This window comes from Streptomyces sp. NPDC028305, assembly GCF_055569495.1.
This window is the reverse complement of record NZ_JBVHTN010000009.1, coordinates 288357-345724: the sequence shown is the minus strand read 5'-3', so window position 1 is coordinate 345724 and position 57368 is coordinate 288357. Positions and strand designations below refer to the sequence as shown.

At 70.4% G+C, this 57368-nt stretch carries 50 protein-coding genes and 1 pseudogene (1 of these 51 only partly in view); 32 read left to right on the top strand and 19 right to left on the bottom strand.

All coding sequences use genetic code 11. From position 1 onward, the window contains the following. From ACZ4WQ_RS36665 to ACZ4WQ_RS36640, 6 genes are all read left to right on the top strand, one after another. Positions 1-1934, top strand: partial view of a PQQ-dependent sugar dehydrogenase gene (locus tag ACZ4WQ_RS36665; protein WP_398375055.1) — the 3' portion only. The gene continues 511 nt to the left of window position 1, outside the view; the window shows 1934 of its 2445 coding nt (coding positions 512-2445); its start codon lies off the left edge, out of view; its stop codon occupies positions 1932-1934. 62 nt (positions 1935-1996) lie between these two features. Beyond that, on the top strand, positions 1997-3442 hold the full coding sequence (locus ACZ4WQ_RS36660) for a ThuA domain-containing protein (RefSeq protein WP_385338278.1): 1446 nt from the start codon (positions 1997-1999) through the stop codon (positions 3440-3442). 516 nt (positions 3443-3958) lie between these two features. Continuing rightward, positions 3959-4354 carry a hypothetical protein gene (locus tag ACZ4WQ_RS36655; protein ID WP_468022735.1) on the top strand — a complete coding sequence of 132 codons (396 nt, stop codon included), beginning with the start codon at positions 3959-3961 and terminating at the stop codon, positions 4352-4354. A gap of 174 nt (positions 4355-4528) precedes the next feature. Beyond that, the gene (locus tag ACZ4WQ_RS36650) at positions 4529-5146 is read left to right on the top strand and encodes an ALF repeat-containing protein (protein WP_385338283.1); all 618 of its coding nucleotides are present in this window, start codon (positions 4529-4531) and stop codon (positions 5144-5146) included. Between the two features lie 3 nt (positions 5147-5149). Next, a complete protein-coding gene (locus ACZ4WQ_RS36645; protein ID WP_394816747.1) occupies positions 5150-5350 on the top strand; it encodes a winged helix-turn-helix transcriptional regulator in 201 nt (66 codons plus the stop codon). 184 nt (positions 5351-5534) lie between these two features. Next, positions 5535-6926: a cytochrome P450 gene (locus ACZ4WQ_RS36640; RefSeq protein ID WP_398375052.1), complete on the top strand. Its 1392-nt coding sequence runs from the start codon at positions 5535-5537 to the stop codon at positions 6924-6926. 90 nt (positions 6927-7016) lie between these two features. On the opposite strand, the gene ACZ4WQ_RS36635 is transcribed toward ACZ4WQ_RS36640, so the two are convergent. Further along, a complete protein-coding gene (locus tag ACZ4WQ_RS36635; RefSeq protein WP_398375051.1) occupies positions 7017-8444 on the bottom strand; it encodes an MFS transporter in 1428 nt (475 codons plus the stop codon). Positions 8445-8710: 266 nt separating this feature from the next. On the opposite strand from ACZ4WQ_RS36635, the gene ACZ4WQ_RS36630 reads away from it, so the two are divergent. Continuing rightward, complete coding sequence (locus tag ACZ4WQ_RS36630; RefSeq protein WP_398375050.1) at positions 8711-8860, top strand: hypothetical protein; 150 nt, start codon at positions 8711-8713, stop codon at positions 8858-8860. Positions 8861-8978: 118 nt separating this feature from the next. Here ACZ4WQ_RS36630 and ACZ4WQ_RS36625 read toward each other — a convergent pair whose 3' ends face one another. Continuing rightward, entirely contained in the window at positions 8979-9485 is a 507-nt protein-coding gene (locus tag ACZ4WQ_RS36625) for a GNAT family N-acetyltransferase (RefSeq protein ID WP_398375220.1), read from the bottom strand. An 84-nt stretch (positions 9486-9569) separates the two neighbouring features. Continuing rightward, on the bottom strand, positions 9570-10493 hold the full coding sequence (locus tag ACZ4WQ_RS36620; RefSeq protein WP_398375048.1) for a zinc-binding alcohol dehydrogenase family protein: 924 nt from the start codon (positions 10491-10493) through the stop codon (positions 9570-9572). 97 nt (positions 10494-10590) lie between these two features. Here ACZ4WQ_RS36620 and ACZ4WQ_RS36615 point away from each other — a divergent pair, with 97 nt between their 5' ends. Beyond that, complete coding sequence (locus ACZ4WQ_RS36615; protein ID WP_358842722.1) at positions 10591-11031, top strand: MarR family winged helix-turn-helix transcriptional regulator; 441 nt, start codon at positions 10591-10593, stop codon at positions 11029-11031. A gap of 46 nt (positions 11032-11077) precedes the next feature. On the opposite strand, the gene ACZ4WQ_RS36610 is transcribed toward ACZ4WQ_RS36615, so the two are convergent. The 4 genes from ACZ4WQ_RS36610 to ACZ4WQ_RS36595 all read right to left on the bottom strand — a co-directional run bounded on the left by ACZ4WQ_RS36610 (position 11078) and on the right by ACZ4WQ_RS36595 (position 13999). Further along, entirely contained in the window at positions 11078-12352 is a 1275-nt protein-coding gene (locus ACZ4WQ_RS36610) for an MFS transporter (RefSeq protein WP_385338298.1), read from the bottom strand. Between the two features lie 71 nt (positions 12353-12423). Beyond that, entirely contained in the window at positions 12424-12948 is a 525-nt protein-coding gene (locus ACZ4WQ_RS36605) for an aminotransferase class V-fold PLP-dependent enzyme (protein WP_398375218.1), read from the bottom strand. Then, positions 12831-13223: a hypothetical protein gene (locus tag ACZ4WQ_RS36600; RefSeq protein ID WP_398375216.1), complete on the bottom strand. Its 393-nt coding sequence runs from the start codon at positions 13221-13223 to the stop codon at positions 12831-12833. Before ACZ4WQ_RS36600 ends, ACZ4WQ_RS36605 begins: the two co-directional genes overlap by 118 nt. A gap of 98 nt (positions 13224-13321) precedes the next feature. Next, the gene (locus tag ACZ4WQ_RS36595) at positions 13322-13999 is read right to left on the bottom strand and encodes an ArsR/SmtB family transcription factor (RefSeq protein WP_311724039.1); all 678 of its coding nucleotides are present in this window, start codon (positions 13997-13999) and stop codon (positions 13322-13324) included. A 277-nt stretch (positions 14000-14276) separates the two neighbouring features. Between ACZ4WQ_RS36595 and ACZ4WQ_RS36590 the strand changes: the two genes are divergently transcribed. From ACZ4WQ_RS36590 to ACZ4WQ_RS36580, 3 genes and pseudogenes are all read left to right on the top strand, one after another. Further along, positions 14277-15908, top strand: a complete 1632-nt coding sequence (locus ACZ4WQ_RS36590; protein WP_398375045.1) for a glycoside hydrolase 43 family protein — start codon at positions 14277-14279, stop codon at positions 15906-15908. 99 nt (positions 15909-16007) lie between these two features. Next, positions 16008-16682: pseudogene (locus ACZ4WQ_RS36585) on the top strand (glycoside hydrolase family 10 protein); the annotation flags it as partial. Between the two features lie 249 nt (positions 16683-16931). Next, complete coding sequence (locus ACZ4WQ_RS36580) at positions 16932-18068, top strand: NHL repeat-containing protein (RefSeq protein WP_311724037.1); 1137 nt, start codon at positions 16932-16934, stop codon at positions 18066-18068. Between the two features lie 200 nt (positions 18069-18268). Here ACZ4WQ_RS36580 and ACZ4WQ_RS36575 read toward each other — a convergent pair whose 3' ends face one another. Beyond that, positions 18269-21067 carry a glycoside hydrolase family 78 protein gene (locus ACZ4WQ_RS36575; protein ID WP_398375043.1) on the bottom strand — a complete coding sequence of 933 codons (2799 nt, stop codon included), beginning with the start codon at positions 21065-21067 and terminating at the stop codon, positions 18269-18271. 551 nt (positions 21068-21618) lie between these two features. On the opposite strand from ACZ4WQ_RS36575, the gene ACZ4WQ_RS36570 reads away from it, so the two are divergent. From ACZ4WQ_RS36570 to ACZ4WQ_RS36555, 4 genes are all read left to right on the top strand, one after another. Beyond that, the gene (locus tag ACZ4WQ_RS36570; RefSeq protein ID WP_398375042.1) at positions 21619-23115 is read left to right on the top strand and encodes an MFS transporter; all 1497 of its coding nucleotides are present in this window, start codon (positions 21619-21621) and stop codon (positions 23113-23115) included. 91 nt (positions 23116-23206) lie between these two features. Then, on the top strand, positions 23207-25645 hold the full coding sequence (locus tag ACZ4WQ_RS36565) for a beta-glucosidase (protein ID WP_398375040.1): 2439 nt from the start codon (positions 23207-23209) through the stop codon (positions 25643-25645). A 55-nt stretch (positions 25646-25700) separates the two neighbouring features. Further along, positions 25701-26336 carry a TetR/AcrR family transcriptional regulator gene (locus ACZ4WQ_RS36560; RefSeq protein ID WP_311724033.1) on the top strand — a complete coding sequence of 212 codons (636 nt, stop codon included), beginning with the start codon at positions 25701-25703 and terminating at the stop codon, positions 26334-26336. Positions 26337-26560: 224 nt separating this feature from the next. Next, the gene (locus ACZ4WQ_RS36555; RefSeq protein WP_311724032.1) at positions 26561-27334 is read left to right on the top strand and encodes an SDR family NAD(P)-dependent oxidoreductase; all 774 of its coding nucleotides are present in this window, start codon (positions 26561-26563) and stop codon (positions 27332-27334) included. 27 nt (positions 27335-27361) lie between these two features. On the opposite strand, the gene ACZ4WQ_RS36550 is transcribed toward ACZ4WQ_RS36555, so the two are convergent. Continuing rightward, complete coding sequence (locus ACZ4WQ_RS36550; RefSeq protein ID WP_358847193.1) at positions 27362-27814, bottom strand: winged helix-turn-helix transcriptional regulator; 453 nt, start codon at positions 27812-27814, stop codon at positions 27362-27364. 96 nt (positions 27815-27910) lie between these two features. Here ACZ4WQ_RS36550 and ACZ4WQ_RS36545 point away from each other — a divergent pair, with 96 nt between their 5' ends. The 7 genes from ACZ4WQ_RS36545 (at position 27911) to ACZ4WQ_RS36515 (ending at position 34858) form a co-directional block, all read left to right on the top strand. Next, a complete protein-coding gene (locus ACZ4WQ_RS36545) occupies positions 27911-29134 on the top strand; it encodes an MFS transporter (RefSeq protein ID WP_398375037.1) in 1224 nt (407 codons plus the stop codon). Positions 29135-29456: 322 nt separating this feature from the next. Further along, on the top strand, positions 29457-30632 hold the full coding sequence (locus ACZ4WQ_RS36540; protein WP_398375035.1) for a hypothetical protein: 1176 nt from the start codon (positions 29457-29459) through the stop codon (positions 30630-30632). Continuing rightward, the gene (locus ACZ4WQ_RS36535; RefSeq protein ID WP_361187348.1) at positions 30629-31486 is read left to right on the top strand and encodes a carbohydrate kinase family protein; all 858 of its coding nucleotides are present in this window, start codon (positions 30629-30631) and stop codon (positions 31484-31486) included. The genes ACZ4WQ_RS36540 and ACZ4WQ_RS36535 overlap by 4 nt, the downstream gene beginning before the upstream one ends. Further along, on the top strand, positions 31483-32658 hold the full coding sequence (locus tag ACZ4WQ_RS36530) for an MFS transporter (RefSeq protein ID WP_398375033.1): 1176 nt from the start codon (positions 31483-31485) through the stop codon (positions 32656-32658). Before ACZ4WQ_RS36535 ends, ACZ4WQ_RS36530 begins: the two co-directional genes overlap by 4 nt. A 71-nt stretch (positions 32659-32729) precedes the next feature. After that, positions 32730-33242, top strand: coding sequence for a MarR family winged helix-turn-helix transcriptional regulator (locus ACZ4WQ_RS36525; protein WP_398375031.1), 513 nt, complete (start codon positions 32730-32732; stop codon positions 33240-33242). Between the two features lie 69 nt (positions 33243-33311). Further along, positions 33312-34073 carry a class I SAM-dependent methyltransferase gene (locus ACZ4WQ_RS36520; RefSeq protein WP_398375030.1) on the top strand — a complete coding sequence of 254 codons (762 nt, stop codon included), beginning with the start codon at positions 33312-33314 and terminating at the stop codon, positions 34071-34073. A 110-nt stretch (positions 34074-34183) separates the two neighbouring features. Then, positions 34184-34858 carry a class I SAM-dependent methyltransferase gene (locus ACZ4WQ_RS36515; RefSeq protein ID WP_358847188.1) on the top strand — a complete coding sequence of 225 codons (675 nt, stop codon included), beginning with the start codon at positions 34184-34186 and terminating at the stop codon, positions 34856-34858. Positions 34859-34904: 46 nt separating this feature from the next. Here ACZ4WQ_RS36515 and ACZ4WQ_RS36510 read toward each other — a convergent pair whose 3' ends face one another. From ACZ4WQ_RS36510 to ACZ4WQ_RS36495, 4 genes are all read right to left on the bottom strand, one after another. Then, positions 34905-36395 (bottom strand): MDR family MFS transporter, encoded by a 1491-nt coding sequence (locus tag ACZ4WQ_RS36510; protein ID WP_398375028.1) that lies wholly within the window; start codon positions 36393-36395, stop codon positions 34905-34907. Positions 36396-36483: 88 nt separating this feature from the next. Then, on the bottom strand, positions 36484-37683 hold the full coding sequence (locus tag ACZ4WQ_RS36505; RefSeq protein ID WP_385338335.1) for an NAD(P)/FAD-dependent oxidoreductase: 1200 nt from the start codon (positions 37681-37683) through the stop codon (positions 36484-36486). A gap of 8 nt (positions 37684-37691) precedes the next feature. Beyond that, positions 37692-38957 (bottom strand): cytochrome P450, encoded by a 1266-nt coding sequence (locus ACZ4WQ_RS36500; RefSeq protein ID WP_311724021.1) that lies wholly within the window; start codon positions 38955-38957, stop codon positions 37692-37694. A gap of 251 nt (positions 38958-39208) precedes the next feature. Further along, entirely contained in the window at positions 39209-39862 is a 654-nt protein-coding gene (locus ACZ4WQ_RS36495; RefSeq protein WP_358847184.1) for a TetR/AcrR family transcriptional regulator, read from the bottom strand. Positions 39863-40322: 460 nt separating this feature from the next. On the opposite strand from ACZ4WQ_RS36495, the gene ACZ4WQ_RS36490 reads away from it, so the two are divergent. Both ACZ4WQ_RS36490 and ACZ4WQ_RS36485 read left to right on the top strand, forming a co-directional pair. Continuing rightward, positions 40323-41543, top strand: coding sequence for a cytochrome P450 (locus tag ACZ4WQ_RS36490; RefSeq protein ID WP_398375026.1), 1221 nt, complete (start codon positions 40323-40325; stop codon positions 41541-41543). 71 nt (positions 41544-41614) lie between these two features. Further along, positions 41615-41812: a ferredoxin gene (locus tag ACZ4WQ_RS36485; RefSeq protein ID WP_311724019.1), complete on the top strand. Its 198-nt coding sequence runs from the start codon at positions 41615-41617 to the stop codon at positions 41810-41812. A gap of 166 nt (positions 41813-41978) precedes the next feature. Here the strand turns inward: ACZ4WQ_RS36485 and ACZ4WQ_RS36480 are convergent, their stop codons facing one another. After that, positions 41979-43043: a DUF4419 domain-containing protein gene (locus tag ACZ4WQ_RS36480; protein WP_398375023.1), complete on the bottom strand. Its 1065-nt coding sequence runs from the start codon at positions 43041-43043 to the stop codon at positions 41979-41981. A 137-nt stretch (positions 43044-43180) separates the two neighbouring features. Between ACZ4WQ_RS36480 and ACZ4WQ_RS36475 the strand changes: the two genes are divergently transcribed. Next, positions 43181-44107, top strand: a complete 927-nt coding sequence (locus ACZ4WQ_RS36475) for a phosphotransferase (protein WP_385338343.1) — start codon at positions 43181-43183, stop codon at positions 44105-44107. A 202-nt stretch (positions 44108-44309) separates the two neighbouring features. Here the strand turns inward: ACZ4WQ_RS36475 and ACZ4WQ_RS36470 are convergent, their stop codons facing one another. After that, entirely contained in the window at positions 44310-45101 is a 792-nt protein-coding gene (locus ACZ4WQ_RS36470) for an MBL fold metallo-hydrolase (protein ID WP_398375022.1), read from the bottom strand. An 85-nt stretch (positions 45102-45186) separates the two neighbouring features. On the opposite strand from ACZ4WQ_RS36470, the gene ACZ4WQ_RS36465 reads away from it, so the two are divergent. After that, the gene (locus ACZ4WQ_RS36465; protein WP_398375020.1) at positions 45187-45786 is read left to right on the top strand and encodes a CGNR zinc finger domain-containing protein; all 600 of its coding nucleotides are present in this window, start codon (positions 45187-45189) and stop codon (positions 45784-45786) included. A gap of 135 nt (positions 45787-45921) precedes the next feature. Here ACZ4WQ_RS36465 and ACZ4WQ_RS36460 read toward each other — a convergent pair whose 3' ends face one another. The 3 genes from ACZ4WQ_RS36460 to ACZ4WQ_RS36450 all read right to left on the bottom strand — a co-directional run bounded on the left by ACZ4WQ_RS36460 (position 45922) and on the right by ACZ4WQ_RS36450 (position 48122). Continuing rightward, positions 45922-46923 (bottom strand): MFS transporter, encoded by a 1002-nt coding sequence (locus tag ACZ4WQ_RS36460; protein WP_468022734.1) that lies wholly within the window; start codon positions 46921-46923, stop codon positions 45922-45924. After that, the gene (locus ACZ4WQ_RS36455; protein WP_468022733.1) at positions 46920-47177 is read right to left on the bottom strand and encodes an MFS transporter; all 258 of its coding nucleotides are present in this window, start codon (positions 47175-47177) and stop codon (positions 46920-46922) included. The genes ACZ4WQ_RS36460 and ACZ4WQ_RS36455 overlap by 4 nt, the downstream gene beginning before the upstream one ends. Before the next feature lie 165 nt (positions 47178-47342). After that, on the bottom strand, positions 47343-48122 hold the full coding sequence (locus ACZ4WQ_RS36450) for a methyltransferase domain-containing protein (protein ID WP_468022732.1): 780 nt from the start codon (positions 48120-48122) through the stop codon (positions 47343-47345). 195 nt (positions 48123-48317) lie between these two features. Here ACZ4WQ_RS36450 and ACZ4WQ_RS36445 point away from each other — a divergent pair, with 195 nt between their 5' ends. From ACZ4WQ_RS36445 to ACZ4WQ_RS36420, 6 genes are all read left to right on the top strand, one after another. Beyond that, the gene (locus ACZ4WQ_RS36445) at positions 48318-49607 is read left to right on the top strand and encodes an ABC transporter substrate-binding protein (RefSeq protein WP_385338353.1); all 1290 of its coding nucleotides are present in this window, start codon (positions 48318-48320) and stop codon (positions 49605-49607) included. A gap of 52 nt (positions 49608-49659) precedes the next feature. Further along, positions 49660-50598 carry a carbohydrate ABC transporter permease gene (locus tag ACZ4WQ_RS36440; protein WP_468022731.1) on the top strand — a complete coding sequence of 313 codons (939 nt, stop codon included), beginning with the start codon at positions 49660-49662 and terminating at the stop codon, positions 50596-50598. A gap of 14 nt (positions 50599-50612) precedes the next feature. Then, entirely contained in the window at positions 50613-51440 is an 828-nt protein-coding gene (locus tag ACZ4WQ_RS36435) for a carbohydrate ABC transporter permease (RefSeq protein ID WP_385338356.1), read from the top strand. Then, positions 51437-52489: a LacI family DNA-binding transcriptional regulator gene (locus ACZ4WQ_RS36430; RefSeq protein ID WP_311724009.1), complete on the top strand. Its 1053-nt coding sequence runs from the start codon at positions 51437-51439 to the stop codon at positions 52487-52489. Before ACZ4WQ_RS36435 ends, ACZ4WQ_RS36430 begins: the two co-directional genes overlap by 4 nt. A gap of 73 nt (positions 52490-52562) precedes the next feature. After that, positions 52563-54497, top strand: a complete 1935-nt coding sequence (locus ACZ4WQ_RS36425) for a cellulase family glycosylhydrolase (RefSeq protein WP_468022730.1) — start codon at positions 52563-52565, stop codon at positions 54495-54497. Further along, the gene (locus ACZ4WQ_RS36420; RefSeq protein WP_468022729.1) at positions 54494-56773 is read left to right on the top strand and encodes a glycoside hydrolase family 3 N-terminal domain-containing protein; all 2280 of its coding nucleotides are present in this window, start codon (positions 54494-54496) and stop codon (positions 56771-56773) included. Before ACZ4WQ_RS36425 ends, ACZ4WQ_RS36420 begins: the two co-directional genes overlap by 4 nt. Positions 56774-56812: 39 nt before the next feature. On the opposite strand, the gene ACZ4WQ_RS36415 is transcribed toward ACZ4WQ_RS36420, so the two are convergent. Continuing rightward, the gene (locus ACZ4WQ_RS36415; RefSeq protein WP_311724006.1) at positions 56813-57166 is read right to left on the bottom strand and encodes a hypothetical protein; all 354 of its coding nucleotides are present in this window, start codon (positions 57164-57166) and stop codon (positions 56813-56815) included. Between the last annotated feature and the right edge of the window lie 202 nt (positions 57167-57368).

Below are 57368 nucleotides of genomic sequence, written 5' to 3'. Positions count from 1 at the left end.
TCCTCGACGTGCCCGCCTCACGCGGTATCTGCTGCCATGTCGGCGGCGACATCGACTTCGACACCGACGGCAATCTATACCTCTCCACCGGAGACGACACCAATCCGTTCGCCTCCGACGGCTTCACCCCCATCGACGAGCGGGAGGGCCGCAACCCCGCCTATGACGCCCGGCGCTCCGCGGGCAACACCAACGACCTGCGCGGCAAGATCCTGCGGATCAAGGTGGCCGACGACGGTACGTACACCGTCCCGGACGGCAACCTCTTCGCGCCCGGCGCCGAGAAGACCCGGCCCGAGATCTACGCGATGGGCTTCCGCAACCCCTTCCGGATGAGTGTCGACAAACCGACCGGCACGGTCTACGTCGGCGACTACGGCCCGGACGCGGGCGCCGCCGACCCCAAGCGGGGACCGGGCGGCGCGGTCGAGTTCGCCCGGATCACCAAGCCCGGCAACTACGGCTGGCCGTACTGCATCGCCGACAACAAGCCGTACCTGGACTACGACTTCGCCACCGGCACCTCCGGTGCGACCTTCGACTGCGCCGCGCCCAGGAACACCTCGCGCTACAACACCGGGCTCACCGAACTGCCTCCCGCCCAGCCCGCCTGGATTCCGTACGACAACGACTCCGTACCCGAGTTCGGCTCCGGCTCCGAGTCGCCGATGGCCGGGCCGGTCTACCGCTACGACGCCTCGCTCGACTCCCCGGTCAAGTTCCCCGAGTCCTACGACGGGGACTTCTTCGCGGGCGAATTCGGCCGCCAGTGGATCAAGCGGATCGAGCAGGGTGACGACGGCACAGTGCAGAAGATCAACGACTTCCCGTGGCGCGGCACCCAGGTCATGGACTCGGCCTTCGGCCCGGACGGCGCGCTGTACGTCCTCGACTACGGCCTCGGCTACTTCAACGGGGACGAGCACTCCGCGCTCTACCGGATCGAGAACGCCACGGGCGGCCACTCACCGATCGCCGAGGCGAGCGCCGACCGCACCTCCGGCAGGGCGCCCATGAGGGTCGCCTTCTCCTCGGCGGGCACCTCCGACGCCGACGGCGACGCCCTCGCCTACAGCTGGGACTTCGGCGACGGCACCACATCGAGCGCCGCCAACCCCACGCACACCTACCGGAAGAACGGCACCTACACCGCTACCGTCACCGTCAAGGACCCCTCCGGGCGCACCGGCAGCGCCAGCGTCCACCTGACGGTCGGCAACACCGCGCCCAAGGTGACGCTGCGGCTGCCCGCCGACGGTCAGCTGTTCACCTTCGGCGACGAGGTCCCGTTCGAGGTCAAGGTGACCGACCCCGAGGACCGGACCATCGACTGCGCCAAGGTCAAGGTCACCTACATCCTCGGCCACGACAGCCACGGCCACCCCGTCACCACGGCGAACGGCTGCTCCGGCACCATCAGGACCAACGCCGACGGGGAGCACGACCCCAACGCCAACATCTTCGGGGTCTTCGACGCCGAGTACACCGACGGGGGCGGGGGCGGCCAGCCGCCGCTGACCACCCATGACCAGAGCAGGGTCCAGCCCAAGCACCGGCAGGCCGAGCACTACGGCGACAGCCAGGGCGTCTCGGTGATCTCCCACGCGCCGGCCAACGGCGGCAAGACGGTCGGCGACATCCACAACGGCGACTGGATCTCCTTCACCCCGTATGTGCTCGGCAACGCCAAGGACTTCACCGCCCGGGTCTCCTCGGCGGGCGCCGGCGGCACGCTGGAGATCCGCACCGGATCCCCGACCGGACCGCTGCTCGGCACCGTCACCGTGCCGGTGACCGGCGGCTGGGAGACCTTCCAGGACGTCAAGACCACACTGCGGAACCCCCCGACCGGTAGCACCACTCTCTGTCTCGTCTTCAAGGGCGGCGAGGGAGCGCTCTTCGACGTGGACGACTTCACGATCGGCACCGGCTGACGAACAGGGCCGGGGGCGGTCCGCGCGGCCGCCCCCGGCCCGGAGGAAGGAACACAACGGACATGCACCCGCACTCTTCTCCGCATCCCGGGCCTCGTTCCAGACGCCACACCGGATCCCCGCGCTCGGCGCGCCTCGCCGCCGTCGGGGCGGCCACCTTGCTGCTCGCCCTGACGGCGCTGCCCGCCGCCGCGTCCGGGCCCGCCCCGTCCAGGGCCGCCGCGTCATCGGCCGCGGCGGGTTCGTCGGACCCATCGGACCGCGTACTGGTCTTCTCCAAGACGGCCGGCTTCCGCCATGACTCGATCCCCGACGGCATCGCCGCCATCGAGGAACTCGGCGCGCAGGGCGGTTTCGCCGTCGACGCCACCGAGGACGCCGCCGCCTTCACCCCCGACAACCTCGCCCGCTACGCCGCCGTCGTCTTCCTCTCCACGACCGGCGACGTCCTCGACCCCGCCCAGCAGTCCGCCTTCGAGCGCTATGTGCGGGCGGGCGGCGGCTATGTCGGCGTCCACGCCGCAGCCGACACCGAATACGACTGGCCCTTCTACGAAGGCCTGGTCGGGGCGTACTTCCAGTCCCACCCGGCGATCCAGCAGGCCACGGTGGACGTCGAGGATCGGGCCCATCCCGCGACGGCGCATCTGGGACCGCAGTGGGAGCGGACGGACGAGTGGTACAACTATCGCGCCAATCCCCGGGACCGGGTGAAGGTCCTCGCCTCGCTCGACGAAGCCTCCTATGAGGGCGGGGCGATGGGGCAGGACCACCCCATCTCCTGGTGCCAGGACTACCGCGGCGGCCGTGCCTTCTACACCGGCTTCGGCCACACCAAGGAGTCCTACGCCGACCCCGCCTTCCGGCAGCACCTGCTCGGCGGCATCCGCTACGCCACCGACGCCGCCCAAGCCGACTGCCGCCCCGAACAGGGCTACCGCCCGCTGTTCGACGGCACCTCGACGGACGGCTGGAAACAGGCGGGCCCGGGGAGCTTCACTCTCGACACCGCGTCGGGAACCCTCACCTCGACGGGCGGCATGGGCCTGCTCTGGTACCAGGCGCGCGAACTGCGCTCGTACTCGCTCAAGCTCGACTGGAAGGTGTCGGGCGACGACAACTCCGGTGTCTTCATCGGCTTCCCGGCCTCCGACGACCCCTGGTCGGCGGTCGACAACGGCTACGAGGTGCAGATCGACGCCACGGACGCCCCCGATCGCACCACCGGGTCCGTCTACGGCTTCCAGTCCGCCGACCTCGCCAAGCGGGACGCGGCGCTGAACCCGCCGGGAGAGTGGAACACCTACGAGATCCGGGTGCAGGGCGAGCGGCTGCGGATCTGGCTCAACGGCGTGAAGATCAACGACTTCACCAACCAGGACCCGGCGCGCAGCCTGCGGCAGGGATACGTCGGCGTCCAGAACCACGGGGAGGGGGACGAGGTCTCCTTCCGCAACATCCGCGTCAAGGACCTGCCGGCGAAGAGCGGCGGCCACCACCACCGCTAGCCGCCCGGTCCGCCGTCCCTACGGCCCGAGGGGAGTCGTAGGGACGGCCGGCGGCGGGAAGGAGTACGCTGCCTCCTCCCCGCCGCCACCTCATCCACCCATTCGGAAGCGGGCCCTGGTCCCCGAGGTCGGGACGCAGCTGCTCGGCCCCCTCACCGCGCCCATCTGCGTGACCTCTTACTCTGGGCCGAATGCTGCGGCTACGGCTCCACCTGGACGACCTCGCCTCGGTCTGGTTCGCGTGTTCGCCCCTCCAGGAGACTGTTCTGAGCCTGTGGGCGTGGCAGAACCCGGTCCGGCACGCCGAACATCGGCACTCTCTGCGCCGATGCACCCCGCTGCTACGGCAACTCGACTGGCCGTTGCTGCAATCGCTGGTCGGCCCGCATCGGCGCATCCCCGACTTCCTGACCCCGCACCCGATCGGCCCGTCCCCCGATATCGACGACGAGTTCACCGCTGCGCGGGCAACGCCGGCCGAGCGCGTGAAGACGGAGCTGATCCAGGCCACCAGCGGTGCGGCAGTGCCCCCCCCCCCCCCCCGGCCTCCAGCAGGCGTACGAAGACCCCGTCGGCCTGCTCACCCGCGTCGCCGACGCCGTGCACACGTACTGGTCCCTCGTGATCGCACCGCACTGGCCGCGCATGCAGGCCGTACTTCGCGCCGACATCCTGCACCGGGCCCAGCGGCTGGCGGCCGGCGGGGCCGCGGCGCCGTTCCCCGGCATCGACCCGGGCCTGCGCTGGCGGGCCGGCACCTTCACCGTGGACGCCCTCATGTGGTGTGGGCCGAATTCCGCACCTCCGCCCCAGCGTGAACGGCCCGGCGGGCAGCAGCACGGCGGCGGACGGCCCCCGTTCCCTGGGAGCGTCGGGGTGTGCCCCCGCCTGAACGGCAACAACAAACCGTAAAGACTGCCTGATTCCGGCAATGATCTCCAGCGCGTTCAGAGCGACCATTTTCGCACCGGCGGATGGGGCACCAAGGCTCAGGGCGGGCCATGTGCCGCCGCTTCCTGAGGACGTGTGCCATCCCTCGGTTCTGCGTGAAGTCCCCTGCTCGACGTTCGCAAGGAAGGTTCACACGTGAGACTGACCCGCGCTGCCCTGACCCTCGCGGCCACCGCTCTGACACCGGCGCTGCTCCTCGCCGCCACTCCTGCCTTCGCCACTGACGCGACCGGCGCCTCGACCACCAGCGTGGCGGCGACGTCGGACGCGGAGGACTCGACCACGCCCGTGGACGAGATGTCCGACGACGACGTCCGGGTCGCGATCATGCGCATCATCGCCGCCCCCGGCACCGGCAAGGCCGTCTACGCCGCCGCGCAGGCGGCCATGGACGGCACCATCGAGGACCAGCGGTACTTCCTGAAGACGGGCCGCTGGGCAGCCCAGTTCGAGGACGACCGCGTCGCGGTCTTCCGCATCCTCGCCCTCGCTCAACAGAACAACGACAAGGCGGTTGTCAGAGAGGCCAACAAGGCCCTCGACGAGGGCACTCCAGAAACCCTGCGCGCCTTCCTGGAGACCGGCTACCGCCTCGCCCAGGCCGAGGACGACCGCGTCGCGATCTTCCGCATCCTCGCCAGTCCGACCACCAGTGATGCGCTCCGCGCGGCGGCGGAGCGGGCCCTTGACATCGGCACGCCGGAGGCATTGCGGTATTTCCTGGAGCACGGCCAGTACGAGGTGGATGCCTAGCAGATCTGCACCTCCGCCCTCCTGCCCGTCGCCCACCAGCTGATCGCCGCGCTGCTCGAGGACGGACGAGCCTCCTCCACCGACCTCGCCCACCGCGCCGACACCTCCCTCCTCACCGCCCGCCGCCGGCTGGAGGCGCTGGTGGGCGGCCAGGTCCTCAGACTCGCGGCCGAAGTCGACCTCGCCCGCCCGGGCAGCCGCTGAGCCGACCACACCCGGCGACGGGGCCTGCCGCCTGGCCCGGCCGGCACGGTGCGCCGCCGCAGGACCCTGCCGGAGGGCCTTTCGACGTACGTTCCTGGCCACGGTCGCACTCTCCCGCAGACCTGTAGCTTGCTGGAAAGCCGGGTGAGATGTCATCGACCGGCTCCGCCGCTCGTTATCCCCCATGTCCAGGTACGCAGTCATCGAGCAGGAGAGCACATTGGCCACCGCAGCCCCGCAAGGCGTCCCCTCTCCGTCCCCCCGGCCCGGCTCCGTTCCCCTGCCTCCGGAGCTCGACGCGGCGGCCGTCGAGCGGTGGCGGGCTTCCTCGGGGGCGGTGGTCGATTTGCTGGCCCAGGCGCGCGAGCTCGGCGGGGTCAGCGCGGTGCGCCTCGGCCCGCGCCCCACGGTGCTGGTCACCGATCCGCAGGCGGTGCAGCACGTCCTCGCCCTTCATCCCGACCGCTACGTCAAGCGCTCCCACCGGGCCCGCGTGCTGGTAGGGGACGGGGTGCTCTCTGCCGTCGGGGAGCCGTGGAAGCGTCAGCGCCGCCTGCTCCAAGCCCAGTTCACCGGAGCGGGGATCCGCCGCTACGAGCAGCGGATCGCCGGCGCCGCGCGCCGCGCCGCCGACCACTGGGCGCAGTGCGTCCGTACCGGCACGCCGACCGATGTCGGCGAGGACATGCGCTTCTTCGCTCTGGACACCGTCTGGCGCTCTCTCACCGGCCACCCCCTCGACGAGATCACGAACCGCGAACTCGCCGCAGTAGAGGCGGTGGGGGCCGCCCTGCCGACCACCCCCTCCGGGTCGGCCGGCGCAGCCGAGTTGCGCGCCGCCGTGGCCGCGGACCTCGCGAGGATCGACGCCGTCGCCGAACACGCGATCGCGGCCGCCCGCCGAGGAGAGGCGGGCCCGGAAGGCCCCGGCTTGCTGCGCGTCCTGGTGGACGCCGGGGCGACCCACCCCGAATACACCGACCAGTTGATCCGCGACGAGCTGGTCACCCTGCTCGCCGCCGGTTACGAGACCACTGCCAAGACCCTGTCGTGGCTCTATCTGCTGCTCGACCGCCACCCCGAGGCCCGCCGTTGGGCGCTGAGCACGGGACCCGCGGGCTCACCCGAACGCGAAAGTGCCATCCGGGCGCTCGCCTCGGAGACCCTGCGGCTCTATCCGGCGGTATGGCTGATGCCCCGCCACGCCACGGAGGACGACACCCTCGCCGGCTACCGCATCGCGGCCGGCACCGACATCTTCGTGTGCCCGTACCTCACCCACCGCGACCCGGCGCTGTGGCCCGAGCCCGAGCGATTCGACCCCGAGCGGTTCACCGCCGCGGACGAGAGCCGTCCCTCCTCCCGGCACGGCGCGTACTACCCCTTCGGCATCGGCGCACGAGCCTGTCTGGGCGCACAGTTCGCGATGCGCGAGATGACCGTGCTCCTGGAACACCTGCTGCCCGCCTTCACCCCCTCCTTCCACACCACCCCGACCTCGGCCGTCTTCGGGCTCACCGTCCGCCCCGACGGCCCGGCGCCCGCCACCATCACACCCACTCCGGACGGCTCATAGGACGCCAGGTCACCTGCGGGCTCTCAAGGGTGCGCCGGAGCCGGGGGCGCTGATGGCGGGGCGAAGACCGTCGCGGCCTGCCCGACTGCCTCAAGTCTCCCTACGTTTTTGGGACTGCGTCGGAACGCACGACCACGCGATGGCGGCGGCGGCCAGGTAGGCGAACGCGCCGATGACCATGCTGGTGCGCAGCCCGGTGGAGTAGTCGGTGGCCATGGCGAGCAGGCTGCCGCCGAGTGCTACGCCGGTGGCGCTGCCGATCTGGCGGGTGGTGTTGAACAGGGCGGAGGCCGCCCCTGAGTACGCCTGGGGTGCGGCGCCCATCACGGTGGCGGTCGAACCGGTGAGGGCGAAGGAGGTGCCGAACCCCGCGGCCATCATCGGGGCCACCAGCAGCGGGTAGTCGGGGTCGGCCCCCGCCGCGGCCCAGCCGGCGAGCCCCAGGGCAGCCAGGAGCATGCCGGAGATGACCAGCGGACGGTCGCCGGTGCGACGGGTCAGCCTCCCGGACAGGGCGGAGGCGAACATGGTCATCGCCACGGCCGGGAACAGCGCCAGCCCGGTGCCGAGGGCGCTGAAGCCGCGCTGATGCTGGAATTCGAGGCTGGCGGTGAACACCATGCCGTAGAAGCCGAAGTTGAACAGCAGCCCGATGACGGCTCCGCCGCTCATCGCGCGAGAGCGCAGCAGGTTCAGCGGCAGGGCAGGAGACCGGGCCAGCCGCTCGCGCACCGCGAACGCCGCGCCGGCCAGCACGGCCAGGCCCACCGCGGCGAGTACAGCCGGATCGGACCAGCCCCGCCGTCCGGCCTCGTTGAGCGCCGCGGTGAGCAGCGCCACCGCCGCCACGACCGCGCACTGCGCCGGCCAGTCCAGGGCCCGGGCAGCGCGCCGGGGCGAGCGTGCCACATGCCGCAGCGTCAGCACCAGACAGGCCGCACCGACGGGCAGGTTGATGAGGAACACCCAGCGCCAGCCCACCACGGTGACGAGCAACCCGCCCAGCAGCGGCCCGGCGGAGGCTGCGATGCCCGCCATCGAACCCCACAGCCCGAAGGCCCGCGAGCGTGCCGTCGGTGCCGGGTAGGCCTGCTGGAGCAGGGCGAGGGAACCGGGCACGATCAGCGCCGCGCCGAGCCCCTCCACCAGCCGGGCCGCGACCAGGAAGGGGGCGCTGGGCGCCAGTGCGCACGCGGCTGAGGACACGGTGAACACCGCCACGCCCGAGCAGAAGACCCGGCGGTTGCCCAGCCGGTCGCCCAGCGCGCCACCGGTCAGCAGGAACCCGGCGAAGACCAGGGTGTATCCATCGGTGATCCACTGGATACCGGTGAGCGAGGCCGACAGTTCCCGGCCGATCACCGGCACGGCGACATTGATGATCGTCACATCCAGGATCACCATGAAGTAGCCGGCGCACACCGCCAGCAGCGGTGCCCAGGACTCTCGCTCGGGCTCCGGTGCCGCCTCGGGAGAGGGCATGGGCTCGCCGCCACCGGCCGATTCCGCGAACGCCACGGCCCCAACTCCATCCCGTCCACGGAGGCCCTACACCAAAAGTCACAGTAAGGCACACTTTGACGGTTCAAGTGGCGGCTCGTGAGGCACGCCGAGGGTCAGCCGAGATACGGCCGAAAGAGATAGCGGGGCCTCTTGAGCCGTTCGTAAGGGGATCCCCAGATCCTGCTCGGCCTCGGCGTCCCGAAGGAGGGATGACCAGGCGCTGGCTGCCGTGCGCGCCGGCGACACCCTCGTGGTGCCCAAGCGCCTCGCTCCTGGCCACAGTGTTGTTCGCTGGACGGCACCACCTCGTCGAACCCGCCGACTGGCCCGACACTCTGCCCGACACCGGACTCGGCACGATCCGTCAGGCCTCCGCCATCAACAACGACCTCACCATGCACAGCTTTCGCGACACCGGCGAACCCCGTTGAATGTCGCGCGTACAGGGTGATTCAGCTTCAAGATCGCCCTGCTATCCCTTCCGGCCGTATCTCGGCTGCCCCCACGCCGCTCTTGCCACCGACCTGGGCGCTCCGGGCCGGTGGCTTGCTACCTCGCCGGAAGTTCCCACCTGATCTCGCCTTCGTGCCACTGACCGGTGGGAGCCAGGCCGGCAGCAGTGGCAACGGCAGCGGACGCATGATGATCCGGATGAATGTGGGCACAGATCGCCTGCATGTCCTGTTCCTGTAGCCAGGCAACCAGCCCTCGCGCCGCCTCGGTGGCGATCCCGCGCCCTTGCCACGGAGCCCCGACCACCCAGGCGACCTCGGCCGCACACCCGTGCTCGCCGGCGCTGATCGTCGCCTGCACCGTCCCGGTCAGGCTTTTCTCCTCGCGCAGCCGGATCACCCAGTTCCACCAGGTCACGGAGGGATCAGGTGAACCGGCGACCAGGCGTTCATACCGTGAACGCAAAGCCTGTGGAGAGTGCGGGACACCGCCGATGAAGGCATGCAGAGCAGGGTCGGAGAGCACCTCGGCCATCTCGTCCGCGTGCTCGACAGCGAGCGGTACGAGGCTCAGTCCGCTCGTCTCGATGGCCCCGATCTTCATGACGCCCACGCTGGCTCCTGCCCGACCGCTCCCGCTGCTGATGACCATCCGACACTACGAGAAGATTCGCCGTCGGATCAGTCCTCAGGGCACGAGGACGACCTTTCCCCGATTGGCCCGGCCCTCGATCGTCGCGTGTGCTCGTGCCGCGTCCGCGAGGGCGAACTCCGCGTGGACCGTGGGCCGCAGCGCGCCCTCGCCGAACAGCCTCCACAGCTCCTCGATCCACCCCGCATACCGCTCAGGCCGGGTCCTGGCCACGATCGCCACCTGGAACCCGATGGCCGACTTGCCACCGGCGAGGAGGTCGTACGCCTCGATGGTGCCGCCGCCCGAGCTGTACGCGACCAGCCGTCCGCCGGGCGCGAGCGCTTTGACGGCGGGGGTGAGCAGTTCGCCGCCGACCGCGTCGAGCACGATATCGACCGGCTCGCCCCAGCCATCTTGTTCGTATGTCACCACGGCATCGGCGCCGACGGAGCGCACGAAGTCCGCCTTGGCGGGATCGCTCACGGCGGCGACGACGCGTGAGGCACCCCTCAGCCGGGCTAGCTGTAGGGCGAGATGGCCGACCCCGCTCGCCGCCGCGGTGACCAGGACCGACTCGCCCTTCTCCGGGCGCGCGGCCTCCAGTGCGCCGAGCGCCACCACACCGCTGCGGACCAGCGCCACGGCGTCCTTGGCGGTGGCGCCCGCCGGGACGGGTGAGGCCATCGCGGTGTGCAGCAGCGCGTACTCCGCGTACCCGTACCCGAAGCAGAGGCCGGTGACCCGGTCGCCCGGCGCGTATCCGCTCACGCCTTGGCCGACGCGTACCACTTCACCGGCCAGCTCGCCGCCGAGCGGGATGGGCTGCGTACCCTCGCGCACTTTGCGTACGACGGGGAGCGTGACGCCGATCGCCTCGGTCCTGACGAGCAGTTCACCGGCTCCGGGGTCCGGGACGGGGACTTCTTCCTGGAACAGAGTTTCGGGTCCGCCGATGTTTTCATACCGAATACGCCGCATGCGCGATCGCCTCCGACATCCTTGAGATTCATTGGAGTTCCCAACAGTATCCGGAGATCATTGGGAACTCCAACGTTTTCTCGGTACGCTGCCGCGCATGGCAGAGAACCCCTCGGCGCCCAGCCGAATCAGCGCCCTCCCGAGCTGGCTCCTCGGCCGGGCGGCGGCCCGTGGGCGCGGCCTGGTCGCTGAGGCGCTCGCGCGACACGACATGAAGATGTGGCATCACGTGGTCCTTGCCGCGGTCGCGGATCTCGGCCCGGTCGCCCAGGCCGAACTGGGCAGGACGGTCTCGCTCGACCCGAAGGACATGGTCGGCATCCTCAACGATCTTCAGGCGGCAGGCCTCGTCGTGCGCGCCCCCGACCCGGCCGACCGCCGCAAGAACGCGGTGAGTCTCACCGCCGAGGGCGAGCGCCGCCTGGAGGAGTGCACGCGGGCGGGGAAGTGGGCCAACGACGAACTCCTGGCTCCGCTCTCGGCAGCCGAACGGGAGCAGTTCCTGGAGATGCTGCGGAGGATCAGCGGCGTACGGTGATCCGGCGGGCGGCGGCCCCCGCCCTGAGGCGGTGAAGCGGGTTGGTTCATCGGCTGCTCGCGGTCGCGGCGATGGCCGGCAGGATCGCGAGGGCGAGGACGCCACCGGTGAGGGCGAGGATGGGGTAGCTGGTGGTGGCGACGACGATGCCGGAGGTCAGTCCACCGGTGGCGCCGGCGATGGCAATGGAGACGTCGACCATTCCCTGGGTCTTGGCGCGGGTGGCCAGCGGCACGGCGTCGGTGATGATCGCCGTACCGGAGACGAGGCCGAAGTTCCAGCCGAGTCCCAGCAGGGCCAGGGCGAGCGCGAGGAGGGCGACGGAGTCGTCGGGAGCGATGGCCGCGAGAATGCCCGCAGCCAGGAGGGTGAGCCCGGACGCGGCGGCGACCTTCAGCCGGCCGTAGCGGTCGACGAGCCAGCCCGTGACCGGTGAGGGCAGGTACATGGCGCCGATGTGGATGGCGATGACGAGACCTGAGGCGGCGGTGCCGTGACCGTGGTCGTGCATGTGGACCGGGGTCATCGTCATGATCGCGACCATGACGAGCTGAGTGAGGATCATGACGAGCGCGCCGAGGACCACGCTTCCGCGGCCTTCGTGTGCGTGGTCGGCGGCCGGGGACGCGTCGGTGGCGGAGCTGCCGCTCTGTTCGGCGGCGAGGGTACGGGCCATGAGCAGCGGGTCGGGTCGCAGCCGGACGGCGAGGACGAGCGCGGCCAGGGCGTAGGCGGCGCCGGACAGCAGGAACGGGCCGGCCAGGCCGGGGACACCGAGGGTTTCCGCGAGGTCGCCGGTGGGTGCGGCGAGGTTGGGGCCGGCGACGCCGCCGAGGGTGGTGGCGACCAGGACGGTGGACACGGCGCGGGCGCGGTGGTTGGGGTGGGCGAGGTCGGCTCCGGCATAGCGGGCCTGGAGGTTGGTGGCGCTGCCGGCGCCGTAGACGAACAGGGCGATGAACAGCAGGGCGGGGTTGTCCAGGGCGGCGGCGGTGATGACACCGGCGCTGCCGATGGCTCCGGTGAAGTAGCCGGCGGCCAGGCCGGGACGGCGGCCGCGGGCTTGGGAGATGCGACCGACGGCGACGGCGGCGAGTGCGGATCCGGCGGTGAACAGGCCGCTGGGCAGTCCGGCGAGGCTGGTGGTGCCGAGCATGTCCTGGGCGAGCAGGGCGCCGACGGTGACGCCGGCGGCGAGTCCGGCCCCGCTGAGGGTCTGGGAGGCGACCAGGACACGCAGGATGCGGCGCTGTGCCTGGGCGGCGTCGAATATGTCGGATGCGGCGCCCGTGGTGCCGGCGCCTGGTGCGGATCTGGTCATGTCTCTTCCGGTGGCGGTAGGTGGGGCGGTGGTGTTATCCGAGGTGAGGCCTGTGCAGGGGGAGGTGGGGGTCAGCGCTCGGTGGCCGACTTGATGGCTGCGTCCGCCGTCGTCTCGATGTCGTCCGCCGTGGACCAGCGGCCCAGCGACAGCCGCAGTGCCCCGAGCGAGCGGGCCAGATCGAAAGGAGTGTGGTTGCCGCGGTGGCAGGCCGAGCCTGTCGAGGCCGCGATCCCGTGGGCGGCGGCGCGGAGTTCATGGCCGAGTGCGTCGTCGATGCTGACGTTCAGGGTGTTCGGCAGGCGCTTCCGTTCTGGGCGGTTGAGGCGGACGCAGCCGGGCGGCGCCGCCGCCAGGCGCTGGTGGAGTTCGTCACGCAGAGCCGCGATCCGGGCGGGAGCGCCGTCGGCCAGGTCGTCCGCGGCCAGCCCGGCGGCGCCGAGGGCCACGGCCAGGGCGACGTTCTCCGTCCCGGCCCTCACCCCGTGCTCCTGGCCGCCGCCGTGGACGACCGGCTCCAGCCGCAGCCCGTCGCGCACGTACAGCGCGGCCGCACCCTTCGGGGCGCACATCTTGTGCCGTACGACGGTGAGCAGGTCCACGCCCAACTCCTCGACGTCGAGGGGATCTTCCCCACCGCCTGGGCGGCGTCGCAGTGGAAGAGCGCCCCGCATCCGTGTGCGAGGGCCGTGCCGCACAGGGCGAGCAGATCGGCCTCGGAGCCGGAGGCGGTGAACACGGCCTCGTCGGCGCGGGCCCCGACCAGGGCGGCGACCTGCGCCCGGGCCTCGGCCGGCGCCCACCGGGGCTCGGCGCTGTAGTGGTGGCTGCTGGAGGGGTTGCCGAAGAAGTCCGTCAGGTGCGGCCACATCGCCTCGGCCACGCGGGGGTCAACGGGGGTGGTGGCGTTGTAGTCCAGGTAGACCGGTGCGCCGGTCAGCCCCGGAGGAAGGGCCGGGTGGCCACCGTTCACGCCAGGTCCCCGGCGTCGACGGGCAGTTCGGCCAGCCGCCACTCCAGCATGCCGTCGTTGAGGCGGATGGCCCGCCGGCCGAGGTCGGTCAGCAGCCGCACCGCGTCGTAGGCGAGCACGCAGTACTCGCCCCGGCAGTAGACGACGATCTCCGCCTCCTCGGGCAACTCGCCGATCCGCTCGGCCAGTTCCCCGACCGGAATGGACACCGCACCCGGAATGTGCCCGGCCCGGTATTCCTCCGCCGGCCGTACGTCCAGCACCACCACGTCCCCGGCCGCCACGCGGGCGCGCAGTTCCTCGTGGGTCACCTCCGCCGCGCCGTCCTCACCGAGGTAGGCGTCCCGCGCCGCGGGCACGGCGGCCTGGTGGGCTTCGGCGACCTTGCACAGCAGGGCGAACAACTGGGCCACGTCGTCGCCGGCGAGCCGGTAGTGGATGCGTACGCCCTCGCGGCGGGTGGCGACGAACCCGGCCTGCTTGAGGGTCTGAAGATGCGCCGAGGCCGTCGTCAGGTTCAGCCCCGCCGCCTTGGCCAGGGCATCGACCGTGCGCTCGCCCTGAGCGAGCAGATCGAGCAGTTCCAGACGCTTTCCGCTGGCCAGCGCCTTGCCGCTGGCCGCGAAGGCATCATATAGCTGCGCCTTCGGACCGGCCGTGGTGTTTCCCGCCATAGGCTTCCTCCATAAATCCATGGAATATCGTAGATGATGCTGGAGGCGATGACCACGCGCGGTGGCGAAGGCCGAATCGCCAAAGGCGTTGACGCTCCCCGTGAGGCGCCTATCATCCAAGTCACCCGACGGACCGGCCGACGTTCGACGCTCCGAACGAAGGCTTGGCCGCAGCGGCCCGTACGCTCCGCCCGAACCGAGCACAGCAGCAGCCGCACCGGCACAGCGATCCCCGCCCTGGCACCTCTTCGTCCCGTCACACAAGGAGGCGATCAATATGTCATGGCTCCATCAAGAACACACGCGCCGGAACGTACTGACGGCGGCCACCGGCCTGACCGCAGGAGCCGCCCTGCCGGGCACCGCGGCCGCACAGGCGGTGACGCCCACGCCCTCGGCCGCCGCCGCCGCACAGTACGGGAATCCCGTGCTCTGGCAGGACTTCGCGGACATCGACATCATCCGCGTCGGTGACACCTACTACTACTCGGCCTCCACGATGCACTACTCCCCGGGGGCGCCGATCCTGCGCTCGTACGACCTGGTCAACTGGGAGTTCGCCGGCCACTCGGTACCGGTCCTGGACTTCGGCACCAAGTACGACCTCAACGGCGCACGCGGCTACGTCCGGGGCATCTGGGCCTCGTCACTGGCCTACCGTCCGAGCAACAGGACGTATCTCTGGCTCGGCCAGATCGACTTCGCCAAGACCTACATCTACACTGCCGCCGCCGTCGAAGGGCCCTGGTCCAGACTCACCACGATCGACAACGCCTACTACGACGCGGGCCTGCTCGTCGACAGCGACGACACCCTGTACGTGGCGTACGGGAACACCACCATCAGCGTCGCCCAGCTCTCCCCGGACGGACGCACCCAGGTCCGCACTCAGCAGGTGTTCAACACGCCCTCCAGCATCGGCACCCTGGAGGGCTCCCGCTTCTACAAGATCAACGGGAACTACTACATCTTCCTCACCCGCCCGGCCAACGGCCAGTACATCCTGAAGTCGACGAGCGGCCCCTTCGGGCCCTACACGCTGCGCCAGGTCCTGCTCGACCTGCGCGGCCCGGTCTCCGGCGGCGGGGTGCCGCACCAGGGCGGACTCGTGCAGACGCAGAACGGGGCCTGGCACTACATGGCGTTCGTGGACGCGTACCCCGGCGGGCGGATCCCCGTACTGGCCCCGGTCACCTGGACCTCGGACGGCTGGCCCCTCATCCAGCTCGTGAACGGCGCCTGGGGCGCCTCGTACCCCAGCCCCGCCGTCCCGGCCCCACCCCGCCAGGTCGCCCCGATGACCGGTGTCGACACCTTCGACGGCACCACCCTCAAGCCGAAGTGGGAGTGGAACCACAACCCCGACAACAGCAAGTGGTCCGTGAACAACGGACTGACGCTCCAGACCGCGACGGTCACCGGCGATCTGTACTGGGCCCGCAACACCCTCACCCACCGGATCCAGGGGCCCACGTCCACCGCCACCATCCAGCTCGACTACTCCGCGATGCGCGACGGCGACCGGGCCGGGCTCGCCCTGCTGCGCGACTCCTCCGCCTGGATCGGTCTCAAACGGGACGGCGGCACCACCAGGGCGGTGATGGTGAACGGCCTCACCATGGACAGCAACTGGAACACCACCGGAACCGGCACCGAGGCCGCGAGCGCCGGCGTCTCCGGCGGCCGCATATGGCTGCGCGCCACCGCCGACATCCACCCCGGCGCCGCCCGGCCCGGCACCTTCTCCTACAGCACCGACGGCACCAACTTCACCCGCCTCGGCCCCACGTTCACCATGGGCAACGACTGGCGGTTCTTCATGGGCTACCGCTACGCCATCTTCAACCACGCCACCCAGGCACTCGGCGGATCGGTCAAGGTCGCACGGTTCGAGCTGTCCACGCCCTGACGGGCAACCGCCCTTCAGGTAGACGTGACCGCGTTCGAATGTCCATTTTGGGAGCGCTCCTATACCGAAGCCCTGATCCCGCGAGGAGAGAGATGAACCTTCGGCCCCGCCGACCAGATCGTCAACCACGCCACCTCGCGCGGCCAGCGGGTACGGGGCCACACCCTGGTCTGGCACTCCCAGCTGCCAAGCTGGGTCAGCTCCATCGGCGACGCGAACACCCTGCGCAGCGTGATGAACAACCACATCAACGGCGTGATGGGCCACTACAAGGGCAAGGTCTACGCCTGGGACGTGGTCAATGAGGCGTTCGCCGACGGCGGCAGCGGAGCGCACCGCCCCTCGGTGTTCCAGAACCTGCTGGGCGACGGCTTCATCGAGGAGGCGTTCCGCACCGCGCGGGCGGCCGACGCGTCGGCCAAGCTCTGCTACAACGACTACAACATCGAGAACTGGACCGACGCCAAGACCCAGGGCGTCTACCGCATGGTGCGCGACTTCAAGGCGCGTGGCGTGCCCATCGACTTTGTCGGTTTCCAGGCCCACTTCGGCACCGGCGGCCCGCCGGCCAGTTTCCAGACCACCCTGTCCAACTTCGCCGCCCTCGGTGTGGACGTGCAGATCACCGAACTCGACATCGCGCAGGCGCCGACGACCGCGTACACGAACACGGTCAAGGCCTGCATGAACGTCGCGCGGTGCAACGGCATCACGGTGTGGGGCATCCGGGACACCGACTCCTGGCGCGCCGGGGAGAACCCCCTGCTCTTCGACGGCCCTCCCCTGGCGGCTCGGCCTCCTCACCCAGACCAACTCCACCTGCTGACCGCGCCGGGAGACCGCGGTGCCGGGACACGCGTCCCGGCACCACCCGCGTCCGCCCTCACCTCATGACCGAGTCACCCATCCGGCCCTCTCTGACGTGCGCTGCGCCATGGCGTCCGTTTATGTGATGGTTGGCAACTTTCTGTGACCGTCGTGAGACCGCCGGATGGCGCACGACGCTTGAGGAGGCATGACCTGATGAGGCTTCTTTCCGCTTCGCGTCTCGCGGCGGCGGCTGTGACCGCGGCGACGGCGATCCTGACGGTGGGCCAGACGGTATCCGCCGCGCCGATGACTGGGGACGGGAGACCGTTCCTCGGGCCGCTGCGCACCGTCTCGACCGTCGCGTCGACGGTTCCGGACAACGGCGACGTGAACCCGTACGGCACCGCCCTGGTCAAGAAGAGTGTTGGTGACCTGCGGCGCGGCAACGTATTGGTCAGCAACTTCAACAATGCCGCGAACGAGCAGGGCACGGGGACCACGCTCGTGCAGGTCAGCCCGAAAGGCACGACCAGACTGTTCGCCGAGATCGACCCGCGGAACCTGCCGGGACCGTGCCCGGGAGGTGTGGGTCTGACCACCGCGCTGTCCATCCTGCCGGGCGGCTGGGTGGTGGTAGGCAGTCTGCCCACGGCCGATGGCACATCCGCCACGGCGCAGGCCGGGTGCCTGCTCGTGCTGGACAACCGCGGAGAGGTCCGGGAGACCATCAGCGGCCACGGGATCAACGGTCCCTGGGACATGACCGCGAAGAGCCACGGCGACGAGACCGATCTGTTCGTCACCAACGTGCTCAACGGCACGGTCGCCGGCGGCGGCGACATCGTGCGGCGGGGCACCGTGCTGCGGATCACCCTGCGCACCCACGGCCACCGGCCGCCGACCCGGATCGCCACGACCAAGATCGGTTCGGGCTTCGCCCAGAAGACCGACCCGGCGGCCCTCGTGATCGGGCCGACGGGTGTCGGTCTGCGGGACGGGACGCTCTACGTGGCGGACACCGTCGACAACCGCATCACCGCGATCCCGGACGCGCTGACCAGGGACGACAGCGCCGGCACCGGCCGAGTGGTCACCTGCGACCAGCACCTCAACGGCCCGCTCGGGATGGCGATCACCCCGAAGGGCAACATCCTCACCGTCAACGGCGGCGACGGCAACATTGTGGAGACCACCCCGGGCGGCGATCAGGTGGCCGTGCGCACGCTCGACAGCAGCGGCTCCCCGCCGGGAGCGGGCGTCCTGTTCGGGATCGCGATCGCCGAAAACCCCGACCGGGTCTACTTCGTGAACAACGCGACCAACACTCTGAACCTGCTGAGCCGACGCTGATCCGCTTGCGCGGGGCTGATCCGGCCCTGCGCGAGCCCAGGCGCGCGGGGCGCCCGACCGGCTGAACGAAACGGCTGGTCGCGCGCTTCCGCTGACGGCGCAACGCAGTACGGCCCATGGCCCCGGCGCACCCCGGAACACCCCGGGGGCGCCGGGGCCCCGGTGTCGGAGGGCGGATCTCGACGCCCCGTGTGGGGGGATCAGGTGGTCAGCGTCGTGAGCCGTTCTTCCAGGGCGGCCAGGAACTCCTCGCCGTTGGGCAGCATGCCGGCGATCACTCGTACCGTCATGCCGGTCGGGGCGCCGGAGCCGCTCCCGATGTACTCGGCGGCCTCCGGGACGTAGGAGATGAGCAGCTCCTTGAAGACGCGGGCGGCGTCCTCCCGGTCCAGCAGCTCGTCCACCGTCATGTCCACGGACAGCGGCGCCCGCTCGGCGGGCTCCGCGCCGAAAGGCACCGTCCAGGTGTGCCGTCCGGATCCGACCTCGACCACATCGCCGCCGTCCGGCGGGACGACCTCCGCCGTGGTGTTCGGCGGGACCAGCGCCCTGACCGTGAGTTCGCCGTCGGACAGCGTCCAGGACACCTCGGCGGTTCCGTACGGCGTGCGCAGGCGGGCCTCGGCGTGGGTGAGGCCGCCGCCCGGTCGCGGTGCGACGCGCAGGCGGCGGTAGCCGGGCTCGGCGGGGGCGAGGCCGGCGACCGTGCGGTGCAGCCAGTCGGCGACGGCACCCAGCGCGTAGTGGTTGAAGGACGTCATACCGCTGGGGTTGACCGTGCCGTCGGGCAGCAGGCTGTCCCAGCGCTCCCAGATGGTGGTCGCGCCCATGGTGACCGGGTAGAGCCAGGACGGGCACTCCCGCTGGAGCAGCAGGCGGTACGCCGTGTCGGCGTGACCGGTGCGGGTCAGTGCGTCGCAGATCAGCGGGGTGCCGACGAAACCGGTGGCGATCTTGTAGCCGTTGCCGCGGACCAGCTGGGCGAGGCGGTCGCCGGCCCTGCCACGCTGGGCGCCCGCGTCCAGCAGGCCGAAGCAGAGGGCGAGGGCGTACGCGGTCGGCGCGTCGGACATCATGCGGCCCGCGCCGGTGACGTACTCCGCCCGGAAGGCGGCGCGGATCTCATCGGCGAGGGCCCGGTAACGCTCGGCGTCCTCGGTCCGGCCCACGACCTCGGCGGTGCGGGCGACGATGTCGGCGGAACGGAAGAAGTAGGCGGTGGCGACCAGTTCACCGGCGGTCGCGGCGGCGTCCGGGCGGCCGGCTGGGGCCGTCGGGTCGAGCCAGTCGCCGAACTGGAAGCCGCTGTCCCAGAGCCGGTCCTCCCCCGCGAGCGAGGCCACGTGATCCACCCACCCGCGCATCGAGTCGTACTGCGTGGCGAGGATCCCGGTGTCGCCGTAGCGCTCGTACAGCACCCACGGCACGACCGTGGCCGCGTCCCCCCAGGCGGCGGTGGGGGTGTCGGCGCCGGGCACGACCTTCGGCACGACGAAGGGAACGACGCCGTTCTCGCCCTGCTCGGCGGCGAGGTCCGCCAGCCAGGAGCCGACGAAGCCCGCGCTGTCGTAGAGGAAGGAGGCGGTGGGCGAGAAGACCTGGATGTCACCGGTCCAGCCCAGGCGCTCATCACGCTGGGGGCAGTCGGTGGGGACGTCGAGGAAGTTACCGCGCATGCCCCACACGACGTTCTCGTGGAGTCGGTTGACGAGCTCGTCCGAGCAGGAGAAATGCCCCGTGCGCATCAGGTCGGAGTGGAGGACCACGGCCCGTACGGCGGCGGCCGGGTCGAAGTCGTCCGGAGCACCCGTGACCTCGGCGTAGCGGAAGCCGTGGAAGGTGAAGCGGGGTTCGTAGACCTCGGTGCCCTGCCCGCGCAGGGTGTAGGTGTCGGTCGCGGCGGCGGTGCGCAGCGGCCGGGTGCAGAGTTCGCCGTCCTCCAGGATCTCCGCGTGCCGCAGCGTGACGCGCCGGCCGGCCTCGCCGGACACGGTCAGGCGCAGCCGGCCGACCAGGTTCTGCCCGAAGTCGAGAATCGTCTTCCCCGACGGGGAGGTGGCCACCGCGACCGGGGCGATCTCCTCGACGCGCCGCACCGGTGGTCCGTCGGGCGCCACCAGGGTGGCCAGGTCCCGCTCCAGCACGCGCACGCCGCGCCAACCGGAGGCGTCGTGGCCGGGCTCGGACCAGCCGGTGCGCTCCAGCCGGGCGTCGTACGCCTCGCCGTCGTAGAGACCGGAGGAGACGACCGGGCCGGTGGCGGCCCGCCAGGATCCGTCGGTCACCACCCGCTGTGTCGTGCCGTCCTCGTACTCCACCTCCAGCTGGGCCAGGAAGGCGAGCCGGTCGCCGTAGATCGCGCGGGTCCTGCCGTCGAAGCCGATACGGCCGCGGAACCAGCCGTCGCCGAGCACCGCGCCGAAGGCGTTGCGGCCGGGGCGCAGCAGGGTGGTGACGTCGTGGGTCTGGTAGCGCAGGCGTTTGTCGTACGCCGTCCAGCCGGGCGCGAGTACGTGGTCGCCGATCCGGCTGCCGTTGAGCTCGGCCTCGTAGACGCCGAGGGCGGTGGCGTACAGACGGGCAGAGCGGACGGGGCCGCGCAGCTCGAACTCGTGGCGCAGCAGCGGGGAGGGCTGGTCGGACTGGGCGTCCTCGTCCCAGTCGGGGGTGACGAAGACGGCCGACCAGTCCTCGGTCGAGAGCAGGCCCGTCTCGACCGCCGCTGGTTCGCTCCAACGCGAGACCGTGCCGTCGCATCCCGTCACACGCACCCGGACGGTGGCCCGGCCGCGGGCCGTAAGGGGCTCGAACGGCCACGGCACGAGGACGGATTCGGCCGAGTCGACCGTGACGACGGTGGTGTCGGTCGCGGTCAGCTCGATCTCGTACGCCGTCTGGTGCCAGTCCTCGGCGTTGGTCAGCGTCGTCCACGACAGGCGCGGGCGACCCGTGCCGATCCCCAGCGCGTCGCGCACATGCTCGAACCTGACATCCGTCACGATGCCTGGCTGGTTACGGGTTTCCTGCCTCACAAAGCGTCCTCACTTCTCGCGCCGGGCGGGTGTGCTCACGTCCGTCACGGGCTGCCACTCGCGCGATGAATCGATTCAAGCAAGAGGGTCGAGACACGACTCGATCCAGGGCGAGATGACGACCAGCCCGAGCGGCGACTCAGAACCATTGACCGAAACCCTAGCCACGAATCCCGAATGACGCTAGGTTTTCATCCTGTGAACTACTGGTTCACCCTTGATCACGACTGCTCAGACACCTGAACGCGAGGATCACTCCTCCGTCCGCCCTTCTCACCCGCACGGCGAAATCGGCCGCGGGCAAGGGGGTTGACACTCAGGAGCGCGGTTCCCACTATGGCCGCCACGGAATTGAAAGGTTCCAATCCCCCGAGGTGGGTGCCCGAAGGGCCGCCCGCCTGACCGGGGCCGCTCACATCACCACCGCACGTCGTTCCGGGTCTCCCCACGCCCGTCGACGTCCTCGCAGGGCCGCCGAGCCGCGCGGCCCTCCCCCTGCGACGAGAGGTCACATCGCTGTGTCTTCTTCCACCACCCCGTCCACGACCGCACCCGCACCCGCACCCGCACCGGTCGACGCATCCGGGAGGTCGGGACTCGGAACCCGCCTGGCGCTGATCGCGCTCGCCCTGATGTGGCCGACACAGTTGCTCTCCCTGGCCGGCATGCTCGGCGGAAACGCCCAGGCCTCTGTCGCCCAGCACTTCCACACGACGGAGATCGGCTGGTTCATCCTGGTCAACGCCCTGGTCGCGACGGTGATCACACCGTTCGTCGTGAAGTTCGCCGACTTCTACGGCAAGCGGAACGTCATGATCGTCATCACCGTGCTGGGCCTGGTCGGCGACATCGTCGCGGCGCTGGCCACCAGCTACGGCATGCTGCTGGTCGGCCGTGGCATCGCGGGCTTCTACGGCCCCATCGCGGCGCTCGCCTACGCGTCCGTCCGTGAGCTGTTCCCGCCCCGACACGTCGGCGCGGCCAGCGGCATGATCGGCAGTGGCATAGCCTTCGTGGCCCTCGGCGGCCCCTTCCTCACGGGCCGGCTGCTGGACTCCTACGGCTTCCGCGGGGTGCTGTGGGCGCTGGCCGCCGCCACCGCCATCGGGCTGCTGCTCCTGCTCACCGTCGTCCCGAAGACCCCGCAGCGGGTGGCGCGAACGAAGGTGAACTGGCTCGGCGGCGCCCTGCTGGGCGGCGGCGCGGCGGCCCTCACCTATGGCATCGGCAAGGGCGGCGAGTGGGGCTGGACCGATACCGACACCCTCGGCTTCATCGTCGGCGGCATCCTCGCCGTGCTGCTGTATGTGGTGACCGACACGCGGAGTGCGCACCCGCTGTTCCACCTCGGCATGATGTCCCGTCGCTCCGTCTGGACCGTCATGCTGGCCGCCTCGCTGGTCGCCGCCACCGTGTACGGCACCGGCGTCATCGCCCAGCTCCTGGTGCTCTTCCCCAAGATCCCGCAGGTCTCCGAAGGCCTGGGCATGTCCGCCACGCACTTCGCGGTCATCGGCATCCCGTCCAGCGTTCTCATCCTGCTCGTCGGCTTCGGCACCGGCGTCGCCCTGCGCAAGGTGGACGCCCGGATCCCGCTGGGCCTCGGCGCCCTGCTCGCCGCCGTCGGCTTTCTGCTCCAGCGGCAGTGGCACTACACCGACACCCATCTGATGCTGCTCGGCACCGTATCGGCCCTGGCCATGGGCATGATCGTGTCGTCCGCCCCGGTACTGATCATCGAGGCCGTGACCCCCGAGGAGCAGGCCACCGCCAACGGCCTTCAGACCATGATCCAGGGCGTGCTGACCACCGTCATCACTCAGTTGGTGTACGTGGTCCTGGCCCAGGACAGCCGGATCGTCCAGGGCACCCGCTTCTACCTCGACGCCGGCTACAAGAACGGCATGCTCCTGGCCGCCGGCCTCGCCGTGCTCGGAGTGCTCGCCGTACTCCTGATCCCCCGGCTCCGACCGGCGCGCGACGTCGAGGCGGGATCGGCCGTCACCACGGCCTGACCGCGGACACCACACCCCCGGGACCGCCGTCCGACCTCCGCCCCGCCATGGCGGTCCCGGAAACCGCCCCCTCTCTGAAAGGCACCAGCCCATGACCCGTCGGAACCCGGTCGACGAAGCGGACCTCACTCGGCGCCTCGACGCCATGTCCCTCAAAGAGAAGGTGACCCTGCTCACCGGCGGCGACGCCTGGACCCTGACACCGGTCGCCGCCGCCGGGCTCGCTTCCGTCGCCCTGTCCGACGGGCCCGTGGGCCCCCGCGGCACGTCATTCGGCGGCGACACCCCGCCCGCCCTCCTCTTCCCCAGCCCCAGCTCGCTGTCCGCGGCCTGGGACGAGGGCACCGCCTACGAGACGGGCCGGCTGATGGGCCTGAAGGCCCGGGAGATGGGCATCCACGTCCTGCTGGCCCCCACGGTCAACCTCCACCGCTCCCCGCTGGGCGGCCGTCACTTCGAGTGCTACTCCGAGGACCCGCACCTCACCACCCGCGTCACGGTCGGCTTCATCAAGGGCGTGCAGTCGGCGGGCGTCGCCGCCACCGTCAAGCACTTCGCGGGAAACGACTCCGAGACCGAGCGCATGACGTACGACGCCCGGATCGATGAGAAGACCCTCCGCGAGGTCTACTTGCCGCCCTTCGAGGCAGCCGTGCGCGAGGCCGGCGTCTGGGCCCTGATGGCCGCGTACAACGCGGTCAACGGCCCATCCATGACCGAGAACGGCCGACTGCTGACCGAGGTACTCAAGGAGGAGTGGGGCTTCGACGGCGTCGTCGTCTCCGACTGGCAGGCCACCAGGTCGACCGAGGCCTCGGCGCTGGCGGGGCTCGACCTGGTGATGCCGGGGCCGGACGGGCCCTGGGGCGACGCGCTGATCGCCGCCGTCGAACAGGGCAGGGTGCCCCTGTCCGTGATCGACGACAAAGTACGGCGTGTGCTGCGGCTGGCCGCCAGGGTCGGTGCCCTGGACGAGACGGCCGCCCCTGAGGACAGCGCGCTTCCCCCGGACGTCCATCGCCGCATGCGGGACCTCGCGGTCAAGGGGTCCGTCCTGCTGCGCAACGACGGACTGTTGCCCCTCGAGCCCGGCACCCTGCGCAAGGTGGCCCTGATCGGCCCCAACGCGGTCCGCTTCGCCATCCAGGGCGGCGGCAGCGCCCATGTCACCCCCGAACACGTCGTCAGCCCGCTCGAAGGACTGCGCCGGGCGCTGGGCGAGGACGTCGAGATCACGGTCCACCCGGGCGTCTTCCCGCACGCCAAGCTCCTGCCGCTCGACGGCGAGACGGCCACCGACCCGGTGAACGGCGAGCCCGGCGTACGCCTGGAGTACCGGGGCACCGACGACAGTCCGATCTCCGACGAGCACAAGGACCCGGCGGACCGGTGGTTCCCGATCATCCTCCAGGACGGAGTCGAGGAACTGGTCGTCCGCACCCGGCTCGCGCTTCGGGCCTCCGGCATCCACCGGCTCTCGGCCATCGGCACCGGCCACTTCACCCTGCACGTCCCAGGGCACGAACCGCAGGCCCACGAGCAACTGCAGGAGGACGACGACATCGCCGCGCTGCTGCTCAACCCGCCGTCGCACACCTTCGCCTTCCGGGCCGCACAGGGCGAGACCGAGGTCGTGCTGCGCATCCGCCCGCAGCGCAACCTCCCCCACCCCATCACCCTGCTCGGCCTCGGCTACGACGTCCCCCGAGGCACCGACGAAGAGGAACTGGACGCGGCCGTCGCCGCCGCGGCGAACGCGGACGCCGTCGTCCTGGTGGTCGGCAGCGACTCCGACACCGAAGCCGAGAACGTGGACCGCACCACACTCGCCCTGCGGGGCCGCCAGGACGAACTCGTCGACCGGGTCTGCGCCGCCAACCCGCGTACAGCCGTCGTCGTCAACGCCGGCGCCCCGTTCGTCCTCCCCTGGGCCGAGCGGCCCGCCGCGCTGCTGTGGTCGTGGTTCCCCGGACAGGAGGGCGGCGACGCCATCGCCGACATCCTCACCGGGACCGAACCGGGCGGACGGCTGCCGACCACCTTCCCCGCCACCGAGGCCGACGCACCCGTCCTGTCCACCCAACCCGTCGACGGAGTGCTCGACTACGCGGAAGGCCACCGCATCGGCTACCGGGCCTACGCCGCCTGCCGCACCACCCCGCTCTTCCCGTTCGGCCACGGACTGTCGTACACCACCTGGGACTACCAGGACATCACCGTCACCGGTGACATGGCCCGCGGACTCAGCCTCGAGGTCATCGTCCGCAACTCGGGCGACCGGCCGGGACGCGAGGTCGTCCAGGCCTACCTGGAGCCGGCCGACGGCGGTGAGCCCCAGCGCCTGGTCGGCTTCGCCACCGTCGAGGCGGGGCCCGGCGAGGCCGTCGTCGCCACCGTCACCGTGCCGGCGCGGACGCTCGCGACCTGGACCGACGGAGGCTGGGCCGCGCGTTCCGGAGGCCATCGGCTGCGGGTGGGGCGCTCGTCGGCGGACGTACGGCTCACAGCCGCCGTTCCCGGATTCCGGTGATCATCGGTGGCTGCCCGGCAGTCGGCGAAAGCCACGGGTGAAGTACGGTCGGAGCGTGACGACACCACGCAAGCCCCGGGGCCCCTACCGCAAGGGCCTCGAGCGTCGGCAGCAGATCCTGCGCGCGGCGCTGGAGGTCTTCAGCGAGCACGGCGAGCGGGGCTCGTCCCTCAAGGAGATCGCCGATCGCGTGGGCATGTCGCAGGCCGGGGTGTTGCACTACTTCGACTCCCGCGAGGAACTGCTGCTGGCTGTGCTGGCCGAGCGGGACGCCCTGGACGTCGAGGCGACGGCCGACGTGACCTCGCCCGGCGAGGCGGTCGCCCGCACCGCGGCACACAACGCACGGCAGCGGGGCCTGGTGGATCTGTTCGTCACCCTGTCCGCCGCCGCCTCGGATCCGGAGCACCCGGCCAACGCGTTCTTCGTCCGACGGTACGAGGCTCTGACGGAGTCCATCGAGGACGGGCTGCGCAAGGCCCAGGAACGGGACACGGTCCGCACGGACATCCGGCCCGACCACATGGCACGGATGCTGCTCGCTCTCTCGGACGGGCTCCAGTTGCAGTGGCTGCTGAACCCGGGCATCGACATGTCGGAAACCATCCAGGCGTTCAACCTCATGTGCCTCGGCCCGTCGGGCGAGCGCGACGACGCCACCCCGGAGACGGGTTCGGGCGACGGCGCCTGAGCATCGGGCTCGCGTCGTGCGGCCCCCGGCCTCACGACATCCACAGCCTCAAAAACCTGTCCTTGTTTGACTTTTGGCCTTAGAGTCATCCGCCGTGCGCGCGCCACGCGGCGCACAGAGCCGTTTGCTCGTTCTCCGCGACACCCGCACACGGGCGGCTCCCTTGCCTGCGCCCACGGCACCGGAACCCACTCCCCCGAGAAGAACGACGAGAGGTAACCCCTATGAAACGCCTGGACAATCGACGCATATTCATCACCGGGGCCGCCTCCGGCATCGGCCGTGCGACGACCTTGCGGCTGCTCGCCGAAGGTGCGCATGTCGTCGCCACCGATGTCGCCGAGGAAGGGCTTGCGGAGACCGCCGCCCTCGCCACCAAGGCCGGAACCGGCGACGACCGGTTGAACACCGCCGTCCTGGACGTCTCCGACGAGAACGCCGTGAACACGGTCGTGGCGGACGCCGTCACCCGACTCGGCGGACTCGACGCCCTGGTCAACGTGGCCGGCATGCTGCGCGGCGCGCACACGCACGAATGCTCGCTCGACCTGTGGAACCGCGTGATCGCCGTGAACCTCACCGGCACGTTCCTCGTCACCCGGGCCGCGCTGCCCGCCCTTCTGGAGACGGGCCAGGGCGTGGTGGTCAACTTCAGCTCCACCTCGGCGCAGTTCGCCCACCCGTTCATGGCCGCGTACTCCGCGAGCAAGGGAGGCATCCTGTCCTTCACCCACAGCATCGCCCAGGAATACGCCAAGCACGGTCTGCGCGCGGTGAACATCAACCCGGGCAGCATCTCCAGCGGCATCACCGAGAACATCTTCTCGCTCGTGCCCGAGGACACCGACTGGAACCTCTTCACCAAGCTCACTCCGGCCATCGGCGAAGGCTTCGGCTCACCCGACACCGTCGCCGGCGTGGTCGCCATGCTCGTGTCCGACGACGGCGCCTTCATCACCGGGACCGAGATCCGCATCGACGGCGGCACCCACCAGTAGCCGTCCCCACCGGGTCTCCGGCTCGGATCACCGGGTGGAGATCTTGTGGACGGTGGTGTCGTCGGGGTTCAGCCGTCGCCCGTCCTCAGACAGCACTTCCAGTGCGCGGAGGCGATGTCCCTGTCTGCGGTCGACCAACTGTGAGTGTGGTTCGCCGGGGGCGAAGAAGTGCTGTTCGCCCCACTGCCGCAGTGCCACGATGACGGGGAAGAGCGCCTGGCCCTTCGGAGTCAGTACGTACTCGCGGTAGGCGCTGCCGTCCGAGGCGGGGACGGATTCGAGGACACCGCCGGCGACCAGGGTGCGCAGACGCGCGGTGAGGATGTTCTTCGCCACGCCGAGGCTGCGCTGGAACTCGCCGAAGCGCCGGCTTCCGTCGAAGGCGTCCCGCACGATCAGCAGGGACCACCAGTCGCCGATCGCGTCCACCGACCGGGCGACGGGACAGTCGCTCTCGTCGAAGCGCGTCCTGGTCACCATGGCGTCCCTCACTCTCACAACGGTTGCAACATGCTACCAAAAAGCCTACGGTCGCCATTGGTAGCAAGATGAAACCAGATGTGCGGAGGAGTGCTGATGCCCGGCAGCGGTGAGGCCGTGACACAACGGACCGAGGCCCGAAGCGAGGAGGGTTCCGCGTTCGCCCTGCCCCGTGGCGTCGTCATACTGTTCGCCGTCGCCTGCGGGGCAGCGGTGGCCAACGTCTACTTCTCCCAGCCGCTCCTGGTGACCATGGGCCACGATCTCGCCATGAGCCCGGCACTTGTCGGCAGCGTGGTCACCCTGACGCATGTCGGATACGGGCTGGGACTCTTCTTCCTCGTCCCGCTGGGCGACGTGGCCGACCGCAGACGGCTCATCGTGGCCCAGTTGCTGCTCCTGGTGGTGGTGCTGGCCGTGGTCGCCACCGCCCACTCGGCGGCGATCCTGCTCGCGGGCATGGCCGCGATGGGACTTCTCGCGGTCGTCACGCAGACGCTGGTGGCCTTCGCGGCATCACTGGCCCCTCCCGCCGGGCGCGGACGGGTCGTCGGTCTGGTCACCAGCGGCGTGGTCATCGGAGTCCTGCTCGCCCGCACCGCGTCCGGCCTCATGGCCGATCTCGCGGGCTGGCGCTCCGTCTACGTCGCCTCGGCGTCGCTCACCGCGCTGCTCGCCCTGGTCCTGTACCGAGTGCTGCCGCGCCACCGTGACGCTCCGCCGACACCCCTGCGCTACGGACAGCTCCTGCGCTCCACGATCACCCTGTTCGCACGCGAACGACTGCTGCGGCTCCGGGCCCTGTTCGGTCTGCTGATCTTCGCCGCCTTCAGCACCCTGTGGAGCAGCGTCGCGCTGCCGCTCAGCGAGGCCCCGTACTTCCTGCCCCACAGCGCGATCGGGGCGCTGGGGCTGATCGGTGTCACCGGCGCCCTGGCCGCGACCGTGGCGGGCCGACTGAACGACCGCGGACTCTCCCGGCGGACCACCGGCATCGCCCTGGCACTGCTCACCGTCTCGTGGTTGCCCTTGGCCTTCACCCACAGTTCGCTCTGGGCCCTGGTCGTCGGGGTGATCCTGCTCGACCTCGCCGTGCAGGCGGTCCATGTCACCAACCAGACCCTGATCTACGCGCTGCACCCGGACGCGGGCAGCCGGCTGATCGGCGGATACATGGTCTTCTACTCGATCGGCAGCGCCACCGGCGCCATCGCCGCGACCTCCCTCTACACGGTGGCCGGCTGGGGCGCCGTATGCGTACTGGGCGCCTCGTTCAGCTCGCTCGGGCTCCTGCTGTGGGCGTCTTCCGGCCGCCGCTGAAATCGGGCTCATTCCCGTCCGTCTCAGTATCCCTGACCCCGTTTCCCTCCCAACGTTTTGTCTCATCCGAAAGCGCGCATAGAGGCCGCTTCTCCTGATCCGCAGTCAAAATCAACCCGATTTGCGGGCTTTTAAAAAGCTCTCAAGACTTCGACACCGGTGTCCCAATGATGACCCGTTTGCGAGGCTTTCCGGAGCGCCGTATCCCTCAGTGTTCCGCTACCGGAAATTTCCAAAATGGCAACAGAGTCGAACCTTTATCGAGCGCTTGTTGTAACCTCTTATTTCTCGTCCGACCGCCCTGTCTCTAAGAGGAGCATGTGTGGGTTTATTCCCCGGAGCCGATCCCCCGCCCATCCGCGTGGCAGGGAAGGCACGTGCCGTCCTCTACATCGTCCACAACCGGGTTTCCCTGCGGACGCTGCGCCGGGTGCACCGGCTCCTGGCAGACGACAGCCGCCTTTCCTTCGCTGCGACGCTCGCCCCGGACCACTTCGGGCGGGGCTGCGAGGCGGAGGTCGGCCGCTGGGGCCTGCCCCTGGTGCCGTTCGAGGCGGCAACCGCCGAGCCGTGGGACCTGGCGATCTTCGCCAACCACGGCGGAGCCCACCTGTTCACCCGGGCCGGGGCCCGGGTGTTCGTCCCGCACGGGGTGGGCGCGGGCAAGCAGGTGCTGGGCCAGGACTTCACCTACGGCCCGGACTTCGTCCTTCGCTCGGAGGAACCGATCTACACCGCCATGTTCGAAGCGAGCGAGGAGGGGCGGGCGCGGGCCGAGGGCCTCACCCCTCAGCTCACCGGGCGAATACGGGTCGTCGGTGACCTGGAGACCGACGAGTTCCTCGCCGTCCTCGCGCGCCGCGCCACCGCCCGTGCCCTGCTGGGCGCCGGCCCCGAAGATCTCCTCGTTCTGCTCTCGGCCACGTGGGGCGATGCCGGAATGCTCGCTTGGCACGGCCCAGCCCTGCTGAAGAGCGCCCGTCTGTTGCCCGGGCACGTCCGGGTCGTCCTCAAGCCACACCCCCACAACTGGGACCAGCGCGGACGCCCCCGTCCCCACCTCGCCCGCGCTCTTGCCGCGGCCCCGGAGACGGTGTGCCTCGTCCCGCCGTGGCAGTCCTGGATGGGCGCGTACGCCGCCGCCGACCTCGCGGTGTACGACTTCGGCTCGCTCGCCCTGCGCTTCGCCCTGCGGCCCAGGCCGATGGTCGCCGTCCCCGCCGAACCGGGTGCCGTCACCCCCGGGTCCCCGGTGGACTCGCTGCGCGCCATGACGCCCCAACTGGCCGCGCCCTCGCTGCCGCAGGCGCTCGAACTCGCCCTGGAGACGGGGGTGCCGCCGGGGCTCGCCGACCTCGCGCCCCGGTTCGTCAGCCACCCCGGTCAGGCCGCGCCCCGCACCCGCGGCGCGCTGTACGAGCTCCTGGACCTGGCCGTACCCGGCCCGCAGGACAGGGAGGAGGAGACAAAGGAAAGGGAGCTGGAGGCGAGCGGATGAGGGCCGTCGTCGCAGGCATCGCCAACCAGCAGACGCGGCTGCCGGTGCAGGGCTTCCCCCACCCTTACAGCCCCGCGCGTCACCTGCCCGGCCGGATCGAGGACATGGTCGGCGGGGTGGGCTTCAACGTCGCCGCGGCCCTCGCACAACTGGGGGCCGCCGTCGAGCTGATCGCGCCGTTGGCCGACGACGCCCCCGGGCAGGCCGTGCTGGCCGCGGCACACCGTCTGGGCGTTGGCACCGGCCGGTGCACCAGGTCCCTGGAGCGCACCCCGCGGTCCGTCATCCTCGTGGACACCGCGGGCCGTCGCCAGGTCAACACCGACCTCGGCGGGGCCCTGGCCGCCTCCTTCGACGCTGCCGCGTTCCGCGCCACCGCCGCCGGGGCGGACGTGTGCGTGCTGGGCAACCTCGACTTCTCCCGCCCGCTGCTGCCCGCCGCCCGAGGACTGGGGGTGCCGGTGGTGGTGGACCTTCAGGACGTGCGCGGCCCTGACAACCCCTACGATCGGGACTTCCTCGCCGCCGACACCCTCGTCATGAGCCACGAGCGCCTCTCCGGCCAGGACCTGCCCGGCTTCCTGCTCGCGCTGCGCTCCCGCTCTCGCGCCTTACTGCTCGTCCTCACCCTCGGCGCCGACGGCAGCCTCGCCCTTGCGCCCGACGACGCCGACTGCTGGCACACCCCGGCTGTGGACGTCGGCCCGGTTCCCGACACCACCGGGGCGGGCGACGCCTTCACCGCCGCCCTCGCGCATGCGCTCCACGGTCTGCGCCTGCCCGCCCGGAGGGCCGTCCGCGCCGCCACCGCCTACGCGGCCTCCCACCTCTCCGCCGGCGAGCTGCGGCGATGACGGGGCTGCGCATACTGATGGCGGCCCAGGCGGTGTCGCTGGCCGGCTCGGGGATCAACGCGGCAGCCGTGGCCTACCTGGTGACGGTCCGCTCGGGTGTCCCCGCCCTCGGCCTGGTGCAGGGGATCCCGCTGGTGGCCACCGTCGTGTGCGCGCCCTGGATCGGCGTCCTGGTGGACCGTCACGACGCCCGCCGTGGCCTGGTCGTCTCCTCGACGGTGCTGGCGGTCCTCACCGCCCTGATGCTCCACTACGGGGCCTGGTGGTACGCCCTGGTCCTGGCCGTCCGCACCCCGTGGGAGGTCGCCCTCTCCGGGTCCCTGACCCGTCTCCTGCCGGCCGCCGCCGCCCGCGCCGCCGTGCCCGTGGCCAAGGCGAGCGGGACGATGTCGCTCACCGGCCGGCTGGCCACCGCCGCCGGGGTCGCCGTCGGTCCCTTCCTCGCCGGGACGCTGGGACCGGCCGTCTTCCTGGCCGACGCGGTCACGTTCGCCGTCACCGCCTTCGCCTTCCACGGCCTGCGCCTGCCCGCCCCGGCCACCGCCACACGCACCGGATCCAGCGTGGCCCGCCAGTTCCACGAGGGGCTGCGCTACCTGCACGGGCGGCCGCTGGCCCTGTACACGGCCGTGCTGTACACCGTCGCGGGCGTCGCCTGGGGGGCCAAGGACACTCTCTACGTCGCCTACGTCGACGAACGCCTGGGCCTGTCGGCGCACGTGTGGGCCGGTCCCTACGGGGCCGCGGCGCTCGCAGGGGAGACCGCCGCCGCGGCCCTCATCGCCTCCGGCCGCCTGGGCCGACCCGAGCGGATTCCCGCCGTGGCCACAGGAGCGGTGATGCTGCTGGGTGGCTGCCTGCTGACGGCCGCCGCGACGACCTCTCCGCCGGTGGCCTTCGCCGCCAAGGTGCTGGAGGGAGCGGCCACGAACGTGGTCGGGGTGCTTGCCGTGACCTTCGTGTCACTGCTGGCGGCCGAGCACATGCGCGGCCGGATGAAGACCCTGCTGACCACGGCCAACCGCGTCTCCCTCGGCGGGGCGAAGGGGGCTCTGCCGCCCCTGGCCGGGGTGCTGGGCGTCCACAGCGCCTACGCCGCGGCAGGCGCGGTGGTCCTGGCCGGGCCCGCGCTGGCCGCGCTCCTTGTGCGCCGCCGGCTGCGGAGCCTGTGAGGGCCGGAAACCGCGTCGCCTTATGCGACGTGCTTTCCCTTGCTTGAGCAAGCAGATACAGTCCCTGTGTGATGGCTCCGAGGCAGAGATCGCACGAGACGCCGCCGCGCGCCGCCGACGACGCGCAGGACGACCGCTGGTGCATGGCCGTACGGCTGTTGGGCCGCGTGGAGAAGCAGTTGGACCAGGCCCTACAGCAACGCCACGGCCTGCCGCTGTCGGAGTACCGCGCCCTGTGTGCGCTGACCCGCTCCGACGGGGAATCCGCCCTGCGTATGGGCGAGTTGGCCGACCGGATCGGATTGAAGGACAGCACGGTGACGCGCCTGGTCGGCCGGCTGGAAGCCCGAGGGCTGGCGGAGCGGGCCGCCTCGGCCGGTGACGGCCGGGCGGTCGCCGCGAGCATCACACCGGCGGGCCGGCAGTGCTACGCGGAGGTGACACCCACCTATCGGGCGGCCCTCGGGGACACCCTGGGGGCCTCGCTGACCAACGTGTACCTCGCCGATCTCGCCGCCTGGGTGCTTACGGGCGAGTCCGCGGTGAACAGCGCTCCCGCCCTCGACCCGCCTGCCGGGGCGTAGGCGCCGCCAGCTGATCGGCCTTGGTGCCGTACCGGCCCCGTGTCGACGGACTTCACGAATGGAACACGTATGACCACTGCTGCCGAACACTACGACGACCTGCTCGCCGAGCACTACACATGGATGCTCGGCGGTGACATCGAGACGGCGGCGGCCGCCCAGGCCGAACTCCTCGGCGAACTGGGGCTGTTCGCCCATCCGGGCGAGGAAGACGCCGCCGTCGATCTCGGCTGCGGTCCGGGCCCGCAGACTCTGGCCCTCGCCCACCTCGGTTTCGCGTCGGTGACCGCCGTCGACACCAGTGCCGCGCTCCTCGACGAACTCCTGGAGCACGCCAGGCGCTCCGGAACCGCGCAGGCCGTCCGCCCCGTCCACGGAGACATCCGCGAGGCCCTGCCCCGCCTTGCCCCGGGTTCGGTCGCCGCCGTTGTATGCATGGGCGACACCCTGCCGCATCTGCCCGACCGGACGGACGTGCAGGAACTGATCACAAGCGTCGCCAAGGCGCTGCGCCCGGGCGGAAGTTTCGTCGCCACCTACCGCGATCTGACACACGAACTCCTCGGCCCGGACCGCTTCATCCCCGTCCGCAGCACCGAGGACCAGATCCTCACCTGCTTCCTCGACTACCTCGACGAGGACACGGTCCAGGTCCACGACCTGCTGCACACCCGCCGTAACGACACCTGGCACCTGAAGACCGGCAGCTACCCCAAACTCCGGCTGAATTCCGAGTGGTTGACCACGCAGTGCGATGCGGCCGGCCTCCACGTCCGCCGCAACGAGGCGGGCCCCCGCGGCTTGTATGTCCTGCATGCCGTCAAACCCTGACCATCAACGAGTACAGATACGAGGCGCGTGGCGCATCGATGACTTTCCAAGCAGCACAAGATAAGATCCACGCAATTACGGCCATGCATGAGAGATGAATAATGACGTCAATGGATGACATCCTGAAGGAAATCGCCGATCTCCGGAAGGTTGTGGGGAACAGTTCCAGGCAGGTTGAGGCCCTGACGGATCTCTACGAAATCATTCCCGTCAAGCATGCAATGCCCAAGACCACAAAATGGACGGCCTGGCCAGACCTCCTCCTGTTCCTGGTTTCACAGATCCAGGAGCGACGTCCGGTTTCCATCCTGGACGTGGGGAGCGGCGCCACAACGGTCTGGATGGCAAACGCGCTTCGCCATTTCGAAATCCCCGGAACGATTGTCTCGATCGACCATGACAAGGACTTCGGTGATGCAACCGCCGCCACCTTGAAGCACCAAGGGCTGGACACATACGCGCAAGTGCGTATCGCCCCACTGGTTGAGGTGGACATCAAAGGAGAGCGGTGGCGCTGGTACGACCCGACACAGATAGAAGATGTAGAGAACTGCGACATGGCGGTGATCGATGGGCCTCCAGGATTCTTGCAACCACTCTCAAGGTACCCGGCACTCCCGATGCTTGAGTCGAAAGTAAACGGCGATGCGCGGATATTCATGGACGATGCGAGCCGCCCCGACGAGCTGGAGATAGTCGAGCGCTGGCGCCGCGAGTATCCGGATTGGTCCTCTGATTTCATTGAGCACGAAAAGGGGACGGCTGTTCTGAGGCGTTCCCGCTGACCGGTTGACCCGAAGTATGCGGGCGGACCGGCTGCGGAATATCTCGTCAGTGTTCGGCCGTTTCGGACGAGTCGAGGCTGGTCCGCAGCGTCACCGGCTTCAGCAGGACCGCCGCGACGATGCCGAGGGCCGCTACCGCGGCGCCGATGAGGAAGACGAGTCCGGTCGCGTCGCCGTAGGCGACGCGGGCGGTTTCCCGGCCCTGCGCAGTCCGTTCGGCGACGTGGCGAGCCAGGACTGCGCCCAGGACGGTGACGCCGAACGTGCCGCCCAGGGAGCGGAAGAAGGTGACCGTGGTGCTGGCCGTGCCGATGTCCTTCAGCGGGACGGAGTTCTGCACGGCGAGGACGAAGTTCTGCATGGTCATGCCGACGCCGAGGCCGATGCACAGCATCGCCGCGCTCATGAAGACCAGGGACGTCCTGTGGTCAATGGTGCCGAGTCCGGCGAACCCGGCCGTGAGCAGGACGGAACCGACGATGACAAAGGGCTTGAGTTTCCCGGTCCTGCTGAGCAGCCGCCCCGCGAGGATGGAGGAGACCAGGATGCCGCCCATCATCGGAATGGCCAGCAGCCCCGCCTCGGTGGCCGTGTAACCGCGGCTGACCTGGAAATACTGGCTGAGGTAGACCGAGGCCGCGAACATGGCCGTGCCGGCGGCGAGGCTTCCGAGGATCGCCAGCACGGTGGTGCGCTGCTTGATGATGTGGAGCGGCACGATGGGCTCGGCGGCGCGCGCTTCCACCCACAGCGCGACGGACAGCAGGACCACTGCCGCACCGACCATGGCGGCGGTCTGCCAGGACGCCCAGGCGAACGAGCTGTCGACGAACGAGATCCAGATGAGCAGCACGCTGACGCCCGAGGCGATGAGTGTCGCTCCCAGGTAGTCGATCTTCACGTCGTCGCGTCGGATGACCGGGAGGCGCAGCGTCCGCTGGAGGAGGACCAGCGCGGCGACGGCGACCGGAATGCTGATGAAGAAGCACCACCGCCACCCCAGCCACGAGGTGTCGACGATGAGGCCGCCCAGCAGCGGACCGCCGATGGTGGACAGGGCCGTGACACTGCTGAGGTAGCCGCTGTACCGGCCGCGTTCGCGCGGCGGGATCATCGCCGCGATGGCGATCTGGACCAGGGACTGTACGCCGCCGACGCCTACGCCCTGTAAGGCGCGCGCGGCGATGAGCTGCCCTGGTGACTGGCTCACCCCCGCCGCCACCGACCCGAGGACGAAGACGGTGACGGCGATCTGTACGAGGTTCTTCTTGTTGAACAGGTCCGCCAGCTTGCCCCAGATCGGGGTGGTGGCGGTGGTGCTGAGCAGGGTCGCGGTGACGACCCAGGTGTACTGGGTCGGCGAGCCGTGCAACGCGCCGATCATCTTCGGCAGCGCGGTGGAGACCACCGTGCTGCTGAGCGTCGCGACGAAGAGCGCGCTGAGCAAGCCGCTGAGGGCCACCAGGACCTGTCGCCGGGCCTTGGGCGGCTGGGGGTCCGCGGTGGTGGCGGGCTCGTTCGCCGCGGCTGTGCTCATCAGGCGGGCTCCGGGGAGGGTCGGACAACGGACAGCGAACGCGACGGACCGGCGGCGGACCGGTCCCGTCGGCACATCAGGTGGTCCTTCACGGCTCCTGGCTTCCTCCCGCCGTGCGCGTGCCGGGATGAGGAGCGTGGTCGACGACGAGTTGACGGAGTTTGCGCAGCTCGCGATGGCTGTTCCAGCCGAGCACTCCGACCACCTTGCCCTCGTGGCCGTAGGCGGCGACGAACCGGCGGTCGTCCAGGCTGCCGTGCACGATCTTCACGTCCGCGTCGTCGGGGAAGATGCCGTAGGCCTGGATGCGGGCGTCGTACTGGTCGCTCCAGAAGTAGGGAATGGGGGCGAAGGGGCGCTGTTCACCGAGGAGGTCCGCGGCCACGGCCATGCCCTGCTCGGTGGCGTTGAGGCGGTGTTCGACGCGCATCCGCAGGCCGAAGTGCGGGTTGTGCCAGGACGCGACGTCTCCGGCGGCGTAGATACCGGGGGCGGCCTGGCAGCGGGCGCCGCACTCCACGCCGTTGCCAAGGGGCAGTCCGGAGTCGGTCAGCCAGTCCGTCGCCGGTGTGGATCCCACGGCGACCAGGACCAGGTCCGCGTCGAGCTTCGTGCCGTCGGCCAGTTCGACGGCGACCACCCGGCCGGCGGATTCCAGGAACCGGGCCACGCCGACCCCCAGGCGCAGTGCGACCCCGTGATCGCTGTGCATCTGTCCGACGAGTTCCCCGATCCGGTCGCCGAGTTGTCGGCGCATCGGCACCGGCAGCGGGTCGACCAGCGTGACCTCCAGCCCCATGGTGCGGGCCACCGCCGCCACCTCGGCGCCGAGGAACCCGGCGCCGACCACGACGGCCTTCGGCCGGGCCAGCAGATGGGTCCGCAGCGTGAGGGCGTCGTCGAGCGTGCGCAGGACGTGCACGCCCGCCAGGTCGTCCCCGGGCAGCCGGCGCGGGGTGACGCCGGTGGCGATGACCAGGGCGCCGAACGGGAGGCGGTCACCGCCGTCCAGCAGGACCTTCCGCCGGGCGATGTCCAGCCCGGCTGCCCGGCGGCCGAGTCGAAAGTCCGCGTCCAGCCTGCCGATGGCCTCCTCGTCACGCAGCCTCACCCGCTCCGGCTGCCAGTCACCGGACAGGACCTGCTTGGACAGCGGCGGCCGGTCGTACGGAAGGTGCGGCTCGTCGCCGATGAGGGTGAGCGCCCCGTCGTATCCCTTGTTGCGCAGGGCCTCGGCCGTGGCCAGTCCGGCGGCCGAGGCTCCTACGATCACCAGGTCCCTGGGCATCGGCGTCATCACCAGGTCACCGGAAGCTCGTAGGCCCCGTAGACGAACCCGTCGTGCTTGAACGGGATCTCCCCCAGGTCCGCGGCCAGGGCCAGTGTCGGGATCCGCCGCAGGAGGGCGGGGTAGGCGACTTGCAACTCCATGCGGGCCAACGGCTGGCCCAGGCACTGGTGGATCCCGTATCCGAACGTCACATGACGGCGGGCGTCGCGGGTGAGGTCCAGCCGGTCCGGGTCGGGGAAGACCAACGGATCCCGGTTCGCGGTCTCGTTGACCGTGATGATGCCTTCGCCGGCCCGGATGACCTGGCCGGCGATCTCGATGTCCTCCCGTGCCGCCCGGCGCAATCCGCCGTGCGTGATGGTGAGGTAGCGCAGCAGTTCATCGACCGCCAGGGCGATCGCCTTCGGGTCCTCGGCGTCCCGCAGGAGTGTCAGCTGGTCAGGGTGGTGAAGCAGGGCAAGCGTACCCAGCGTGATCATGTTCGCGGTGGTCTCGTGTCCCGCGAACAGCATCAGCACCCCCATCTCGGTCGCCTCTTCCCGGGACAGCTCGCCGCCCTTGATCCGCTCGGCGAGTCCGGAGAGCAGGTCCTCAGCGGGGTGGACGAGCTTCTCGGCCAGCAGCCCGTCCAGGTACTCGGACAGTCGCTGCCTGGCTCCCATCCGCTGCTCGGCGGTCGAGTTCCGGTTGATGATGGTCTTGCTGTTCGACTGGAAGAAGTCGTGGTCGTCGTAGGGCACGCCGAGCAGATTGGAGATCACCAGCGACGGCACCGGCAGCGCGAACGCCTCGACGAGATCCGTCGGCTTGGGGCCGTCGAGCATCTTGTCGATCAGGTCGTCCGTGATCCGCTGGGTGGGTGGGCGCATGGCCTCCACCCGCTTGATGGTGAACGCGGACGTCACCATGCGGCGCAGGCGGGCATGTTCGGGATCGTCCATCATGATGAAGCTGGTGCCGGTTGAGCGCTTGCCCTGCTTCTTCAGTCGGTCGATCGTCTCGACCTCCCCGGGGGAGAGCTTGGGCGCGCCGGGCTGGAACGGGTCCACGCTGACCCGCTGGTCGGACAGCACCGCCCGGTGTTCCTCCCAACCGGTCACCAGCCATGCGAGGGTCCCGTCCCACAGCCGGACCCGGGTCAGCGGGCCCTCCGCCTGCCGTGCCCGCATCGCGGGTGCCGGATCGAGCGGACACCGCGCGGACCTGCCGATGTCGTAATCCGGAGTGTCCACCGGGGTCCCGCTCGGCGAATTGCCTGCTGCACCGGTCACTGCTTCTCCTCGCTCGTGGGGGGGGGCACGGGGCTCGGGGGCGCGGGGATGCTCCAGCGAGAGATCGTCGAGTCCGCTGCGGTGCGCGGCCGTGACCTGCGCGCGCAGCCGCTGCGCGCCCCCGGTCTCCCGCGACTCGACATCGCTGCGGACCAGGCAACACCAGCGGGAGCAGTTAAGTCAATTCATTGATTTAATTTCGGCCGGACCCGGCGCCACGCGAACGAAGGCGCACCGAACGGGTCGGCCGGTCAGTCCTCGCGCGTGACCGGCGCCTGCCACAGCGCGACAATGGCGTCGATCAGACCGTTCGCCGTGTCGTGCCAACTGGCCCGGGGTGTCGGCGCGTTGTCCGCAAGGGCGCGCTCCCGCTCCGCGGACATCTGGGCGATCAAGTGACGCGTCATGGCGCCGCGCTCGGCATGCACCTCGGCCGGCAGCTCGGGCAGACAGCGGTCCAGGCCCTCCTGCAACCGCCGCATCGACGGCGAGCCGGCCGCGAACTCCTCGGCCGTGACAGCACGCAGGGCCGGGTCGGCCGTGACCTGGGCGATGAACCGGGCGTACCAGCTGGGGGTACCCAGAGCCTCCAGATGCTCGGTGACAGGGCGGACCGCGCAGGCCACCCAGTCCCGCAGATCGGCGGAGTCTCCGATGGCCTCGATCATGCGCAGACGGCCGACCTCGACCGGCTCGGCATGCCGGCGGGCGATGGCGCGTATCAGGTCGATCTTCGTGCCGAAGTGATAGCTGACCGCGGCGTTGTTGCCCTGTCCGGCGGCCTCGCTGATCTGACGGTTGGCGACCGCGTGCACCCCGCGTTCGGCGAACAACCGCTCCGCCGCGTCCAGGAGTGCCAACCGCGTCGCGCTGACCTGCTCGTCTCGTCTCGTCCTGTCGGCCATCGCCACCACCACCTCGGGACGTCACACCCGTCCACGAGAGCCCGTCCCCCAGGCCACCGCAGATCCTCGGCCAGGTCGGCGAGGCCAAACGACGAAAGCGTACGCAATGACGTGGCCGGTCCCGGCCGACGGAGAGACCAGCCATGCCCCCACGCCCCTGAAGCACTATGGCGCAATCCCCTCTGTTTCGGCCGCACGCATGCGATACGGTTAAATCAATCGGTTGATTTAACCGTGACATGACCAAGGCCGTCGTCGACACCCTGGTCGAGCAGATTCCCGACTTCGCGATGGCGCGGGCAGCCGGATGCCCATGCGCCCCGCCACCTCGGCTGCGACGACTGCACCCGAACAGCCGCTCACCCAAGCCCGGTTGTGGGACGGCAGCCAGCCCCGCCCACCTGCCGGGCGGCAACCGCTGCGCAAACCACACCCCTTCACCCCCACCCGAAGAGGCCAGATGAGCCAGAACGACCCCATCGTCCGCCTGCCACTGCCCACCGACGGTCCCCTGGACCCGCCGCCCGAATGGGAGTTGCTGCGCGCACAGTGTCCGGTGGCCACCGTCGAACTCCCCAGCGGAGACACCGGCACGCTGCTGACCCGCTACGAACACGTCAAGGCACTCCTGTCGGACCCACGCTTCTCGCGCCCGGCCGCCGAGGACGACAGCGCGAGGATCGCCCCGGAAGGGGGCGGCGGCGTATCGACCAACAGCGGCACGTCGCTCTCGCTCCACATGAAGGGCGAAGGCCACCAGAGGTGGCGCCGTCACGTCGGCAAGTACTTCACCGCAAAGCGCGTGACGGCGCTGCGCCCCGGCATGGAGGAGATGGCCGAGGCCATCGTCGCCGCCATGGTCAAGAGCGGCCCGCCCGCCGACCTCAAGGCAGCGCTCGGCTTCCCGCTGCCGGTCTACGTGATCTGCGGCCTCCTCGGCGCGCCCGTCGAGGACCGGGACCGCTTCTCCTACTGGTCCGACGCGTTCCTGAACGTCAGCCGCTACTCGGAGGAGGAGACCGGCGCGGCCCACGACGACTCCGTGGCCTACATGTCCGAGCTGATCGCGGCCAAGCGCGCCGAGCCCGGCGAAGACCTGATCAGCACCCTCATCGAGGAGAGCCGGGCGGAGGGTGAGGGGCTGACCGACCCCGAGCTCCGCGACACCGGCATGGCCCTGCTGGTCGCCGGGCACGAGACCACCGCGAACATGATCGGCAAGATGGTCGTCATGCTGCTGGCCGACCGCACCCGGTGGGACGGCCTGCTGGCCGACCCCTCTCTGGTGCGCACCGCGGTCGACGAGGTGCTGCGCTCCGACGCCAACCTGGGCGGCTACGGCCTCCGGCGCTATCTGACCGAAGACTACGAGGTCGACGGGACGGTGCTGCCGGGCGGCACCACCGTCTTCTGCGGCCTGTCCGCAGCCAACCGCGACGAGCGGGCCTTCACGGACCCGGCCGAGATGGACCTCACCCGCAGCCCCAACCCCCATCTCGCCTTCGGCGCCGGTGCCCACTCCTGCCTGGGCCAGTCCCTGGCCCGCACCGAACTCCAGGTCGTCCTCGAGGTCCTGCTGCGCAAGCTGCCGAGCCTCGACCTGGCCGTACCCGTCGCGCAGTTGCGCCAGGTCGAGGGACTCACCGTCGGCGGCCTGCGCGAGGTGCCCGTGCGATGGTGACCCGCCCCGCCGAAACCTCCGTACCGACCGACCGCACAGCCGAAGGCACGGCCGAAAAGAAAGGAGCGACCATGAAGGTCACCGTGGACGAGGACAAGTGCTGCGGCGCCGGGAGTTGCGTCCTCGCCGCACCGGACGTCTTCGACCAGCGCGACGAGGACGGCATCGTCGTCCTCCTCGACCCCGAGCCGGCAGCGGACCAGCACGCGGCCGTCCGGGACGCGGCCGCCGTATGCCCCGCCGCCGCCATCGCGCTGAGCGACGTATAACGCGCTGAACGCAGATCCCCTCCAGGTCGATGACGCAGTCGGCCTGGAGAGGTTCGCCGTGCGAGGTAACGGTGCCGATGGTGGTCGGCAACTGGGCTTGAGGGCAGCCTGTGAAGCGCTGAACGTCCGCCAGGGTCCAGGGCTCGGGGAGATGCCCGTCGTGGTGCTACGTGGCGGGGAGGAGCTCGACCACGGCGTGGCCCAACCGGGGCCGGATCCACTCACCGCTGCGTTCGATGCCGATGACGCCTCCGAGGAAGGCCATGTCAAAGGTGCCGGTGGGGGTCTCCCAGCGGAACGGAACACATGAGACATGGGAGGGGAAGTCGTCCTGGGCGGTGGTGCCGGGGCCGAACGACTGTAGGGGACATGGCCCGTCGTCGGTGTACCGGTGAGCGAAGAAGGCGGTGATCCAGCCGGTGACCCGGTCGCCGCCGGACCCCGACTCCCACTTGTAGAGCGACCGCCAGAATCCGTGGTCGACGCCCCAACCGGAGGCTGTCTCGCTGATCGCCTCCAACACCGGGTGCAGGGCGGTGAACCACGGGCGCAGGCCCTCGAACCACTCCGACAGCTCCCGCACGCGGGCCACCAGCAGGCGCCAGTCCCGGTCCGTGCCCTCCAGCCGGATCCGTGGAATGCCGCAGAGCGTCTGCCACCGGAAGCGGTAGTACGGACTGACCACGTCCATCAGCGCGACCAGCGCGGCGGTGGCATCGGCAGGGGTGGTAGTGGAGAAGGCGGGCTGGAACAGGTCGGCCACATCGTCGCCGATCCGGGAGCGCAGCGGCTGCTGTACCAGGTTGATCGAGCGCTCCCAGTCCTCGGGAGCGAAGTCGTCGCGGACGGCGATGGTCCGCTGATGACCGGGCGTGTCGGTGAAGAGTCCCTCGTACGTGCCGCGGTTCAGCCGGACGTGGACGGCCACCTCGTGCACGACGGCGTACCAGAGCAGGTCGGGTGACAGGCTCAGTGGCAGGTGGGCCGTGAAGCAAAGGTGGATGGCACGCAGCAGAAGGCTGGAGGTGGTCTCGGCGAGCTCGGTGAACTCGGTGGTCTCCGGACCGTTGGTGGTCCAGCCGACGAGGCGGTCAGTGCTGCGGTGGTGGAAACGCGCCTGGTCGCGGACCACCGCCCGCAGGAAGCGCTCGTTGCCGAGTTCGGTGAGTTCAGCTGCGAGCCGATCGGCATTGCGGTCTTCGCCGAGCGGCAGATCTATCTCGAAAGCCATCCGTATCCCCAGGAGCAGTGATCGGTCCCGATCTTAGAAGAGTGATGAAAACGTGGGCGCTGGCTCACATGCTCGGGACCGGCCTGGCAGCAAAACTCACGTGACTGTGACCCACGCGCTTCCTAGGATCGGATCTTGTGCGTACCCGTCCGTCCTTTATCAACGATGAGGCGATCGCCAGTGCGGTTGCCACCCACTGGCTGCCTGAGATCGCCGAAGTCGACTACCTGCCCTGGGGTTTCGGCGCACACCACTGGCGGGTGGCCGGTGGCGACAAGACGCTGTTCGTGACGTTGGACCAGTTGGCGCCCCGTCATACCGCGGCCTCGCTGGAGGCTGCCTACGCGGGGGCGGCCGCGCTGGCCGCCGGGGGTCTGGACATGGTGTGTGCGCCGTCGCCCGCGCGGCCCGGGCGGTTCACGATCGATGTCGGGCCCGGCGTGCTCAGTGTGACGCCGTGGCTGGACGGACGGTCTCCGACTGAGGCTGAGGCTCGCGCACCCCAGCACGTCCGCGAGGTGATCGCGGCGCTGGTCGCGTTGCATCGCACGGCACCACCGGACGGCCTGCCGTGCTGGGTTCCACGGGTCGGCCCGGGGTTCGCCGACGAGTTGCGGGCTCGCACCGCCCAGCCCTGGACGTCCGGCCCGCTGGCGGAGGAAGCCCGGGGTGCGCTTGCCTCACACCATGACGCGATCAAGCGCTGGACCGGCCGTTATGGAGAACTCGCGGACATCGCGCACTCCCATCGTGATCTCTGGGTGCCGACCCATGGCGAGCCGCACAACGACAACCAGGTCATGGTTGCCCGCGGACTGAAGCTGGTCGACTGGGAGTCGCTGGCTCTCGCGCCGCGTGAGCGGGACTACTCCGACCTGCTCGATACGGGTGAAGCCGACGGTTTGGCCCCCGACCCTGCGATGGTCGAACTGTTCGCACTTGATTGGCGGCTTTCCGAGATCGCCGAATATGCACTGTGGTTCACCACGCCGCACACCGGTACAGACGACGATCGCATCGCGTTGGAAGGACTGTACGAGGAATTGTCAGACGCCACTGATTGACCCCGCGACCAGAGTGGTCAGGCGACCCCCAGTAGGGTCCCCGCATCCAGCGTGGTGCACGATCGGAGACTCCAGCCCACACCCAGCAACGCGAGGGCCACCGCGAACACGGCGACGGAACCGCCGGGTGCGTTGGCGGCGGCGCCGTGGCCGTGGTCGCGCGGGTGGCGTCGGCCGGCGTCCGGCCCGCACCGCCGTATGGTCAGCCCCGGTCACCCAGGTCCAGGCGGTCGAGCAGCCCGGCGTCGGTGAAGGCGGCGACCAGTTCGTCACGGCCCTCGGTGAAGTGCGCCCAGCTGTCGTAGTGGACGGGAACCACCCGGCGGGCGCCCAGGATCTGGGCAGCGTGGGCGGCCTGTGTGCTGTCGAGGACGATCAGAGCGCCGTCGAAGAGGACGGGGAAGCGGGGAGCCCCGGCGAACAGGATGGCAGTGTCCACCGGACCGAACCGTTCGGCGATCTCCTCGACCAGGTCGAGCGAGGCGTTGTCGCCGCTGACGTACACCGTGGGCAGGCCCTCCCCCGTCAGGACGAATCCGACGACCTGGCCGGTGATCGGCTCGACGTCCTCGCGCACGCCGGGCCCGTGGAGGGCGGGCACGCCGGTGACGGTGATCGTGCCGCCGCCGGGGCGGTCCAGCTCGATCGACTCCCAGTCGGCCAGCCCCCGGGCCCCCGCACCGAGGCGCTGCCCGCCCCCAGGCGTGGTCAGGGTCAGTGGGACGTCGGCGAGCAGTGCCCGGCCGGAGGCGTCGAGGTTGTCGGGGTGCTCGTCGTGGGAGAGCAGGACCACGTCGATACGGCCGAGGTCGGCCGGCGCGGCGGCGGAGGAGGGCGCCGTCTTGGTCAGCCGGCCGCCCGGCACGTGGTAGTCGCGAGGCGCGTCGAAAGTCGGGTCGGTCAGGAAGCGCAGGCCCCCGTATTCGAAAAGGGCCGTCGGGCCGCCGAAGACGCGGACGGAGATCTGCTCAGCGGTCGTGCTGGTGCCGGCCATCAAAACCTCACGGATGGGTGTTGGGTTATCCGTGAGAGACGATAGCGGCGTCTCACGGATGAACACAAGCCGTACCATGACAGCCATGAGCGAGACCCCGACCTCCGAGTCCGTGTCTCCGCCCGCGCCGGGGGCGGAGGAATACCTCGCCCTCGACTTCGTCAACAGCGCCGTCGCACTGCCCGGAGGGCACTTCATCGATCTCCTCGGCACCCCCGAGGCGGCCAATCGGTGGCTCACCGAACACGGTCTCGCGCCGGCTGACGCCGGGGTGCGGGAGATGTGCGCGGCGCAGCTGCGCTCCCTGCGCGAACACCTCAGATCGCTGTTCGCCGCCCGCGTCGCCGGGCTGCCCGCCCTGCCCGCGGCGCTGTCCGCTGTCAACGACGCGCTGAGCAGAGCCCCTTCGGCCGCCCTGCTGCACTGGGACGAGAAGAGCGGCCCCTACCGCGCGGCGCCGTGCCCCACCAACGAGATCCTCGACCGCGCTCTGGCGGCCCTCGCGGCCAACGCGGCCGACCTCCTCACCGGCCCCGACGCCGACCGCCTCACCGGCTGCGGTTCCACCCCGTGCAACCGCTACCTGCTGCGCCACGGCCGCCGCCAGTGGTGCTCCACCCGCTGCGGCGACCGCGCCCGCGCCGCCCGCGCCTACGCTCGACGCCCCCGGCCCACAGCAGGCTGACGAACCCATGCCACCCGGGAGAGTGACGCCCACATCGGCCGACCGGACGGCGCGGGACAAGCATCGAAATTGATCATCCTGGCCACAGCAGTCGCGGGCCTCCCAGCGCCACAGCGTTGGGAGGCGCGGCCATGATCAGCCCAGCGATCGGCGGGCGTCTCGTTCCGGGTTGACCAGCAGTGCGAAGCACAGACCGCCGAAGGCCACGAGCACACCGAAGACGAGGAAGGCATCGGTGTAGCCCTGCTGCTCCGTCGCCGACCGGTCGAGGAGCCAGCCGGTGAACATCGGGCTGATGATCCCCGCGCTGGTACCGAGCGCGGTGAGGACCCCCAGCGCACCGCCACGCCGGGCGGCGGGGGCGATCTCGGCGACGGCCGGATTGGCGACGGCCTGCACGGTGGTGGACAGCCCGTATCCCAGCATCAGGAGAGCCACGGCGACGACGGGCGACGTCACCCAGTGCAGCAGAGTCAGGATGAGACCCGCGGCGACGAGGCAGCTGCCGCCGAAGACACCACGTACGAACCGGGAGGAAAAGCCACGGCGCAGCAGACGATCGGTGATCGGTCCGACCGACAACAGGGCCACGATGGCCATCGCGCTGGGCAGTCCGAAGAGGGAACCGGAGGTCGCGGCCGAGAAGCCGAGACCGTCCTCGAAGTAGGAGGGCAGCCAGGTGAAGACGACCGCGGCGAGCGCCCCTTGAGTGAAGTAGGCGGCCAGAGCGCCGAGGAAGGTGCCGTTCAGCAGGATCCGGCGCCACGGCACGCTGTCGCGGACGGCACGCTTCTCCTCCTCCTGCGGGTCCGAGGTCTTCTCGTGTGCCCGTCCGGTGGCCGCCTTGTCCGCATAGGGGCCGAGCCGACCGGTGAAGAACCACACGACGCTCCACGTCAGGGCGAGCAGCCCGACGGACAGGAAACCCGCCCGCCAGCCGAAGTGCAGGATGACCAGGGTCAGCACCGGGGCGAGCGCGAGCTTGCCGATCGCCGCGCCACAGGTGATGAGGGCGGCGGGCAGGCCGCGCCGCTCGTTGGGGAACCAGGAGTACGCGGCCATGTGCGCCAGGGGCTGGGCGGGGCCCTCGGCCGCGCCCACCATCACTCGGCTCGCGTAGATCGCGGCGCCGCTCACGGCGAACAGCGCGGGGACCTGCCCCGCTGCCCACAGCAGACCGCAGACCGCAGACCGCAGACCAGCAGGATCCAGCGGGGCGAAATCCGCTCGGACAGGAAGCCCGCGATCAGGCAGGTCACGCCGAACAGCAGGTAGGCGGCGCTGCCCAACGATCCGAACTCCGCCTTGCTCAGGTGGAGATCCGCCATGAGCGGCTTGGCGGCCAGACCGAGCAGAGCCTTGTCCAGGAAGATCACTGCCGACGATGCCACGACGACGGCCAGGACCACCCAGGCACGCGCCGGTCTCGGCTCGGCCTCGCGTACGGCGGCGGGTGGGGCGGGGATGGGCCGTCCGTCAGGCCGATACGCGGGCGATCGTGAAACAGGCCGGGGCGGCGATCCCCGGGATGCCGGCCGCGGCGTCGGCCGAGGTCGTCACGGAGCCGCTGACGGATTGAACGCGTTGGTCGTTGGCAGGTCGGTCACGAGCAGCCGGTATCCGACGTCAATGGTGTCGAGCGTGAGCAGTTCGGCGTGGTGTGTGTGCCAGCGGCCGGTTGTTAGGTCGTCCGCGAGCCGGGCCAGACCGGGCGCGATGGCGTCTTCGCCGGTCTGGGCCAGCATGGAGATCCCCGCGCGCACCCGCGGGTCGAGATAGGCCTCGGGGCGGCGCCAGTATGCGGCGCCGAATCCGTCCACGCAGTCATGGGGGACCATGACCGGTTCCTGGCGCGCACCGCCGAGCAGGTCGACCAGCTGGTCGGTGGGGGTGGCGCGGGTGTCGTCGAGCGCGGCCGCCTCCGGGAGGTAGTCCCGGACGAGCCAGAACCGCTCGCGGAAGACCTGCTGGTCCCACGTCAGGATGACGATGCGGCGGCGGGCGACCCTGCGCAGCTCGGCCATTCCGGCTGCCAGGTCGGCCCAGTGGTGGACGGTCAGCAGGGCCATCGCGGCCTCGGCGGCGTTGTCACGCAGCGGGAGGTGCTCCGCGACGGCCCGCACGGCGGGCGCGGATCCCGGCGGGCGCTGGGCGATCATGACCTGGCTGGGCTCGACCGCGAGCGCGGTCCGCGGCGGCTCGTAGGAGCCGGTGCCCGCCCCGACGTTGATCACGTCGGTGACGTTCCCGAGGGCGGCGTGGATCTGCGCGGCGATCCGCGGATCAGGCTGTCGTGTCCGGGCGTACGCGGCGCCGAGCGTGTCGTAGGTGGCCATGGTCGTCAGTATGCGAAACGGGCACGGCCCCTGCCCTGCCTACGCGGGAAGCCGGTTACCGCCCCCGGCGAGGTTCCTCATGGCATCGACGGCCGACAAGGCCTTGACCGGACGCGAAGCGGCCCCTACATTCCTCACACCCTCGAGGTAGATCGATTAACCACTCGTTAACCGCCTGGTTGGAGACACCCCGCTGTGCACTCACCGCTGACTAGGCGCGGCTTCCTCGCCGCCGGTTCCGGCCTCGCCGCCGCGACCGCCCTGCCTGCCCTGTCCGGCTGCTCCCTGGTGGCCGCGGCGGACTCCGATCCCCATACGCTCGTCGTGCACAGCCAGCTGGGCACCACCTCCCCGGGATCGCCCACCTACCTCGCGGGCCTGGACCGATTCCGCAAGGAAAATCCGGGACTCAAGGTCAAGAACCTGATCAACGGCGATGACCTCGCGCAGGTGTACGAGACCTCGCGCCTGGCGCGCAAGGAGCCGGACGTCGTGATGGTCAACCTCTACGACAAGACGCTCGCGTGGACGGACGTCGGCGCCACCGTCGACGTCAAGGGCTACCTGGACGACTGGGGGCTGCGCGACCGGGTGCGCCCGGAGGCTCTCGCCGCGTGGACCGACGCCAAGGGCAGGCTGCGGGCCTTCCCCTACTTCGCCACGAACTGGCCGATCGCCTACAACAGAGCGCTGCTGGACCGGGCGGGCGTCGACGCGATACCCACCACGGGTGACGAGCTGATCGCCGCGGCCCGCAAGCTGCGCGCCAAGGGGATCGCGCCCGTGACCGTCGGCGGCAACGACTGGACCGGGCAGAAGCTGCTCGCCCAGATCATCCAGACCTTCCTGACCGAGGACGAGGCCAGGCACGTCTACTCCACCGGGGACTTCGGCAGCAGGGGCGCCCGGGAGGGCATCGAATACTTCGCGACGCTGCGGGACGCGGGCGTCTTCGCCGACAAGGCACAAGGCCTCACATCGGACCTGATGACCACGCAGTTCAACACCGAGTCCGCGGCGATGGAATCGGCGATGTCATCGGCGCTGGCGAAGGTGCCCGAGAAGGTCGTCCGGCACACCGAGGTCGGCGGCTGGCCGCTGGCCGACGGCGCCGTGCACGACAAGCCCACCATCCTGCGGACGTACACCCTGATCGGATTCTGGATCAGCCCGAACGGCGCCAAGAAGATCGATGCCGTCGAGAAGTTCCTGCGCTTCATGTACCGCCCCGACACCGTCTCCCGGTTCATCAAGGAGAGCGGCCGCGACATGGCGCTGCGCTCCGACACCGTCAGCACGGACTTCCCGCTGGTCGCCGCCGCGCAGAAGCTGGGCTCCGATGTGAGCCAGGTGCTGTTGCCCGATGTGTATGTTCCGCCCGCCGCCACCCAGCCGCTGATCACCGCGACCAGCACATCGTTCACCCGAGGCACCAGCGCCGCGAAGGTCCGCGCCGCGCTCGAGACCGCGTACCGCTCCGCGTGACCCGTCCGCCCGCTCGCTCGCATCCCGAGCCCGACCTCACGGAAGCCACCTCATGACGACGCTGACGTCGACCCCGGGCGGGGCCGCGGTCCGCCACCCCGCTCCGCCCTCCGCCACGCCCCGTTCGCACAACGCCCGACAGGGCGGCACGATCCTCGCCGTCCCCGCGCTGATCTGGTACGCGATCTTCATGATCGGTCCGGTGATCGCCATCTTCGTGATCGCCGCCCTGCACTGGCCGGGGATGCTTCAGCCGGTGTCCTTCGCCGGTCTCGACAACGTCCGCACGGTCTTCGACGACCCCGTGTTCTGGGACGCGGTGAACAACACCGCCATCCAGCTCGCCGTGGCGCTGCCGATCATGATCGTATGCGCCTACATGCTGGGCTACTACGTCGCCCAGAAACCCCCCGGACACCGTGTCATCCGCTATCTGCTGTTCATCCCCGGCCTGATATCCACCCCCGCGAAGGCCATGGTGTTCTACGCGGCGCTGTCGCCGGACGGGCTGGTCAACGGCACGTTGCAGTCCGCGGGGCTCGGTTCGCTCACCGACGCCTGGCTCGCCTCGCCGTCGACGGCTCTGGCCTGTCTCATCGCCCTGGACGTATGGAGCGGGATCGGCTTCACCGCCGTCCTGTTCGCCGCCCGGCTCGACAGCGTCCCGGACGAGCTCGGCGAGGCGGCACAGCTGGACGGGGCCGGGCACTGGCGGACCATGTGGCGCATCCACTTCCCCGTGATCCGTGACTATGTCGGCGTCGTCACCATGCTTCAGTTCCTGTGGACCCTCTTCGGCTCGGCACAACACGTCCTGCTGCTCACCATGGGCGGTCCCGGCAGTTCGTCGACGACGCTGTCGTTTCTCGTGTATCAGAAGGCGTTCATCGCGGCCGACCTGGGTTACAGCCAGACCGTCGGCGTCGTCCTCTTTCTGGCCGGGCTCGTCGGGCTGCTCGCCATCCGCCGCACGTTTCGCCAGAACTACTGATCGGAGCGGTCACCATGAAACTCGGCAAACGCTGGCTGCCCGCACACCTTCTGGTGTGGACCTACGCGGTGCTGCTGATCGTGCCGCTCTACTACTTCCTCGCCTCCGCGTTCAAGAGCAACGAGGAGATCTTCGCCCATCCCTTCGCGCTGCCGGACTCACTCGGCTTCGACAACTTCCGGACGGCCTATACCAGCGCCTCCCTGGGGCCGGCCATCGTCAACTCGGCGCTGGTGACGGTCCTTTCGCTGGCGCTGACCCTGCTGCTGGCGCTGCCCGCGTCGTTCGCCCTCGCCCGGTCGACCGGACGGCTGGCCTCGGCGATGGAGAAGGTCTTCTCGCTCGGCTTCCTGATCCCGACGTTCGCGGCGCTCTTCCCGACGTTTCTGCTCGCCGCGGCCACCGGGCTGTTCCATACACAGCTCTTCATGGTCCTTTTCCTGCCCGCGACGGCGATGCCGCTGTCGGTGGTGATCCTGGTGCAGTTCATGCGGACCATCCCCAGGGAGATGGAGGAGGCCGCCCGGATGGACGGGGCGTCCACCTACACGGTGCTGCGCCACATCTACACGCCGATGTGTCTGCCCGGCATCGCCACCGTGGTCCTGCTGAACTTCCTGACGTTCTGGAACGAGTACCTGTACTCGCTCGTCATCATCGGCCCGGACCCCGACCAGCGCACCGTCCAGGCGGCCCTGCCCACGCTGAAGGCGGTCATCGGCACCGACTACGGCGTCCTCACGGCCGGCACGGTGCTGACCCTCATCCCCGTATGGATCGTCTACACGGTGCTCCAGAAGCGCATGCAGCAGGCGCTCATCAGCGGCGCGGTGAAGATGTGAGCGCGCCCGCCGGGAAGCAGGGCCGCCGGCCCACCATCAAGGCGGTGGCGGCCGCCGCCGGGGTGTCGACGGCGGCCGTGTCCCAGGCCTTCCACGGCAAGGGCCGGCTGTCGGAGCCGACCAGGCAGCGCATCCTGGACACCGCGGGAGAGCTCGGCTGGTCGCCGAGCGCGCCCGCCGCCGCCCTGCGCAACGCCCGTACCCGCACCCTCGCGCTCGTGGTGCGGCGCCCCACCGACGTGCTCGGCGCGGATCCGCACTTCAGCGAGCTGATCACCGGTATCGAGGGCGAACTCGCGCCCCGCGGCTACGGCCTCCTGCTGCATCTGGTCGCCGGGGCGCAGGAGGAGAACGCCCTCTACAGGCAGCTCACGGCCGAAGGCCGGGTCGACGGAGCCGTCCTGACGGACGCGCACACCGACGACCCGCGCCCCGCCCTGCTGGCCCGCCTCGGCCTGCCCGCCGTGCTGCTCGGTCCCCCCGACCGTGCCGCCCGGGTGCCGAGCGTCGGCCTCGGCCACCAGGGCGCCGCCGTCGAGGAGGTCGTCCGCCACCTGCTCGGCCTCGGACACCGACGCATCGCCTATGTGGCGGGCCCCGCCGACCTGCTGCACACACGGCTGCGCGGCGGTGTCTTCGAGACGGCCCTCAAGGCGGCCGGTCTGCGGCCCTACGCGGTCCTCCACACCGACTTCACCGAAGTGTCCGCCGTGGCCGCGACCCGGGCGCTGCTGGACACCGCCGACCGCGCCACCGCGATCGTCTACGCCAACGACTCCATGGCGGTGTGCGGCATCGGCGCCGCCCAGCGCGCCGGTCTGCGGGTCCCCGACGACCTGTCGGTCGTCGGCTACGACAACCTGCCGCTCGGCCGGTGGCTGCACCCCCGGCTGACCACGGTGGACCAACAAGTGCAGCGGGTCGGCGCGGCCGCCGCCCGGCTGCTCCTCGCCCGCTGCGGCGAGGACGTCGAGGAGACGGTGCTCGACGACCGGCCGCGTCTGGTCGTCCGCGAGTCCACGGGGCCCGCCCCCGTCTCCCCCGCCTGACGCCCGCGCTGCCACCACGACCAACAGATCCACGAGTCTCCCCCACACCGCACCACGAGATCCGAGAAGGACCATGCGACGCCACAGCGCCCAGCTCACCCACCACCCCGCCGTCCTGCCCTGGCTCGGCGCCAACTTCTGGTCCCGCACCGGCGGGCCCCTGATGTGGCGCGACTACGACCCGAAGACGGTCCGCGCGGAACTGCGGGTGCTGCACGAGCACGGCCTGACCATGACTCGGTCGTTCTTCTACTGGCCGGACTTCCATCCGCAGCCCCACCGCGTCGACGAGACGCTGTGCGAACGCTTCCGTGACTTCCTCGACGCCCACAGCGAGACGGGCATGGGGACGGTACCCACCTTCATCGTCGGACACATGTCGGGCGAGAACTGGGACCCGGCCTGGCGCGGTGGCCGCGATCTGTACGAGGACGTGTGGATGGTCGGCCGCCAGGCGTGGTTCGTGTCCCAGATGACCCGCCGCTTCAAGGACCACCCGGCGGTCACGGGCTGGCTCATCACCAACGAGATGCCGGGATACGGCCGTATCTACCAGGTGGATCCGCCCTCCTCCGATGTGGTGACGGCCTGGGCGCAGGCCATGTGCAACGCCGTGCGGGCGGCCGGCGGCACCCAGCCCGTCTCCCTCGGCGACGGCGCCTGGGGCATCGAGGTCACCGGCCGCGACAACGGCTTCTCGCTGCGCGAGACCGCCGAGTACGTCGACTTCGTCGGCCCGCATGTGTACCGCTCCGACACCGACCGGCCCCGTCAGCACCTGCGCGCCGCCTTCGAGTGCGAGCTGGCCTCGGTCACCGGACACGCCGTCGTACTGGAGGAGTTCGGCCTCTCCACGGACACCGTGTCCGCCGAGAACGCGGCGGTCTACTACCGGCAGACCCTGCACAACTCCCTGCTCGGCGGAGCGACCGGCTGGATCGCCTGGAACAACACCGACTACGACGATCTGTGGGACCGCTCGCCGTATGACCACCACCCCTTCGAGATGCACTTCGGTATCACCGACAGCACCGGGGCCCCCAAGGCTCCGCTGCTCGAACTCGCCAAGTTCGCCGAGCTGTTGGAGACCGTGGACTTCACGCGGTGCCGACGCCCCGACGCGGACGCGGCGCTGGTCGTGCCCGCCTTCCTGGAGCGCGGCTACCCGTACAGCAGGCCCGCCGACCGGCCGCTGATCTTCACCTCCCTGCACCAGAGCTACGTCGCCACCCGCGCCGCGGACCTGCCGGTGGGCTTCACCCGCGAGGCCGACGGGCTGCCCGGCGACGCGGCCCTGTACCTGCTGCCGGCCACCCGTCAGCTCACCACGCGCACCCGGCGTGAGCTCGAACGCCGCGCCCACGCGGGCGCCACCGTCTACCTCTCGTTCTGCTCCGGCGAGCACCCCGGCACCCGCGGCCCGTGGTTCGACGACCTGGACGGGCTGTTCGGCGTCGAACTACAGCTCTCCTACGGTGTGGCCGAGCCCATCGAGGACGATGTCCTGGAGATGACGTTCACCGACGACTTCGGCGGGCTGACGGCAGGGGACACCTTGCGTTTCCCCGTCGCGGGCAACGAGGACAGCCGGGCGTATCTGCCGGTCCTCCCCCGTGACGCGCGTGTCGTCGCCGTCGACGCACACGGCCGGCCCGCCCTCCTGGTGCGCGACACCGGGCGTGGCCGCACCGTCCTGGCCACCTATCCCCTGGAGCACATGGCCGCCCGCACCGCCCGCGTCAACCCCGAGGACACCCACCGCCTGTACGCGGCGCTCGCCGACATCGCCGGGGTCCGGCGCCCGGTGACGGTCGACAGCCCCCACATCGGCGCGGACCTCGTCGTCCACCAGGACGGGCGCCGCTTCGTATGGCTGGTCAGCCAGAGCCCCGAGGAGCTTGACGTCCGCCCCGTCGCCGACGGCACACTGCACGACCTCGAGTCGGGCGCACCGGCCGCGGACGTGACGCTCGACCCGTACGGGGTGCGCGTCCTGGAGCTGAAGTGACCGATCACCTCTACCGCGACCCGTCCGCGCCCGTCGCGGACCGGGTCCGCGACCTGCTGGCGCGCATGACGCTCACCGAGAAGGTGGGCCAGGTCAACCAGCGCATGTACGGATGGCACGCCTACGAACGCACGGCGGACGGCCACCGGCTCACCGACGCCTTCCGCGCCGAGGTCGCCGCGTACGACGGCATGGGAGCCCTGTACGGGCTACAGCGGGCCGACCCCTGGTCCGGCGTCGGCTTCGCCGACGGCATCACGGCGGCGGACGGGGCCCGGGTCGCCGACGTGGTGCAGCGGTACGTCATGGAGAACACCCGGCTGGGGATACCGGTGCTCCTCGTCGAGGAGGTTCCGCACGGCCACCAGGCTCTGGACGGCACCGTGATGCCGGTCAACCTCGCCGTCGGCGCCACCTGGGACCCCGAGCTGTACGAGGCCGTGGCGGCCGGTGCCGCAGCGGAACTGCGGGCCCGTGGCGGCCACGTGGCGCTCGTCTCGGCCCTCGACCTGGTGCGCGACCCGCGCTGGGGCCGTGCGGAGGAGTGTTTCGGCGAGGACCCGTATCTGGCGGCCCGGCTCACCGAGGCGCTGGTGCGGGGCATGCGCGGTGCCGGAGTCGCCGTCGTGCTCAAACATTTCGCCGGCCAAGGGGCCACCGTCGGCGGACGCAACAGCGCGGCCACCGAGCTGAGCGCCCGCGAGCTGCACGAGATCCATCTGGCTGCGGCCCGGGTCGGCGTACGAGCCGGCGCCGCCGGGGTGATGGCGGCCTACAACGAATTCGACGGCCTGCCCTGTGTGGCCAACCGGACGCTGTTGACCGAACTCCTGCGGGACCAATGGGGGTTCGACGGGATCGTCATGGCGGACGGCGGCGCCGTCGACCGTCTGGTCCGGCTCACGGGAGACCCGGTGGCCGCGGGTGCCCTGGCCCTGAACGCCGGATGCGATCTCAGTCTCTGGGACGCCTGCTATCCGAAGCTGGCCGAGGCGGTGGCGCAGGGGCTCGTCGCAGAGCAGACCCTCGATGCCGCCGTGGCCCGGGTCCTGACCCTCAAGTTCCGTCTGGGCCTCTTCGACCAGCCCTCCTCGCGTGCCGAAGCGCTTGGGGAACAGCGCGCCGATCCGAGCGAGCTGAGTGAACGCGTGGCCCGCGCGTCGATCACGCTGCTGGCCAACGACGGAGGGGTCCTGCCGATCGGATCGGCGCCCCGCCGGATCGCCGTCCTCGGCCCGAACGCCGACTCGATCGCCCAGCAGACCGGCGACTACACCGCGCCGCAGCGGCCCGGCTCCCATCACGTCACAGTCCTGGACGGCATCCGGTCGGCCGCCCCGCCGGACACCGAGGTCGACTACGCGCCGGGGTGCGATCTGGTGGGCGGCGACCTCTCCGGTGTCGCGGAGGCGGCCGCGCTGGCGGCAGCGGCGGACATCGCGGTACTCGTCCTGGGCGGGTCCAGCGCCCGGTCGGGCGACACCGTCTTCGACTCCAACGGCGCGGCCGTCGTCACCTCCGCCGACCCCGTGGGCATGACGTGCGGGGAAGGCGTCGATCTGGCTGATCTCCGGCTTCCCGACGGGCAGTTGGCGCTCCTGGACGCGGTGGCGGCCACGGGCGTGCCGGTGGTCGTGGTGCTCGTGCAGGGCCGTCCGCACGCTCTGCCCGACCTTCCCGGCACCGCCACGGCCGTGCTGAGCGCCTGGTACCCGGGCCCGTGGGGCGGACGGGCCGTCGCCGACGTGCTGTTCGGCGCGGCCGAACCCGAGGGGCGGCTACCGGTGTCCGTACCGAGGTCGGCCGCGCAGCTGCCGGTGTTCTACAACGCGAAGGATCACGGGTACCGCGGCTATGTGGACCAGCCCGCCACTGCCCGCTACGCCTTCGGCCACGGCCTGTCGTACACCACGGTCGCCTACGCGCCACCGCGGCTGTCGCGCGCCTGCGTGACCCCGGCCGATCCCACCCTCACCTGCCGGGTCACCGTGCGCAACACCGGAGAGCGACCGGTACGCGAGACGGTCCAGCTCTATGTACGGCGGCTGTCGGGAGGGTCCTCGTGGCCCCGCACACGCGAACTGCGCGGATTCGCGCGCCTCGACCTGCGGCCCGGGGACGAGGCCGACGCCGTGTTCGAGATCGACGCCGACACTCTCGGCTCCGTCACCCGGGATCTCGGCCTTGCCGTCGAAACCGGAGAACTCCTCCTGGAGACCGGGCCCTCTTCCGCCCGGACACGGGGGGCGAGGCTGGTGATCGCGCGCCCAAGCTGATCACGACTACTCGGCCGGGAGCGCGCCGGCGACTGCCGCTCAGTGGAACTCGTGAACCAACTGGATCTTGCCGACGATGTGGGCGTTGAACTCGTCAAGCTCTTCGGCCGGTACCCACAGTTCAAGGATCGTCTCTCCCCCTGCCTGCTGGACCGGATACCTGCGCAAGAAGCCGGACTCAACCTCGAACCGGGTGACGAAGCCGGCGCCATCGTGCTTGACGTTCCAGTCCCGCGCGATCTTGACGGCGTAGTCCTCGTTGAGGACGGGATAGAAGATCGGCTGCTCGGCAAGCCGCGGCGGCCAGGCACGCCAGTGCAGCTTCCGCACCAGTTCCAGCTCCTTGGGGCCGGTGGGACGCCACAGGGTTGTCGTCGCTGGCTGGCTCGTCACGGGGTTCACTCTCTGGACATGGCAACCGCCGGCGCGGCTGGTGGGGAGCCTAACAGTAGCGACAGCCGGGTATGCCGGCCACGGGCTGTTGCGGCGCGGTCCCTCGACGCGGTACCGACCGCCCCCCAGAGTTCCGATGTAGGGGATGTCCCAGGTGGGGCCGGGCCGGCGGCTTCGACGACGTCAGTCACACCGCGATTGT

Bases quoted from the DNA above. Each gene is read 5' to 3' on its own strand.
- ACZ4WQ_RS36660 (WP_385338278.1), top strand. From the start codon at position 1,997: ATGCACCCGCACTCTTCTCCGCATCCCGGGCCTCGTTCCAGACGCCAC.
- ACZ4WQ_RS36640 (WP_398375052.1), top strand. From the start codon at position 5,535: ATGTCCAGGTACGCAGTCATCGAGCAGGAGAGCACATTGGCCACCGCA.
- ACZ4WQ_RS36625 (WP_398375220.1), bottom strand. From the start codon at position 9,485: ATGAAGATCGGGGCCATCGAGACGAGCGGACTGAGCCTCGTACCGCTC.
- ACZ4WQ_RS36620 (WP_398375048.1), bottom strand. From the start codon at position 10,493: ATGCGGCGTATTCGGTATGAAAACATCGGCGGACCCGAAACTCTGTTC.
- ACZ4WQ_RS36615 (WP_358842722.1), top strand. From the start codon at position 10,591: ATGGCAGAGAACCCCTCGGCGCCCAGCCGAATCAGCGCCCTCCCGAGC.
- ACZ4WQ_RS36610 (WP_385338298.1), bottom strand. From the start codon at position 12,352: ATGACCAGATCCGCACCAGGCGCCGGCACCACGGGCGCCGCATCCGAC.
- ACZ4WQ_RS36600 (WP_398375216.1), bottom strand. From the start codon at position 13,223: ATGTGGCCGCACCTGACGGACTTCTTCGGCAACCCCTCCAGCAGCCAC.
- ACZ4WQ_RS36595 (WP_311724039.1), bottom strand. From the start codon at position 13,999: ATGGCGGGAAACACCACGGCCGGTCCGAAGGCGCAGCTATATGATGCC.
- ACZ4WQ_RS36590 (WP_398375045.1), top strand. From the start codon at position 14,277: ATGTCATGGCTCCATCAAGAACACACGCGCCGGAACGTACTGACGGCG.
- ACZ4WQ_RS36580 (WP_311724037.1), top strand. From the start codon at position 16,932: ATGAGGCTTCTTTCCGCTTCGCGTCTCGCGGCGGCGGCTGTGACCGCG.
- ACZ4WQ_RS36565 (WP_398375040.1), top strand. From the start codon at position 23,207: ATGACCCGTCGGAACCCGGTCGACGAAGCGGACCTCACTCGGCGCCTC.
- ACZ4WQ_RS36555 (WP_311724032.1), top strand. From the start codon at position 26,561: ATGAAACGCCTGGACAATCGACGCATATTCATCACCGGGGCCGCCTCC.
- ACZ4WQ_RS36550 (WP_358847193.1), bottom strand. From the start codon at position 27,814: ATGGTGACCAGGACGCGCTTCGACGAGAGCGACTGTCCCGTCGCCCGG.
- ACZ4WQ_RS36545 (WP_398375037.1), top strand. From the start codon at position 27,911: ATGCCCGGCAGCGGTGAGGCCGTGACACAACGGACCGAGGCCCGAAGC.
- ACZ4WQ_RS36535 (WP_361187348.1), top strand. From the start codon at position 30,629: ATGAGGGCCGTCGTCGCAGGCATCGCCAACCAGCAGACGCGGCTGCCG.
- ACZ4WQ_RS36530 (WP_398375033.1), top strand. From the start codon at position 31,483: ATGACGGGGCTGCGCATACTGATGGCGGCCCAGGCGGTGTCGCTGGCC.
- ACZ4WQ_RS36525 (WP_398375031.1), top strand. From the start codon at position 32,730: ATGGCTCCGAGGCAGAGATCGCACGAGACGCCGCCGCGCGCCGCCGAC.
- ACZ4WQ_RS36520 (WP_398375030.1), top strand. From the start codon at position 33,312: ATGACCACTGCTGCCGAACACTACGACGACCTGCTCGCCGAGCACTAC.
- ACZ4WQ_RS36515 (WP_358847188.1), top strand. From the start codon at position 34,184: ATGGATGACATCCTGAAGGAAATCGCCGATCTCCGGAAGGTTGTGGGG.
- ACZ4WQ_RS36510 (WP_398375028.1), bottom strand. From the start codon at position 36,395: ATGAGCACAGCCGCGGCGAACGAGCCCGCCACCACCGCGGACCCCCAG.
- ACZ4WQ_RS36505 (WP_385338335.1), bottom strand. From the start codon at position 37,683: ATGCCCAGGGACCTGGTGATCGTAGGAGCCTCGGCCGCCGGACTGGCC.
- ACZ4WQ_RS36495 (WP_358847184.1), bottom strand. From the start codon at position 39,862: ATGGCCGACAGGACGAGACGAGACGAGCAGGTCAGCGCGACGCGGTTG.
- ACZ4WQ_RS36490 (WP_398375026.1), top strand. From the start codon at position 40,323: ATGAGCCAGAACGACCCCATCGTCCGCCTGCCACTGCCCACCGACGGT.
- ACZ4WQ_RS36485 (WP_311724019.1), top strand. From the start codon at position 41,615: ATGAAGGTCACCGTGGACGAGGACAAGTGCTGCGGCGCCGGGAGTTGC.
- ACZ4WQ_RS36480 (WP_398375023.1), bottom strand. From the start codon at position 43,043: ATGGCTTTCGAGATAGATCTGCCGCTCGGCGAAGACCGCAATGCCGAT.
- ACZ4WQ_RS36470 (WP_398375022.1), bottom strand. From the start codon at position 45,101: ATGGCCGGCACCAGCACGACCGCTGAGCAGATCTCCGTCCGCGTCTTC.
- ACZ4WQ_RS36465 (WP_398375020.1), top strand. From the start codon at position 45,187: ATGAGCGAGACCCCGACCTCCGAGTCCGTGTCTCCGCCCGCGCCGGGG.
- ACZ4WQ_RS36450 (WP_468022732.1), bottom strand. From the start codon at position 48,122: ATGGCCACCTACGACACGCTCGGCGCCGCGTACGCCCGGACACGACAG.
- ACZ4WQ_RS36440 (WP_468022731.1), top strand. From the start codon at position 49,660: ATGACGACGCTGACGTCGACCCCGGGCGGGGCCGCGGTCCGCCACCCC.
- ACZ4WQ_RS36435 (WP_385338356.1), top strand. From the start codon at position 50,613: ATGAAACTCGGCAAACGCTGGCTGCCCGCACACCTTCTGGTGTGGACC.
- ACZ4WQ_RS36425 (WP_468022730.1), top strand. From the start codon at position 52,563: ATGCGACGCCACAGCGCCCAGCTCACCCACCACCCCGCCGTCCTGCCC.